Below are 57,104 nucleotides of genomic sequence, written 5' to 3'. Positions count from 1 at the left end.
AGTCCGACCGCAAGCACCTCGTGGGCGAGCGGCAGCGGATGGCAGACGACCGGGACAAGCTCCGCGCCGAACTGGCCGACGCCACGGCCCAGTTGGAGCGTGCCAAGCACTCCATCAACGGCACCTTCGTCAACCTCGCCCTGCGTACGCTCGGGCTCGTCGAGCGCCAGCTCGGCATCATTGAGTCCCTTGAGGACCGGGAGCAGGACCCCGAGCAGCTCGCCACCCTCTTCAAGCTCGACCACTTCGCGACCGTCATGCGGCGCCACAGCGAGAACCTCCTCGTCCTCGCCGGCGCCGAGCACGGGCAGCAGCACGCCGGGTCCGTGCCGCTCGTCGACGTGCTGCGTGCCGCCGTCTCCGAGATCGAGCGGTACGAGCGGGTCCGGATCGCCGCGCTGCCGCCGCACGCGCACATCGCCGGGTTCGCGGCGGACGACCTCAGTCACCTCGTCGCCGAACTCCTGGAGAACGCCACGTCGTTCTCGCCTCCGGATGCCGCCGTCGAGGTCTCCGCCTGGCTCCTGGAGAACGGGGAAGTGATGCTCTCCGTCCAGGACGAGGGCATAGGCATGGCCGAGGACAAGATGCGCGAGCTGAACGCGCGCCTCACCGCGTTCTCCGCCGACCAGGTCCATGACCCGGAGGACACGGACGGTCTGGGTCTCGGGCTGTACGTGGTCGCGCGGCTCGCGGCGCGGCACGGCATCCGGGTCCGGCTGCGCGAGCAGAAGCAGGGCGGGGTCGCGGCGGTGGTCGTCCTGCCCACCGCGCTGCTCGCCGCCGTCCCCGCGGTGGCGGCGCCCCCACCGGTCCCGGTCCCGGGCGCGGCCCCGGCGGTCCACCTCCCCGGCTCAGAGGCGGAGGCCAACTCCAACGTCCTGACCGCAATCCGCACCCCGACGACCCCGAACGAGCCCGCCACCCCGACCCCGGACGGGACCGACACCCCGGCCCCGAACGAGTCCGCCACCCCGGCCCCGGACGGGACGGCCACCCCGGCCCCGGATGCAGCCCATGCCCCGGCCCCGAACGGGGCCCACGCCCCGGCCCCGACCGAGTCCGACGCCCCGGACCCGGCCCAGGCGGCGAACGCCTCGGACCCGGGTGAGGTGCCAGCGCCGGGTGCGGGTGACAGGTCCGCGCCGCTCGCGGCCAGTACCTCCGTCCCCGGTGGGGGATCCGCGCCGGTCGCAGGCGATGCTTCCGCCCCGGGTGAGGCAGCGGCGCCGGCCGGTGCGTCCGACCCGGACCAGGTGTCCGCGTCGGGCGCGGCTCTGCACGCGGGCGGCGCCTCGCGTGCGGGCCAGGGACCCGAACAGGCCGGTGCGGCCGACCCGGCCGACACCCAGCGCCCGGACCAGGACCCCGTCCACCCCGCAACGCCCGAGGACCCGGTCATCCAAGCCGCTGAGGAGGCCGTGCGTGCGGCTGGGCTGGACGGGGCCGGGGGCAGGGGGGAGTCCGAGTCCGAGACCACCATGGAGCTCCTCGCCCCGACACCGCCGGAGGCCCCCGCGGGGACGGCGGCGCCCGGGGCCACCGAAGAACCCAGGCCCGTCGAGAACCCCGCCGAACCCCCGGCGGGCGACGTGCCGGCACCCCGTCCGCCCCGCTGGGAGCGCGTCACCGACAAGGGCCTGCCGAAGCGCACGCCGAAGGTGACAGGGCCGGTCGCCGTGGAGCGGCCGCGCGCGGGCGCCGTCGACGCGGAGGCGCTGCGCCGCAGGCTCGGCGGTTTCCACAGCGGTGCCCTGAAGGGCCGCCGCGACGTGGAGGCGGAGATCGAGGAACGTATCGGAGAAGCCAAGGGGGACACAGCCGAGGAGGCAAGCAGTTGACTGCGCCCACCCCTGCACTCAACAACCCCGCGCTCAGCAGCGAGGCCCGCAATCTGCACTGGCTGCTGACCAATCTCGTAGAGGAGGTGCCAGGGCTGCTGTCCGTCGCGGTCGTCTCGTCCGACGGGCTGCTCCTGCTCTCCTCGGACCCCGGGAGGAACACCGAGGCCCCTGTCGACCGCAGCGGCGGCCCGAAGGGTTCGAGCGCCGACCTGGCCACGATCGTGTCCGGTGTCGGCAGCCTGACCATCGGCGCCGCGAAGCTGATGGACGGCGGCGGCGTCAAGCAGACCATGGTCGCGATGGAGGAGGGCAGCCTCTTCGTCATGTCCATCAGCGACGGCTCCCTGCTCGGCGTGCACGCGACCCCGGACTGCGACATGAGCGTCGTCGCGTACCACATGGCCCTTTTCGTCGGCCGCGCCGGCCATGTCCTGACGCCCGAACTCCGCGACGAACTCCGCCAGTCGATGGAGAGCGGGCAGGACGGCCACGGCGGCCAGGGCAGCGAGAGCGGAGAGAGCCAGCGGTGACCAGCCATAAACTCCCCGTGCGCGGAGCCGACCGCAAACCGGCCCGCGTACGCCCCTACTCCCTGACCGGCGGCCGCACCCGCTTCGGCCACGTCCTCCTCGTGGAGACGTTCATCGCGAGCACCGCCGCGATCGAGGGCCCCGACGAGCGCCTCGAAATAGGGAAGGGAACGCTCGCGGGCGTCATGCCCGAGATGCGCGCCATCATCGCGCTGTGCCGCCGCATGCGCACGGTCGCCGAGATCGCCGCACTGTTGAAGATGCCCCTGGGCGTGGTCCGCGTCCTGTTGAGCGACCTCGCCGACCAGGGAAAGATCCGCGTGTACGGAACCGGCCACGGCCCGGGTCAGCCGGACCGCGCGCTCCTTGAAAGGGTGCTGAGTGGACTCCGCCGTCTCTGATCTCCTGGCCGGGCTTCCCGGTGAGGAGGAGCAGCTCCAGGCCTGGCAGACGGACACCACCCGGGCCCCCGTCGCCACGAAGATCGTGGTGGCGGGCGGCTTCGGCGTCGGCAAGACGACCCTGGTCACCGCGGTCTCCGAGATCGAGCCCCTCCAGACGGAGGCGCTGATGACGCGGGCGAGCGAGGACACCGACGACCTGACGGCGACGCCGGAGAAGACGACCACGACGGTCGCGATGGACTTCGGCCGCATCACGCTCGACGACGACCTCGTCCTGTACCTGTTCGGCACGCCGGGCCAGCAGCGGTTCTGGTTCATGTGGGACGACCTGGTGCGCGGCGCGATCGGCGCCGTCGTCCTCGCCGACACCCGCCGCCTGCCCGACTGCTTCCCGGCGCTCGACTACTTCGAGAGCTGCGGGCTGCCGTACGTCGTCGCCGTCAACCACTTCGACGGGACCGAGGAGTTCGAGGCGGAGGATGTGCGCGAGGCCTTGACGGTCCCGCCGCACGTACCCGTACTGATCATGGACGCGCGCCGCCGGATATCGGCGATCGAGACCCTCCTCGCCCTGGTCGGCCACGCCCTGGACGTCACCCCCGAGTGACCGGTACGTCCCCGTCCCCCTACTCATCTGTGACCAGTAAGAGGCAGCGTATGTCGCGGAAGATACTCGTCGTCGGAGCCGGCCAGTCCGGGCTCCAGCTCGCCCTGGGCCTGCAGTCCCACGGCTACGAGGTCACCCTGATGTCCAACCGCACCGCCGACGAGATCCGCTCCGGGCGGGTCATGTCGACGCAGTGCATGTTCCACACCGCGCTCCAGCACGAGCGCGACCTCCAGCTCAACTTCTGGGAGTCGCAGGCGCCGAAGATCGAGGGCCTCGGCGTCTCGGTCGCCGCGCCCGGCTCCTTCGACCCGGGCCCCTCGCAGCGCGCCGTCGACTGGGTCGGCAAGCTCGACGGCTACGCCCAGTCCGTGGACCAGCGCGTGAAGATGGCCGGCTGGATGGAGACGTTCGCGCAGCGCGGCGGCCAACTCGTCATCCACGGTGCCGCCGTCTCCGACCTGGACTACTTCTCGCGCACCTACGACCTGGTGCTCGTCTCGGCGGGCAAGGGCGAGCTGGTGTCGATGTTCGGCCGCGACGCCTCCCGCTCCCCGTACAGCGAGCCGCAGCGCGCGCTCGCGGTGGCGTACGTGCACGGGCTCGACGTCCGCCCGGAGCACCCGGACTTCGACGCCGTCCGCTGCAACCTCGTACCCGGCGTCGGCGAGCTGTTCATCATGCCGACGCTGACGACGTCCGGCCGCGCCGACATCCTGTTCTGGGAGGGCGTCCCCGGCGGCCCGCTCGATGTGTTCAAGGGCGTCAAGGACCCCGCCGAGCACTTGGCGCTGACGCTCGAACTGATGGAGAAGTTCGTGCCCTGGGAGTACGCGCGCGCCACGAAGGTCGAGCTGACCGACGCCAACGGCACGCTCGCCGGGCGCTACGCCCCGACCGTCCGCCACCCCATCGGCCGGCTGCCCGGCGGCGGCGCGGTCCTCGGCGTCGCCGACGTGGTCGTCGCCAACGACCCGATCACCGGGCAGGGCTCCAACTCGGCGTCCAAGTGCGCGGCCTCGTACCTCGCGTCGATCGTCGAGCGCGCCGACCAGCCGTTCGACGAGGAGTGGATGCAGGCCACGTTCGACCGGTACTGGGAGACCGCGAAGCACGTCACGAAGTGGACGAACGCGATGCTCGGCACCCCGCCGGAGCACGTCCTCAACCTGATCGGTGCGGGGAGCCGGCTCCAGCCGGTCGCCGACCGCTTCGCGAACGGGTTCAACGACCCGGCCGACTTCGAGAACTTCTTCTACGAGCCCGAGAAGACGGCCGCGTACCTGGCCTCGGTGAGCTGAACCGCTCAGCCGTCGTCGTTCCCCGTGTCGTCGCCCGCTGTCGCCCCGCGCGGCAGCGGCGGCGGCCGGTACCCGGTCATCGCCTTGGCCTCCGGGTCCGGGCGCACCGCCCCGAGCACCGGGTTGGCGGCGATCGGCGACACCTTCACCCGGGCGCCGGGCCGCGGCGCCTGCACCACCTGCCCCTTGCCCAGGTAGAGCGCGACGTGCGTGGCCTTCGGGAAGTACACGACGAGGTCGCCGGGGCGCAGCCGGTCCATCGGCACCTTCGGCAGGCTCGCCCACTGCTGCTGGGACGTGCGCGGGATCTTCCGGCCCGCGTGCGCCCACGCCTGCGAGGTCAGCCCCGAGCAGTCGAACGACTCCGGGCCCTCCGCGCCCCACACGTACGGCTTGCCGATCTGCCGCAGCGCGTACGCGACCGCCTCCCCGCCCGCCTTCGACGGCGCCCGGCCGACGGAGCTGAGCGCGCCCGACGCCATGAAGGCCCGCTGCGCGACAGCCGTCCCCGCCTCCTCCAGACGGCTCAGCTCGGCGAGCTGCCCCGGGGTCAGCGACGCGAGCAGCTCCTCCACCTCCGCGAGCCGCCCCCGTACGGCGTCCCGGTCCCGCTGCTGGGCCGCCGCCAGCCGCATCCGCTCGTCGAGCGCGGCCCGCGCCTTCGTGGCCAGCGCGTCGGCCTTCTGCTCGTCGCCGGTCAGCCGGTCGACGGCGGCCATCCGGTTCCGGGCGGCCCGCAGGACGACGTGCCCCTGGTCGAGCGCGTGCTGCGGGTCCCGGGCGAGGAGCAGCCGCAGATACGGGGAGAGGTCGCTGTGCCCCCGGTACTGCTCGCGCGCGAGACGCCCCGCCGCCATCCGGCTGCCGTACAGCGAGCCGCGCGCGGCGGCCAGCTCCCCGGCGAGCGTCTCGGCCTGCGCCCGGCGCTCCCTCAGCTCCTCCGCGGTCGCGTTGTACGCCTCGGTGGCCTCCTCGGCCCGCCGGTACAGGCCCCGCAACTCCGCGAGGAGACCGGCGACGGACGGCTCACCGTCCGGCGGCCCCGGCACCGCGCCCGCGGGGCCCGGCGCGAGGACCGCCCCGGCGACGGCCACCGCGCACACCCCACGCACCAGCGTGCCTGACACCTCATCACCTCCGGTGCGGGCCGCCCTGCGCGTCCCGCACCGTGAACATCACAGCCCCCGCCCGTTCTTACGCGCCGGGCTGCGCGGTTCGGCCCAACGACACCACTCCTGCGGGCGGCGGAGGTCACGCCCCGGACTTCGTCCACGGCCACCGCACGGCGCGCCGCACCTTCCCGTCGGGCACGAACGCGTACCGCCACTTCTGCACGAGCCGCACGGCCTTCCCGTCGGGCACGGGCTCACGGACGTACACGAGCACGGTGTCGGGTCCCCCGGCCGCGTCCGGCACGGGCACCTTGTAGACCTTGGGCGGGTTGCCGGTGGCGGTCACCAGGACGGGCAGCGACCGCCCGTCGAGGGGTCCGCCGACAAAGGGGATGTCTTCGCTCTTCACGGCGTGATTGTCGCGCACCACCCGCACCGGCTGCCGGTTCAGCCGTCCAGCCGTGCGGCCCGCTCCTTCAGCTCCTCCGCGTGCGCGTCCCAGTCCGGACCGAAGGAGAGCAGATCGGCCGCCGCCTCCCGCAGCAGCTCCGCGTCGTCGGGGCGCTGGAGGCAGGCCAGCCGGAAGGCGAGGTTGCGGGCCCAGACCGGCATGGCCATCCAGTCCTCGGCCAGCGCGCCGCGCAGCGCCGGGAGGATCTCCTCGGGGGTGGCGAACGTGATCTTCTCGATCCAGTCCCGGACGGGGTCGGGAACGCCCGGCGCGTCCGCCCGCTCAGTCGAGGCGATCAGGTCGCGTGTCGGCTGTGCCAGGTCAGGCATGCTCCGCGCTCTTCCCCTCCCGCCCGTCACAGCAGATGCGCCGCGCCGCTCACCACCGGCAGTAGGCGTCGGGCCAAGGTGCCCACCGGGCCGTCCGGGGTCTCCAGGGTGAGGGCCGCGCGGACGACCTCGGCGGTCTGGGGGTCGCGGGTCGCCGTGGCGGTCAGGGCCGCCATGAACTGGTCGACCAGGCCGTCGCGCAGCTCGGACAGCGGGGGCTGCTTGCCGTCGTCGAGCCAGATCAGGGACGCCGCCTCGACGGCCGTGATCCACATGCGGACGGTCATGCGCAGGCGCGGTCCGGGCTCCGGCACGGGCAGGTGGCTGAGGATGTGGTGGGCGGCGGCGCGCCGGACGCCGTCCACGATCGCCGTCGTACGGGAGGTCTCGACGACGCTGCCGCCCTGGAGCAGCGCCGCGAACCCCGTGTCGTGCTCGTCGACGAAGGCCAGGTAGCGGTCGAGCGCGCGGGCGAGGCGGGAGGTCAGCGGGCCCTCGGGGGGCTCGGCGAAGCACTGTTCGAGGACGTCGGCGGCGGAGCGCAGCGCGGCCTCGTACAACTGCTGCTTGCCGCCGGGGAAGTAGCGGTAGACGAGCGGGCGGGAGACGCCCGCCGCCTCGGCCACGTCGTCGAGGGAGACCTCCTCGGGCGCCCGGTGCGCGAACAGCGACAGCGCCGTCTCCAGGAGCTGCGCGCGCCGCTCTTCGACGCTGAGCCGTCTGTAGGCGGGCGTGCCCGTTGCCGACGTCATGCCCGGAAGAGTAGCCGTCACCCGGTCCGCCGCGTCAGGCGAGGAGCCCGGACGCCTTCCACATGCGGCGGCCCACGCCGCGCAGCACGCCGATGTCGTCGAGGAAGTCGGTGAGCCGCTTCGCGCCGGTCTGCATGATCTCCCGGCGGTGACCGCTCGCCTTGACCTGCGCGACGGCCTCCCGCTTGTCGAGCCCTACGTTCGTGTAGACCTCGGGGTTGATGAACGCCTCGGAGAAGACCCGCGCGAACTCGCCCGACGTGAGCCGCGTGAACTCCTGCGACCAGCGCGGGGCCGTCACCATCTGGCGCCGCAGCTCCTCACGCGCGTACCGCACATGGCGCGCCTCCTCGACCACATGAATACGGGTCACACCGCGGATGAGGGTCTGCACGCGCTCGTCCGGGAAGGTCAGCCGCTGCATCCAGTCGAGGATCTCCTCGCCGAGCAGCGTCGCCGTGAACGATCCCGGTGTCGTGGAGATCGTCTTGAAGAGGCGGCCCAGCGCGTGGTGGACGGGCGCCACCGGATAGTGCGGGGTCTCACCGCGCGCGATCAGCCGCGCGAACATCTTGGAGTGCCGGCACTCGTCCTCGATCTCGGTGAGCGCGTACCGGACGTGCATGCTCGTCGCGGGCTTGTCGTAGACGTGGCGCACGAGCAGCTGCATCAGGATCAGCTCGAACCAGATGCCGAGGGAGGCGAGCGCCGCCGCCTCGTGCCGGGACAGGTCGATGCGCTGCTGCTCGCTCATGCGCCGCCACAGCGGGGTGTCGTACAGGGAGACCAGCTCGGGCGGCCAGAACCACTTGCCGTCCTCGAAGGGCGCGTCCCAGTCCAGCTCCTTGTCGGGGTCGAAGGAGTGCTTGGCGGAGGAGTCGAGCAGCCGCTCGGCCACCTGCTCGCGGTCCTTGAGCAGACCGAGCGCGTCCCGCAGCCCGTCCACCGCGTTCGCGTCCGCACCCGTCATGGTGGTCATCGCCGTACTCCCGGTTCTCGGCCGTCCGATCTCTGTTCCCATCTTATGAGACTGCGCGTCAGCAAGCCCGTCAATCCCTCCCGCACGACTTGTTGACCCCGCGTCCAACACCGTGTGAGCCTGCCGGTATGTCGACGCATGAGCTGTACACCAAGGCCCCGGAGCAGCCGAACTGGCAGATACCGTCGGCCAGTTCGGCTCGTATGAGCTGGGAGTACGACGACGGGCGCGACCGGCTGCTCGCCCTCTACCAGAAGGGCAAGGACAAGCAGTGGGACGGCGCCAAGCGCATCGACTGGGACCTGGAGGTCGACCCCTGCGACCCCCTCGGCACCCCGGACGAGGCGATGTCCCTGTACGGCACGCCCCACTGGGCGAAGATGACCGAGAAGGAGAAGGGCGAGCTGCGCAAGCACTACGCCTCCTGGCAGTTCAGCCAGTTCCTCCACGGCGAGCAGGGCGCGATGGTGTGCGCGGCGCGGATCGTGGAGTCCGTCCCCGACCTCGACGCCAAGCTCTACTCGGCGACGCAGACGATGGACGAGGCGCGGCACGCCGAGATCTACGGCCGCTTCCTCCACGAGAAGATCGGCATGCTCTACCCGATCAACGACAACCTCCAGGCGCTGCTCGGCGACACCCTCCGCGATTCCCGCTGGGACATGCCCTACCTCGGCATGCAGGTCCTCATCGAGGGGCTGGCGCTCGCCGCGTTCGGCATGATCCGCGACACCACCGACAAGCCGCTGCCCAAGCAGATCCTCGCCTACGTGATGCAGGACGAGGCCCGCCACGTCGCCTTCGGGCGGATGGCGCTGCGCGACTACTACAAGCAGCTCACCGACGCCGAACTGCGCGAACGCGAGGAGTTCGTCATCGAGGGCTGCTACCTGATGCGCGACCGGCTGCGCGGCGTCGAGGTCCTGGAGGACTTCGGCATCCCGAAGGCGCAGGCCGAGGAGTACAGCGAGCAGTCCGAGTTCCTGGCCCTGTTCCGGCAGTTGCTGTTCTCGCGGATCGTGCCCTGCGTCAAGGACATCGGCCTGTGGGGGCCGCGCCTCCAGCAGGCCTACGTCGACATGGGCGTCTTCGAGATGGGCAACTCCAACCTCGACGCCCTCATGCACCAGGACGAGGAGATCGCCGAGAAGCTGGACGCGGAGCGGTTCGCGACCGAGGAGAGCGAGCGGGTCGCGGAGGTCGAGGAGGCGATCAGGGCGGGCGCGGAGGGCTGAGAGCTGCTTCTGCCCGTACGGGGGCGCGGAGAATTGACGGACGTGCCGCGTACAGCGGCGCCGCGCACCGTTCGCGCCACCCGGCGGCCGCGTTCGGTGCTACCCGTCGGCCGTGTTCAGTACCGCCCGCATCACCGCCCGTGCGATCGGTGCCGCGCTGCCGCCGCCGCTGATGTCCGCGCGGTCCGCCGCCGCGTCCTCGACCACCACGGCGACCGCCACCTGCGGCCGGGACGCGTCGGCGGCCTGGGCGTAGGAGATGAACCAGGCGTAGGGCACGCCCTCGTTGCGCACACCGTTCTGAGCGGTGCCCGTCTTGCCGCCCACGGTCGCCCCGGGGATGCGCGCGTTGGTGCCGGTGCCCTTGGTGACGACGTCGACCATCATCCGCTGGAGCCGGTTCGCCGTGTACGCCGACATGACCTGCTTGTAGGTCCTGCCGGAGGTGGTGCGGACCGTGGAACCGTCGCTCGACGTCACCTTCTCGACCAGGTGGGGGGACATCAGCGTCCCCCCGTTGGCGACGGCCGCGGCGACCATCGCCATCTGCAACGGCGTGGCCCGGGTGTCGTACTGGCCGATGGAGGAGAGCGCCAGCTGGGCCTTGTTCATGTCGGTGTCGAAGTGCGACGCGGCCACGCTCATCGGGATCTCGACACCGTTGTCGTCGAACCCGAACCTCCGCGCGGTCCGCACCATGCCGGAGAGTCCGACGTCGACACCGAGGTGGGCGAAGACGGTGTTGCAGGACGCCTGGAGCGCGTACGCCAGGGTCGCGTTCTCGCAGGTGGCGGAGGAGGACTCGTTGGTCAGCCGGGTGGTGGTGCCCGGCAGCGTGTACGGGGACGGGGTGTCGGTCCGCTCGGCGGGGGAGGCGACGACCCGGTTCTCGAGCGCGGCCGCGGCCGTGACCACCTTGAACGTCGACCCCGGCGGATACGTCTGCCGGATCGCCCGGTTCAGCATCGGCTGGTCCGGATCGGCGGTGAGCCGCGACCACGCGGCGGTCGCGGCCCGCCCGGTCCCGGCGATCTCCGCCGGATCGTACGAGGGTGTGGAGACCAGCGCGAGGATCTTCCCGTCCGACGGATCGACCGCCGCGACGGCGCCCTTCCTGCCGCCGAGCCCCGCGTACGCGGCCTGCTGCGCGGCGGGCAGCAGGGTCGTCTCCACGTCGCCGCCGGTCTGCCGCGCGCGCGTGATCTCGTTCCAGACGGGGATCGGCGCGAGCAGCGGGTCGGTGCCGGAGAGGATGCCGTCCTCGGCGCTCTCCACGAACGTCGTGCCGTACGTCTGCGAGGCGTACCCGGTGACGGGCGCGTAGAGCGGCCCGTTCTTGTACGTGCGCTCGTAGCGCAGCGACTGCCCGGTGTCCCTGGACCCGGTGATCGGCTTCCCGCGTACGAGGATGTCGCCGCGGGGCTGGCTGTAGCGGGCGATGACGGGGCGGCGGTTGGCGGCGTTGTCGTCGAGGGAGGACGCCTGGAAGACCTGGACGCGGGCCGCGTTCAGGAGCAGCGCGACGAGCAGGAGCAGGCAGAAGGCCGCGGCGTGCCGGATGTACTTGGTCATGGGGCGGCCTCCGCAGGCACCGGGAGCGGCGCGGAGCGGGCCCGGTCGCTGACCCGGACCAGGATCGCGACGATGATCCAGTTGGTGACGAGCGAGGAGCCGCCCTGCGCGAGGAACGGCATCGCCATGCCGGTCAGCGGGATGAGCCCCATGACACCGCCCGCGATGACGAAGACCTGCAACGCGATGATCGAGGCGAGACCGACCGCCAGGAGCCGGCCGAAGGGGTCGCGCAGGGCGAGACCGGCCCGGTAGCCGCGCTCGACGAGCAGCGCGTAGAGCAGGAACACGGCGGTCAGGCCCGCGAGGCCCAGCTCCTCGCCGAGCGTCGCCAGGATGAAGTCGGACTTGGCGGCGAACCCGATGAGGATCGAGTGCCCGAGCCCGAGACCGGTGCCGAGCATCCCGCCCGCCGCGAACGCGAACAGCGACTGCGCGAGCTGACCGGGGCCGTCCCCCGCGTCGACGGAGGCGAAGGGGCGCAGCCAGTCCTCGACCCGGCCGTGCACGTGCGGCTCGAAGGAGGCGACGACGAACGCGCCCCCGGCGGCGAGCAGCAGCCCGATGGCGATCCAGCTGACGCGGCCCGTCGCCACGTAGAGCATGACGACGAACAGCCCGAAGAAGAGCAGCGAGGTCCCGAGGTCGGTCTCCAGGACGAGCACACCGACGCTCAGCAGCCAGATCGCGAGGATCGGCGCGAAGACGCGCATGGTCGGCAGTTGCAGCAGCCACAGCTTCTTGCCGGTGTAGCGCAGGGCGGTGCGGTTGGCGGCGAGGTAGCTGGCGAAGAAGACCGCGAGCAGGATCTTGGCGAACTCGCCCGGCTGGATGGAGAAACCGCCGATCCGGATCCAGATCCGTGCCCCGTTCACGGCCGGGAAGAGGATCGGCAGGATCATCAGGGCGAGGGCCACGACGACGCTCAGGTACGCGTACCGCTGGAGCACCCGGTGGTCGCGGAGCAGGACGACGCAGACGATGAACAGCCCGACGCCGAGCGTCGACCAGATCAACTGGGTGAAGGCCGCCTCGTCGCCCGGCGTCGACAGGTCGAGCCGGTAGATGAGGACCAGCCCGAGCCCGTTCAGGAGCACCGCGATCGGCAGCAGCAGCGGATCCGCGTACGGGGCCCGGAGCCGGACGGCGACGTGCGCGAGCAGCGCGAGCACCCCGAGCCCGGCGCCGTAACCGGCGGCGCCGGGCGGCAGGGAGCCGTTCCTGGCGAGGCCCACGTCGCAGTAGCCGTACACGCTGAGCAGCACGGCCAGGACGATCAGGGCGAGTTCGGTGCCGCGGCGCCGGGGGACCCGTACGGCGGGAACCGGCGGCTGGGCCCGCGCACCCGGAGAACCGGTCATGCGGGGAACGTAGCAAGCCGGTCCCCGATATCCGCTTATGTCAGCACCAGCGGGGCGCGGCGCCGATGTTGTCGATGTACTTCGCGGCGCCCCAGGCGTAGGTGCCGTCGGTCAGCAGGTACCAGAGACGGTTGCCGCCCACGTTCTGGCCGCCCGTCTTGCACTTGATGTGCACGACCGCGTGGTACGGCTCCGAGCGGACGACCTTGCTGCCGCGCGTCGGGGAGTCGCGCAGCAGCAGACCCGTCTTGGCGTTGACGCGGCCCTTGTAGACGGGGGCGCTCTCCTGCTGCGGGCTCTGCTGCTTCTGCCCCGGCTCCGGCTTCTGGGCGGGCTTCTGCGCGGGCTTCTGCGCCGGCTTCTGCCCGGGCTTCTGAGCCGACGTCTGCTGCGGTGCCTGCGCGGGCTTCTGAGCCTGCGTCTGCTTCTGCTCGTGCTTCCCGCCCGGGGTGCCGTCGGCGAGTGCGGGGGAGGCGCCGGCGGCGGTGAGCGACAGCGCGGCGAGGACGAGGGCGACTCTCCGGACGTGCGCCGTCTGAACGTGCGTCTTCTGTACGTGCATGGGGACCTCCTGGGGCATGCGGACAGGGCCGGCCCGGCGGCTGGGCCCCGCCTATACCTAAGGGTCGGCGGACGGAATGCGCACGGCGACGGCCGCCGGAGGGGTGAGGACACGGCCGCTGGGGTGAGGGGTGCCGGGCCGGATCAGTCGACGGGCTCCTCGTGGGGCAGGGTCAGCGTCGCCACCGCGCCGCCGCCCGGAGCGTTCGCGAAGTCCAGTCGCGCGCCCAGGATCTCGGCCTGCCCCAGCGCGATGGTGAGACCGAGCCCGTGCCCCTTCGTGCCGCCCTCGGTGCGGAAGCGCTGCGGCCCGTGCTCCACCAGGTAGTCCGGGTAGCCGTCGCCGTGGTCGCGCACAGTGATCACCGGCCCGTCCACGGTCAGCACGACGGGCGGCGCGCCGTGCCGGTGCGCGTTCGCGACGAGATTGCCGAGGACACGCTCCAGGCGCCGCCGGTCGGTGACCACGCACACGTCACGCACGACGACGACCGAGGTCGCGCAGGTGTCGGTGGGCGGGGTGGTGTGGTCGGTGGGCGAGGCGGTGGCGTCTGTGGACGAGGTGGTGCCATCGGTGGACGAGGTGGTGCCATCGGTGGACGGGGCGGTGGCGTCGGCGGACGGGGCGGAGGCGTCGGTGGACGGGGCGGAGGTGTCGGCGGACGAGGTGGTGGCGTCGGTGGACCGGGCGGAGGTATCGGCGGACGGGGCGGTGGTGATGGTGGACGGGCCGGTGGTGATGGTGGCGGTGGTGGCGCGTACGACCCGTTCGGCGACCGGACCCAGCCACGTCGCGTCGAGATCGACCCGCTCGCTGCGCGCGTCGAGCCGGGAGATCTCCAGGAGGTCCTCGGTGAGCGTGCGCAGCGCGGCCACCCGGTCCCGCACCAGCTCGGTGGGGCGGCCCGGTGGCAGCAGTTCGGCGGCGGCGTGCAGTCCGGTCAGCGGCGTACGCAGCTCATGGGCGACGTCCGCCGTGAACCGCTGCTCGGTGAGGATCCGGGCCTGCAACGACGACGCCATGCGGTCCAGCGCCCCCGCCACCGCCGCGACCTCGTCCTGGTGGCGGTGCGGGTCACGGGTGCGCGGATCGTTGACCCGCGCGTCCAGGGCGCCCGCGCTGATCTTCCGGGCCACCCGCGCCGTGGTGTGCAGGCGCCGCGTCACACGGGTCACGGCGAACGCGCCGACCAGCAGCGTCGCCCCGATGGCCAGCGCCGACGAGCCGAGGATCGCCCGGTCGAGCCCGTCGATGGTGCGGGCCCCCTGCGAATAGTCGATCTGCACGGCGAGCGCCTTGCCGCCCGCCGCCGGACCCGCCGCCCACATCGTGGGACGCGACTCGTACCGGGCCACCATCGTGCCGCGCTGCCCGCTCACCGCCAGCTTCCGCAGCGACGCGGGCAGACCCGGCGGATCGAGCGCCGCGCCCGGCACCTGCCGCCCGCCCGCCCGGAACGCGGCCGTCGCCTCGTCAAGACGCGACAACGCCCGCTCCCGCGCCTCCCGCACCGTCTGATTCGTGACGGAGACGTGCACGAGGACGCCGAGCAGCGCCGCGAGCGCACAGCAGATCACCGCGAGGAACGCCACGGCCTTCCAGGTCAGCGACGCCGTCCACGCGGGCAGCGCGGCCAGCCGCCGGGCCCGCCGCCTCATGAGGGACTCGCCGAGGGTGTCCCCGGACGGGTGGCGTCCCCGGAGGGCGTCTCCGGCACCGGCGACGTCGGCGGCCCCGTACGCACGATCTCGTCACGGGTCGGCAGCATCGCCCGCTGATGGCTGTCGTACGACCACGAGGTCCGGTACTCATAGCCCGACAGGTCGGCGACCGCGCGCACGACGACACTGCGGTCGGCGAGCTGGACGCTGATCACCGCGTCCTCGTCGTCCATGATCTGGATCAGCTTGCCGTCCGCATACATGTAGACCCGCACGAGGAGCTGCCCCTTGGGCGCGCGCACACCGACGACCATGTCCTCGCGGCCGTTGCCGGTGAGATCGGAGTAGTAGGCGCGCAGCACGGGACACCCCCTCTCCCCGGTGCGGCCGCGTCCCGAGGTGCCGTCGCGTCCCGAGGTGCCGCAGCGGGCGAGCCCGTCCGCGAGATCCTTGTACGTCTCCGGGTCGGCGTCCGCCTGCGCGCGGACCACGGCGACCGGGTCGACCTTCCGCAGATCACCGCCCGGCACGTCGACGCCCTTGACCACCTCGGTCTCACCGGCCCCGTAGTCGTCGGCGGGCGCGGACGCGGGCGTGAGCGTCGGCCACAGGTCACGGGGCCCCACCGCCGTGGGCGTCGCGCCCGCGCCTTCGAGCCCGCCGGCGTCCCCGCACCCCGCGAGTAGCGGCAGGGCGACGGCGGACACGGCGAGAGCGGTGAGGGCGGTGGGACCGGGGCGCCTGCGCGTCACTGCACTCCTGCCGTAGCGGATGAGAAGGGTGTCGTCCAGTACACCTTATTGGCCACAATGGCGGGGAAGTCCTTTTCCGCTGCCCCGCGGCCCGCCCACGCGCTCCGGCACACCCCGCCTTCTTGCCCTGCGGCGGGCTTGCTGCTCCCATGGTCGGGGGGTGATGGGCCATGAACGGACTGCGCGTCATACCGACCTGGCGGCACGGCCAGGAACGGCTCTACGTGTACGGGGAGGATGGCAGGAACGTCGCCTGGTACGACCGGGAGGCGGGCCGGGTCAACCTCCTCACCGAGTCGCAGAGGGAAGCGGTGCTCGCGGCGCTGCGCCCCTTCATCGCCGGGCACGTGGCCGTCGGGCCCCCGCCGGTGCCGACCCCCGTCGAACTGGCCCGGCTCAGCCTCCACCCGGACGACGACCTCGCCCCGAACCGCCCCGGCGAGGCCCTCCTCATCGCCCTCGACCGCGACCCGGCCCCCCAGCGCAGACTCCGTACGGATCCCCGGCGCCGGGCGCTGGCCGCGCAGCAGACGGTCGGCGAGGCGCTGGACGCGCTGGAGGGCGCGGGCTGGCGCGTACTGCACTCGGTACCGCTGCCGGGCGGCGGCCTCATCCACCACCTGGTGATCGGCCCCGGCGGCCTGTTCGCGCTGCACGTCCTCCCGGCGTACCGGCAGCGGGTGCGGGTGAACGACCCGCAGGTGACGGCGGGTCGGGGAGAGCCCCGCCCATTGCTCCGCGACGTACGGGCGGACGCGTCCCGGGCGTCGTTCGCCCTGACGGCGGAGGTACGGGCGGGCCTGGTCCTGGTGGAACCGTCCTTCGTCGAGGTACAGGTGGCCCCGAGGGGCGTACGCCTGCTGACGGACCCGGAGGTCACGGGCCTGGCAAGGACGGGCGGCCAACTCAAACCGGCGGACGTGGAGGCGCTGCACGCGATGGCACGGGATCGGGGGACGTGGGGGCGGGTGTAGGGGGTTGGTGTTGGTTGCGGGGGCGGTGTTTCCGGGGCGGGCGTGGTGGTGGCCTGGGCTGGTTGCGGGTGGTGTTTCCGGGGTGGGTGTGAGGGTGGCCTGAGCCGGTTACGAGGTGGTGTTCCCGGGGCGACCGTGACGGCGGCCCGGGCTGGTTGCGGGGCGGTGTTTTCGGGGCGACCGTGACGGCGGCCCGGGCCGGTTGCGGGGCGGTGTTTTCGGGGCGACCGTGACGGCGGCCCGGGCCGGTTGCGGGCGGTGTTCCCGAGGCGGGCGTGACGGCGGCCCGGGGTCGGCACCGGGGCGGTGGGCCCGGGGGCCAACGGCCCGCGCCCCTCGCAGGAGAACGGCAGCCGCTCTCAGGCCGACGGCAGCCGTCCGGCCCGCTCGGCGTCGTTGAGCGGCCCGAGCAGATCCCCGTACCGCTGGAGCCGAGGCGCGATGTCCTCGGCCAGGAAGACCAGGTCACGCGCGTCCCCGCTGTCCCGGCACGCCTCGACCTCCTCCCACGTCACGGGCGCGGAGACGGTCGGCTCGGGCCGCGCCCGCAACGTATAGGGCGCGGCGGTCGTCTTCGCGGCGGAGTTCTGACTGTGGTCGACGAACACCTTCCCCGGCCGAAGGCTCCGCGTCATCCGGTGCACGACGAGCCCCGCCAGCTCCGCCTCCGCCTCCTGCGCGAGCCTCTTCGCATAGGCGCTGGCCCGCTCGGACGGCACCAGGACCAGCGGCACGAGCAGATGCAGCCCCTTGGACCCGGAGGTCTTGGCGTACGCGTCCAGCCCGTCCTCCGCGAGCCGCTCCCGCAGCCACAGCGCCACCTCGCAGCACTGCACGATGTCGGCGGGCGCCCCGGGGTCGAGGTCGAGGACGAGCCGGTCGGCCTGCGCGGGCGCGTCCACCTGCCACTGCGGGGTGTGCAGCTCGGTGACGAGGTTCGCCGCCCACATGAGGGAGGCGAGGTCCTGCACGAGGACCTGCCGGGAGACGCCGTCGGAGCGCGGAACCTCGGCGGTCTTCACCCAGTCGGGTGCCCCGGGCGGCACGTTCTTGGCGAAGAAGTGCTGGCCGTCGGGCCCGTCGGGGAAGCGCAGGAAGGAGAGGGGCCGGTTGTGGAGATGCGGCAGCAAGGCTTCCGCGGTGGTCGCGTAGTAGTGCAGCAGCTCGCCCTTGGTGAACCCGGTGGCCAGATAGAGCACCTTGTCCAGATTGCTGAGCGGCAGCCGCCGCCCCTCCACTTCTGTGATCGGCGTCATACCGTAATACTCTGACATTCCCCGCCAAAGGGGCGCGTCGGACGGACCGATCGGCGGCCCGGTGAGTTGTCGAACGGGACGGACGGGACTGGACGGTACTGGGCGGGACCGGACTGAACGGGAAGGGAGAGACCGCTCATGCGCTCCATATGGAACGGCGCCATCTCCTTCGGCCTGGTCAGCATCCCCATCAAGCTGATGACCGCCACCGAGAACCACTCCGTCTCCTTCCGCCAGGTCCACCTGGAGGACGGCGGCCGCATCCGCTACCGCAAGGTGTGCGAGCTGGAGGACAAGGAGGTCGAGACGGCGGAGATAGGCAAGGGCTACGAGGACGCCGACGGCACCGTCATCCCGATCACCGACGAGGACCTGGCCGCGCTGCCCACCCACACGGCGAAGACGATCGAGATCCTGGCCTTCGTCCCGGCGGACCGCATCGACCCCCTCCAGATGGACACGGCGTACTACCTCTCCGCGAACGGCGTCCACGCCACAAAGCCATACACGCTGCTCCGCGAGGCCCTGAAGCAGAGCGGGAAGGTGGCGATCGCGAAGTTCGCCCTGCGCGGCAAGGAGCGCCTGGGCATGCTGCGCGTGGTGGACGACGTCATCGCGATGCACGCCCTGCTCTGGCCGGACGAGATCCGCTCACCCGACGAGGTGGCCCCCGACACCCACGTCACGGTCCGCGACGCCGAACTCGACCTGGCCGACGCTCTGATGGACACGTTGGGCGAGGTCGACATGGATTCCCTCCACGACGACTACCGGGCGGCGGTGGAGGAACTGATCGCGGCGAAGGCGTCCGGCGAACTCCCGGCGGAGCCCACGAAGCCGTCCCCGGGCGGCGACGGCAAGGTCATCGACCTGGTGGCCGTACTGGAGCGGAGCGTACGGGCGGCGAAGGAGGCGCGGGGCGACTCCCCGGGCGAGGAAATGGCGGAGGTGACGTCGATGGAGGGCCGCACGCGCAAGAAGGCGCCCGCGAAGAAGAAGGCGGCACCGGCGACGCCGAAAAAGAAGACGACGACGTCCGGTGCCGCGAAGAAGGCGACGGGCACGAAGAATGCGGCGTCGGGTTCGACCGGGACGAAGAAGAAGTCGACGCCCCGGAAGAAAACCTCGGCCTGAACGGGGGAGCGGGGGAGCGAGGGCTACCGCCCGCGGGCCACCTGGGCGGCATCCCGTCTGAACGCCCACTCCATCTTGGGCTCCATGACGAACCGGAACACACGCTGCACAGGCGGCGTGCACAAAAGGGTGACAACGCCACCGGCGATGACCGTCACAGCGACTTGCCCCAGCGGCGTATGCACCCACCGCACGTCGTACCACTCCCAGAACCGGGACACCTTGGCGAGGAACCCGTGCAGCAGATACCCGTACAACGTGCCGGCGCCGAGCGCGGTAACCCACAGCCTCCGCCCGGGAACCCACGCGAGGAAGCAGGCGACGAGCAGCATCGAGCACCCGAACATGGCGAGCGTCATGACGACCCCGGCCCACCCGGGAGCGGCCAACTCCTGCGCGCTGTCGCGCCGATAGAACCAGGCGGCGTTCATACGGGGAGCGGCCCAGTAGGCGAAGAGCACGGCCGAGGCGAAGACAGGCACGGCCACAATCCGCACGGTACGCCGCCGCACGAGCCAAAAGTGTTCGGGCTTGAGCCGAAGCCCGAGCACGAAGAACGGCAGAAACTGAAGGACCCGCTGCAAGTCGAGGTCATCCCCGATATCGGGGGAAACGGAGGCGAGCGCGGCAATACCAAGGGCGACGGGCAGCGGCCAGCGAACAACTCCCCAGATAGGCGTGGACATCCGCCACACGAACAAGGCGATCAGAAACCACGTCAGATACCAGGGATCGAGCAGACTGAACGGATAGTCGGGATCGTCCCCGGCGGTCCGCTTGAAGACCGTGTAAGCGGCCTCGAACACGACATACGGCACGGCGACACCGGTGATGAGCCGCTTGATCCGCCCCGGACCGGCGTCGAAACTCCGCGAGAAATACCCGGAGATGACGATGAACGCGGGCATATGGAAGGCATAGACGGTCATGTACAACGCGGACGCGGCCCGACTGCCGTCCCGCAGGGGCTCCCACGCGTGCCCCATGGCGACGAGCACGATGGCCAGGTACTTGGCATTGTCGAAGTAGGAATCACGCGAGGCGCGCGGCTTGTGCTGACCGGCGGCGGGGGCCGATCCACGCGAGGGAGCCGAAGGACCGTCTGCCGACTGCTGCTGCGGCTGCTGTGGCGGCAGGGGCGCTCGCGTGGCGCTCAGTCGAACCTGTTCGCTCACGTTCCCTCCCGCGTGGAACCCCGGCTCCAGATTTCGCGTCTTCTAGGGTTTACGGGGTTCATGTGGCTGCGAGACATTCAACGCACCGTAGTCACCTACCGAGGCACCCGTAAACCTGAGCCGGTCACGCGTGGCGCCCGTCACACGCGTCCCACCGACGAACCCGGACATCGCACACGAAGCCGAACGGCCCCCGTTTCACGCGCCGAGGCGACCTACGATGACGGTGACGAGGAGGGTGAGGCGCGCCGTGACGAACCAGGACGAAACCGGACGCAGGCGTGGCCAGGGCCAACTGGAGAGTCAGGTACTGGCCGCCCTGTGCGAGGCCCCGCACCCGGTGACGGCCGGCTGGGTCCGCGAACGCCTGGGCGGCACCCTCGCCTACACCACCGTCATCACGATCCTCACCCGCCTCCAGGCGAAGGGCGCGGTCACCCGCGAACGCCAGGGCCGCTCCTTCACCTGGACGGCGGCCTCGGACGAGGCGGGCCTGGCGGCGCACCGCATGCGCAGAGTCCTGGACGCGGAGTCGAACAGAGCGGCGGTACTGGCAAGCTTCGTATCAAGCCTGTCGAAGGGCGACGAACAACTCCTGCGCAACCTGCTGGCACCGCAGGACAACACGAGCAACACGCACAACACGGGAGACGCCTGACCCGATGGGCGTCGCAGTCTTCCTCCCCCTGATCCTCCCGCTGACGGCATGGCCGGTCTCCCGCCTGGCGGAACGCCACCTGCACCCACGAGCGGCGACGCTGCTCCTGACGGCGGCAGCGGCCGTCCTGGCCATCTGCAGCACACTCTCCCTGGCGCTGCTGGCAATAGTCGGCACGGCCCAACTCCCGGGTAACCCCCTGCCGGACGGCTGGGCGGACCCGAAGGTACGCGCGGCGGTCCCGCACGACGAGGTGGTGGGCAAGGCGGCAATAGCCGGCCTGGCAGCGGCAGTGATCGCATGCGCAACACTCCTAGGCCACCGCCACGCAACAACCCGCAAGGCGTTGCAGGCCCTCTCCCCCCTCCCACCCCACCAGAACATAGCGGTCCTAAGGGACACGGTCCCCTACGCCCACACCCTCCCCACCGGCAAAATCATCGTCTCAACGGGCATGTTGGCGGGGCTGAACTCACCGGAACGCCGAGCCCTGTTCGCCCACGAACGAGCCCACCAGTCATCCCACCACCACCGCCACCTCCTCCTCACGGCCCTGGCAGCCCGAGCGAACCCGTTCCTCCGCCCCTTGCACACGAGCGTGACGTACACGGTGGAACGCTGGGCGGACGAGGAGGCGGCACGAGCGGTAGGCAACCGCAGGCTCACAGCACAAGCGGTAGGCAAGGCGGCCCTCCTGACCACCCCCACCCCCTCGGGCACCCCCTTCGCATCACCCCCGGGCCCAATCCCCCGCAGAGTGGCAGCCTTGCTGAACCCGCCCCCGGCCCCACGCACTTGGCCACCCCTCTTCACGGCCATCGGGGCGGCGGCATGGGGCGCCCTGGCCGGAACACTCATGTCAGCAACAGCATCAGCAAGCTCAGCAGTAACCCTGTTCGCAACCTTGCAGGCGGCGACGCCGCTGTAGAAAGGCTCGCTGAGTGCTTGAACCCGTAGAAAGGGCTGGAACTCAGTGGGTATCAGGTGCTGGTTGACCTGTTCGGTCCCCTGGTTGCCGTAATCCTGCGCGCTTGTTCCGCTGCGCGGCGAAGTGCCTGGGCCACCTGGTCGGCAGCGGCATGGAGTGAGTACGCATGGCCTACACGATCGACCATCCCCCTGTGAGGACTCGCCGCGGCTCGGATCGATGACCTTGCATCCGGAGCCACAGTCCGTGCCCCGTGCGCGGCGTTGGTTCCGGAAATTCATTGCTCCGTATGACCCGGCCTGCTCGATCGACGACTGCACACTGATGATCTCGGAGCTGGTGACCAACGCCATCTGCTACGGGAAGTCCGACGACCCATGGTCGGTGCGCGTTGAGTGGTACCGCGAGGGGGCCTCGCTTCGCGTTGACGTGCACAACCCGGGCTTCTCGGGAACATTCGGCTGCGGCATCCAGGGGCGGACGACGTCCACGGGCGAGGGCTGCTCCTGGTCGACTCCATCGCGTTTTCCTGGTGCTCCGGACCCAGCTACCTCGGTGGAACAGTCGTCTCCTTCGTAGTCGCTGACGCCTGGCCGGCGTGATGGGGCGCCCGTCTCGCCTGCTGCTGATGCAAGCGTGTCGCCGGGCTGGTGTGCGACGTTCGGGGCTCCCGTCCACGTCTCGTCCATGGACCTCGACTTGTGGCCGCTTCAGAGGGCGTACGCCTGCACATACGCGAAGACCCCGGCCTCAGCGTTTCCGCTGGTGACGGGGTCATGGGCACCTTATCTACGGTGCCCCCGGCAGGGTTCGAACCTGCGCACACGGCTCCGGAAGGCATGCGTGAAAGCTGGCAGAAACATCCGCTGACCTGCTGGTTCTCGTCCGGGTAGGCTGATTTGCGACGATCTCTATCGCGTATCGTGCGCACTCCTCGCGACCGTGGCGGACACGAGGCGACGGATCGCTGGTCGACGGCCGCCCGCTTACCGAGCCGGAGACGTCTCGATCAGCGTGAAGCGGCAAGGCGAGGGCGACTGGCGAAGCTTCTCCTGCCACCGGTAACTTTTGGTCTTTCGGTCGGGCTGTGAAGCCACCTGAGAGGTTGGGGGCCTTGATGGATCCACAAATAGCTGCCCTTGCGGGGACTGCTGGTACAACCATCGTTACGCTCATGGCCACGGACGCCTGGCAGCGCACACGTGACGGGGTCGTAGCCATCTGGCGGAGGGTGTCCCCGGAGCGGGCTGACACCGTGGCTGGTGAGCTTGATCAGACTCGCGAAGATCTACTGGCGGCACACAGTGGTGAGGACCCACAGACGGAGGCTGAGCTCCGGGCGGAGTGGCAAGGCAGAGTCCGACGGCTGCTTCTTACTGAGCCCAGCGTTGCAGAAGAGCTGCGAGCGCTGCTGGACGAACTGTCCCCGCGGAATACGACGGGCAGTAATGTCGTGCAGATGCACGCTCACGCGACTGGAAATGGGCGCGTATACCAGGCGGGGCGCGACCAGCACATTCAAGAGTCATGAGCGATTCCGACAGGCGCGTGACGCTTGACGCGCAGGCGTCCGGGCAGGCATGCGTATATCAGGCGGGGCGCGACCTCTACGTCAATGACAGCAGCAATCCCGCTGTTCCACCCACGGTTATTCCACTGAGTCAATCTGGGCTCATGCGAGGTGATTTTGTAGGGCGTGGCGGAGAGATCGAACGCATCCTCGCTCACCTTCAGTCGACAGTGGATGGCGTCGCTGATTCCGGTACTGTCTTAGTGCTATCGGGGCTCGGCGGCATTGGTAAGACCGAGCTCGCCACCCGTGCCGCTCGCCTAGCTATGGACCGGAAACTTTTTCCAGGTGGTGCTGTATCCGTCGATCTTCGCGGATATGATGCGCTATCTGATCTCTCCGTATATCCACACCAGATTTATTCGCCAGTACTTGCAGCCCTGGGGGTTGATGCAATTGACCCCCTCCCGGAAAATGTTGGTCCGCAGTTCCATGCCGAGTTGGAGAAGCGGGCGAGCGCAAAACTACCCGTTTTGATCCTGCTGGATAACGCTCGCGATCCAGAGCAAGTCCTTTCGCTCATCCCTAGTTCTCACATTCATAGAGTCATCATTACATCTCGTAATGCAATCGCGCCACTGCTTCCCGGCGCAGTTAACGTGCGACTCGATGTGCTATCACCCGAAGACGCAGTAGACCTGGTCAAGGTGAAAGCGAGAAGGGAACTGCCCTCGGGAGGCAGTTTTGACTTGGCGAGGCTCTGCGGTCACTTGCCTTTGGCGCTAAGTATTGTTGGTGCCATTCTGGCCTCTGACCCAGAATTGAGCGTAACGGAACTGGCGAGTGAGCTCGCGCAAGAAGAACAGCGGCTTGAGGGTCTGGAACACGAAGATGTTGCCGTCCGTGCGGCTTTCGAGCGATCCTATGTGCGGCTGAATGAATTCCATGCGGCTGCGTTCAGGTTGCTCGCGCTTAGCCCAGGTGCCGACCTATCGGTAGAAGCGGCAGCTCTCCTGCTCGACACCCAGCATCTGAAGGCGAAGCGGGCTCTGCGGCACCTCCTTAACTGCCACCTAGTCGAGACGGGTCATGGCCACGGCAGGTGGAGGATGCATGACTTGGTCCGGCTCTATGCAGCTGAACAGGTGCAGAGCGTCGATAGCAAGGAGTCGCGTGATGCTGCTCAAGTGAGGGTCGTCTCCTATCTTTCGGATAGGGCTGAACTTGCGGCTGAGTGGATTAATGGCCACCCCCAAAAGCAGTCGTCTGACGGGTTTGCGGACCGTGCTGCAGCTATGGAGTGGCTTGCTGTCGAGGCGTCGAACTTGGTTGCTGGCGCAAAGATTGCTGCAGAGTTGGAAAAATCTAACACGAGCGCAGACTTGTCAGCATCGGTTGTGCCGTACCTGATTAATGTGGCAGACTTTTCTTCCTCTCTGTCCGTCCTTTCTGTCGGGATAGAAGCTGTAAAGAGAAGCGGAGACCGGTCGCGTCTAGCTAGCGGCTATAATAATCTCGGCATCGTATACACCTCTATGAGGAAATATCGAGACGCGGTGCGCTGGTTCAACAAGTCAGTAGCTCTCGCGCGCTCTCTTGGGGATTGTGATGCCGAGGCGCGAGCACTTATCAATCTAAGTGGCGCACTGAGGGATTTGGTCGGCGTTGAGGCCAGCATGGAACCCTTGGAAAGGGCCATGAGGCTTAGAGGAGAGCATGGAGAAGGTGATGGTTTCGCCCTCACTAATGCAGGGATCTCTCTTCGCGAGTCGGGCAGGTTTCAAGAGGCCGAGAAGGTGCTACGGCAGGCCCTCGAAATCCATGCTCGAAACGGGGCCAGGAAGGCAGAAGCGTCGACACTGGCCCAACTCGGAACCACGCTAATGCAACGGGCCACACGGGATCTTTCCACTGCCCTTCTTAAAGAAGGGGCAAATTATCTCGGTGCGGCGATCGCGGCCTATCGAGACGTAAGGGATCGTCAGGGTGAAGCAATGTGTTTCCTCAATCTGGGGAACGCGATCATTTTGACTTCCGACCTCAGGGCAGCACTTGAGGCTTATCAATCTGCTCAGCAGTTGTTTCGCGACGCGGGAGATAGTCACGGAGAGGGGACGGTCATGGCTGCCATCGGACTGGCCTTGGTGACGCACGGCGACAAGGAGCGCGGCCGCTCTGCGCTAAAGGAGGCTCAGCGGCTTCTTGAGCCGTTCCATGAACCGGATCGCAAGCGCTTGATTGCCGAGCATCTCCAAAGCCTAGAATGAGCCATCGGGCAAGACGCCTTCACATGGCAGACTGGCAACACGCTGTCTGAGGGATCGACGGGAGGAGGGCACGTGCCGCAGGCGAGTTCGCGGGGTACGTATTTGCAGGTCTCTGAGTCCCTGCGTGAGCAGATTGCATCCGGCGATACGCTGCCGTCGGAGGCTACCCTGATGCGCCTCCACAGTGTTTCTCGCAACATCGTCCGTCGTGTCCTCAAGGTCCTTGAAGCCGACGGAGTCGTTGAGCCGGCTCCGGGTATCGGATGGCAGGTTGTCCGCAGTGGTGACCGACCCTCTGTTGTAGATCGGATGATCGCCTTGATCGCAGAGAGGTCGCTCTCGGTGGGCGATGCATACCTGTCTGAAGCAAAACTGTGTGAGCGGTTCGGAGCCTCCCGGACTGCCGTACGCCGTGTCCTTGCCCAGATGGAGGGAAACGGCCTGCGAACGACCTTGTGCATGGTTAGCGAGCGGGCGTCGTGAAGCGGCAAGGCTGTGCTTCTCACGCTGCTGCGGCCGGCCGGGGTGGTTGTCGGTGGGTTGACGCGAGTCCGGATGGCCGGGACGAGTTCGTCGAGGAGTTAACACCGGCCGAGGTGGCGGGTCAATGCCCGCCAGTTCTTGAGGTGGGCGATGCCGTGCTCGACCCGGATGCGTCGCGATGAGTGGGCCTTGCGCTGCTGTATGAACCTCTCCTCCCGCCACGTCGGGGCGTTCTTCTTGAACTTGCGGTGCGGTGGCGTGATCACTTGGTCGCCGGTCTGGGCGCCCAGGCCCTGATAGCCCGCATCAGCCAGGATGCGCAGGTCACGGTGTTGGCCGAGCAGTTCCACAAGTCCCGCGTCGCGGACCTGAGTGATATCGGGACAGCTCCCGGACTTCAGAGCGCCGCTGAACAGCAGCTGCCCCTGGTCATCGGTGACCACCAGGGCCTTCACCGCCTTCTGCTTGCTCTCGCCAGAGACGAAGCGGTCGCGGCCTTCCGTGCCCTGGGCGGGGCGGCGGACGCGGACCTCGGTGGCGTCGGTGATGGCGCTCTGCCCGCTGGCCCCGAGATGGTCGATCACGTCAGCGAGCGTGCGCAGGCGGACGCCCGGTCCCACTGTGCAACCGCGCTCGCTAGCAGCGGGCGGATCTCGCCAATCGCGCGGGTGATGTTGGACCGGTCCACGCCGAACCAGCAGGCCAGCACGTCGTGGGTGACTCCATGGCGGAGGTGAACGAGCGTGGCGAGCAGCCGGTCCACGAAGACCAGTTTGTGGCGGGCCCCCGCTCCGACGGCTCGTCGCCGTGGCCGGCCCGCAAGCCGCCGGTACTGCTCGTCAGCCCACAACGGGCCGATCTCGGTGACGAATTCCGCGATCACATCTCTGGTCAGCCCTGTGATCCGCGACCGGTTGGCGATCATCGAACGGGCAACGCCTGCCATGAATCGACCATGCCGCCACGACGCCAGACTGCCAACCATGCACGAGGTCGTTAGGCGGGTTGGCAACTCACCTGAGGTCATCCACCGCGTCTAAGAGGGGTGCATCTACGGCCAGGAGGAGGCCATGAGCAAGAAGATCGAAAAGGAAATCGACTGGCAAGAGGGTCGAGGCGGTGACGCCCGCTGGTGCCGATGCAGTGAATGCCGGGCTGTGTGCCGTTGTCCGGCATTCGCTGCTGAGCGGGCGGAGCATGCTGTTCCTTACGAACTGCATTGATCCAGGCAGAGTGAAAACATATTCGTCTACCAACCGGCAACGAACCTTCGAACTGTGATCCCGAGCGTCGCAGCGCCAAGGAAGGCAGCGCCACCGGCAGCCAGAGCTCCGGGCACCTGCATGCCCGTGCTCCAAAAGATTCCTGTAGTGGCAATGGCGATGGTCAGGGAGACGGTCATGATGATCGCTGCCCAAAGTCCACGGAGTGCCGTGACGATGTTGGCCATGGTGCGTGGGTCCTCTCGATCGGATTCAGGGGCTTGTAGCGACTAGATGTCTGGCAGTCGCTGCCCGCACAAAGAGGCTCTCAGGAGGTAAAGTCGCAGGTCAAATGGGGTGTGTTGCGCTTGCGAAGGAGGGGGATTGCGCTAAGGCGGGAGGGTTATACCCTCTTCGCTGTACCTATTTTGTTGCTGTACTGCTGCGTTTTGGGAGCTGTGCTGGAATTCTTATAGGAGGAACGCCCAAGACCCCCGGACCCCGATACCCCCGCACCCCTGTTCCTCCTGCAGGAAGGCAAAAAATCTTGGAGAATCCCGATTTGCGCGCCGATGCGATAGAACTCTTGAGGAGAGTAGCGATGAGGTCTAAGCGCACTGTGGTGCCGTTTCCGCCGGAGTTCGTCACCGCCAAAGCGGAGCAAGGGCGTGCCGCGCCGCTGGCTCGCATGATTCAGGGCGGCCGCGGGGGCTCTGTCAGGCTTCGGCTCTACCTGTGCATCACGATGATGGCTACGAGGCAGCCCTTCGATCTCAAGGCGCCGCCCACGCCGAAGTCGTGGGCGAAGTTGCTGGCGCTGGATCCGGCGAAGGGCGATCGAAACGTGGTGCGCGGCCTGAAGTGGCTTGCGGAGAACGAACTCATCAAGCTGACCCCGCGTTGGGGTGGTCCGCCTGCGATCACTCTGCGCAGCGCCGATGGGAACGGGCGCGAGTATGTCCGTCCCATTGAGGAAGGCCGCTACATGCGGGTGCCTGTGGAGTTCTGGACAGAAGGCTGGATGCTGGAACTGTCACCGACGGCGATCGCATTGATGCTTGTTCTCATAGATGCACTGGGTGGCCACAGTGAACCCCACTACGTCTCGGCAGAGAGGCGTCGGCTCTATGGCCTCTCCCACGACACCTGGACCAAGGCAACCAAGGAGCTGGAGAAGCACGACCTGCTGACGGTGCAACGAGACTCTCGGGGAAGTGTCTACGACTACGAGCGGATGAGGAACCTCTTCTGGCTTGACGTTGATCGACTCAAGGAGCCGCCTGGGCTGACTCCGAGCTGAGGCCGGGAGGGTCCCGCTATCGCAGGTCTATCGCGATCAGTGCGCAGCAACAACAAAGAGCCGGACCCAGTGGGACTGGGTCCGGCTCTTTGTATATGACACTTCGGCTGGTCAGCGGCTTGATCGCGCTGTTCCGGCTTCTGTGCCCCCGGCAGGATTCGAACCTGCGCACACGGCTCCGGAGGCCGTTGCTCTATCCCCTGAGCTACGGGGGCGTTGCCGCCGCTGTGGGCGGCGACGGGTAGAACACTACCAGCTCATCCGGGGTCCTCAGGAACAGGTATTGGGGTGGGTGGCGGGGTGTGGGACGGGCTCAGTTCCCCTGTACGGGGTGGAAGTGGGGAAAACCCGGACGCGGTGGTGGGTGTCGACCTACTCTCAAGTTGTGCCAGGCGCCTCGGGCCGGGTCCTCGTTGTCGACGACAACAAGGTCATCCGGCAATTGATCAGGGTCAACCTCGAGCTGGAGGGCTTCGAGGTCGTGACCGCCGCTGACGGTGCCGAATGCCTCGACGTCGTCCATCAGGTGCAGCCCGATGTCGTCACCCTTGATGTCGTCATGCCGCGGCTCGATGGGCTTCGGACCGCTGCAAGGCTGCGCGGCGATGCTCGGACTCGTGAGCTGCCCATCGTCGTCGTCAGCGCGTGCAATCCCGGTGAGGTCGACGCCGGGCTTGAAGTCGGCGTCGACGCCTTTCTGGCCAAACCGTTCGAGCCCAATGAGCTGGTGCGCGTTGTGGGGGAGTTGCGGCGGCGCGGGCACAGGAGCCCTGTGGCTCCGGCAGCTCCGGTAGCACCCGCAGCACCGATGGTTCCCGTGACCCCGGCAGCCCCGGCGGCCCCGGTGGTCCCAGTCGCCCCCGCTGGCGCCGCGTCCGTCCCCGATGTCGCCCCCGCCCCCGATGCCGTGCCGGCCATCGATGAGCCGGGTGACCACGACAGCCGTTCCGGCTCCCAGCAGGCACCGAGCCACGTCCACTCCGTCGGTGACCCCCGGCGAACCAGTGAGAACCCCCCGGGCGACGAACCCCCTCAGCGGTCTGGCGATCACTCGAACCCCCTTGATCCACCAGAGCACGCCCACCCCGCCCCCGGCGCCTGACCCGTTTCCCTCCCGTCGAGCCGCCCGCGTCCGCACCGCACCCCACCCCCGGGCCCACCTGACCCACCCCCGGCGGAGCCACCCGCGTCCGCATCCCGGACCATCCGCCAAATGAACTCGCCTACCCACCCCCCTCCTCCCCTACGCTTGACCCCGTGACCCCCGCCGAGATCTCCCACACCGTGCTGCACGCCGTGCGCCGCGCGGTGGACGACGGTGAGCTGAGTGCCGGGGCCCTGGAACTGTTGGAGCGGGCACTGGAGCCCACTCCCGAGCTGGGACAAGACCCAGGGGCGCGGACCGGGCGGCCCCGTATCGTCATCGAGCGGCCCCGGCCCGGCGGCCACGGCGACTACGCCACCAACGTCGCCCTGCAACTCGCCGGCCCAGCCGGCCGGCCCCCCCGGCAGGTCGCCGACATTCTCCAGCCGCGTCTCGCCGACAGCCCCGGGATCGACACCGTCGACGTCTCCGGGCCGGGGTTCCTCAATCTCACCCTCAGCCCCGGCGCCCCCGCCGACGCCACCCGCGACCTCCTTCTCCGGATTAAGCGCCACGGGCTCGCCTACGGGCACGGGCAAGCCCTCCGCGGGCACCTCATCGACCTGCGCATTCCCCGCGAACCCCGCGCCGAGATCCTCGCCGACGCCATCAGCCGCATAGGGCGCAGCCAAGGCGCCGACGTGCGCGTCGCCCACGCCGCTGACCCGCGCGACGTCACCTTCCGGCCCGTGCCCGCCGACCCCGGCCCCCTCGGGCGTGACGCCGGACGGTGGGCCCTTCTCCACCCCGCCCCGCACGATCACCCGGACCTCAGCGAGAACGGTGCCGCGCACCTGGCCCAGCGCGAGTCCAACCCCCTCTTCCGCGTCCGGTACGCCCACGCCCGTACCCACGCCCTCACCCGCAACGCCGCCGATCTCGGTTTCGCGAGCGCCCTCGCCGACTCGTCCGGCGGTCAGGGCATCCTCGCCACCGCCCTCGCCGACTCGTCCGGCCGTCAGGACATCCTCGCCGCCGCCCTCACCCGCAACCCCGCCGACCTGCACTCCAGCGCCGAACCCAGCAGCGCCCCCACGAACCACCCCTACCTCCTCACCCTCCTCACCCCCCTCACCGACCACCCCCGCATCCTGCTCAGCGCCGCGCGCCACCGCGCCCCCGACCGGCTCGCCCGGCACCTCGTCGTTCTCGCCGACGCCTTTCTCTCCGACCCGGACGTATACGCCCGCGCCCTCCCCCTGGGCGAGGAGAAACCCTCGGCCGCCCACCGCGCCCGGCTCGCGCTCGCCGAAGCCGTCGGGACGGTGCTGGCCGGCGGCCTGTCCCTGCTCGGCATCGACGCCCCCGCACATCTATAGCTCCGGCACACAGCTCCGGCACACGAGAGACGAAGAGAGCGCCCCGCAGTCATGAGCCGTTCCGCACACCCCGCAGGACCCCGCCACGCCGACGTTCTGCCCGAGGGGCACTACACCGCCCCGCCCGCCGACCTCAACGCCCTCGACCCGAAGGTCTGGGCGCAGACCGTGGCCCGTACGCCGGAGGGCGGCGTCCGCGTCGGCGGCATCGAAGTCGCCCGGCTGGCCGAGGAGTTCGGGACTCCGGCCTACTTCCTCGACGAGGATGACTTCCGCGCCCGGTGCGCCGCGTGGCGTGACGCCTTCGGGCCCGATGCCGATGTCTTCTACGCCGGGAAGGCGTTTCTGTCCCGTGCCGTCGTGCGGTGGCTGCATGAGGAAGGGCTCAATCTCGATGTCTGTTCCGGGGGGGAGCTGGCCACCGCCCTTTCCGCCGGGATGCCGCCCGAGCGCATCGCCTTCCACGGCAACAACAAGACCGAGGGCGAGATCCGGCGGGCCGTCGAGGCCGGTGTCGGGCGCATCGTTCTCGACTCCTTCCAGGAGATCGTCCGCGTCGCGCACATCGCCGACAGCCTCGGCAAGCGGCAGCGCGTGCAGATCCGCGTGACCGTCGGCGTCGAGGCGCACACCCATGAGTTCATCGCCACGGCCCATGAAGATCAGAAGTTCGGGATCGCGCTCGCCGGGGGGCAGGCCGCCGAGGCCGTGCGGCGTGCCCTCAAGCTCGACGGGCTCGAGCTCATCGGCATCCACTCGCACATCGGGTCGCAGATCTTCGACATGGCCGGGTTCGAGGTCGCCGCCCGGCGCGTCGTCGGGCTGCTCGCCGAAGTGCGGGACGAGCATGGGATCGAGCTTCCCGAGATCGACCTCGGGGGTGGGCTCGGTATCGCCTACACCAGCGATGACGATCCCCGCGAGCCGCAGGAGATCGCCAAGGCGCTCAGCGAGATCGTCACCCGTGAGTGCGAGGCCGCCTCGCTCCGGACTCCTCGTATCTCCGTCGAGCCCGGGCGCGCCATCGTCGGGCCCACCGCCTTCACGCTCTACACCGTCGGCACCGTCAAGCCGCTCGAAGGGCTGCGGACGTACGTGTCCGTGGACGGCGGCATGTCCGACAACATCAGGACCGCCCTGTACGACGCCGAGTACACCGTCGCGCTCGTCTCCCGGCGCTCCGACGCCGAGCCGATGCTGGTCCGCGTCGTCGGCAAGCACTGCGAGAGCGGGGACATCGTCGTGAAGGACGCGTTCCTGCCCGCCGACATCGCGCCCGGTGATCTCATCGCCGTGCCGGCCACCGGCGCGTACTGCCGCTCCATGGCCAGCAACTACAACCACGCTCTTCGCCCGCCCGTCGTCGCCGTGCGCGACGGTGAGGCCCGGGTGATCGTCCGCCGCGAGACGGAGGAAGATCTCCTGCGCCTCGACGTCGGATGATGAAATAGGTGTCTCGCCATCCGGACCGGGGACAGAAACCCCGGTCCGGTGGGTGAGACTGGGTGCACCGCACAAAGACGTCGTACGAAAATGATGTCGTACGAGAATGCCGTGTGAAAACGGCGTACATGAACGCCGTACAAAAAATGCCGTAGGGAAACGAGGTCGGATGATGCGTACGCGTCCGCTGAAGGTGGCGCTGCTGGGCTGTGGGGTAGTCGGCTCAGAGGTGGCGCGCATCATGACGACGCACGCCGCCGACCTCGCCGCCCGCATCGGTGCCCCGGTCGAGCTCGCGGGGGTCGCCGTGCGGCGGCCCTCCAGGGTGCGGGAGGGGATCGACCCCGCCCTGGTCACCACCGACGCCACCGCGCTCGTCAAACGGGGCGACATCGACGTCGTCGTCGAAGTCATCGGAGGGATCGAGCCCGCGCGCACCCTCATCACCACCGCCTTCGAGCACGGCGCCTCCGTCGTCTCGGCGAACAAGGCGCTGCTCGCCCAGGACGGCGAGGCCCTGCACGCGGCCGCCGTCGAGCACGGGCGCGATCTGTATTACGAAGCGGCGGTCGCCGGAGCCATTCCGTTGATCCGACCGCTGCGCGAGTCACTCGCGGGTGACAAGGTCAACCGCGTGCTCGGCATCGTGAACGGCACGACCAACTTCATCCTCGACGCCATGGACACCACCGGCGCCGGGTACCAGGAGGCCCTCGACGAGGCCACCGCCCTGGGGTACGCCGAAGCCGACCCGACCGCCGATGTCGAGGGGTTCGACGCCGCCGCCAAGGCCGCGATCCTCGCCGGTATCGCTTTCCATACGCGGGTGCGTCTCGACGACGTCTACCGCGAGGGCATGACCGAGGTCACCGCCGCCGACTTCGCTTCCGCGAAGGAGATGGGGTGCACCATCAAGCTGCTCGCCATCTGTGAGCGGGCTGCCGACGGGGGTTCCGTTACCGCTCGCGTGCATCCCGCCATGATTCCGCTCGACCACCCTCTCGCCTCCGTGCGCGGCGCCTACAACGCCGTGTTCGTCGAGGCCGAGGCCGCCGGGCAGCTCATGTTCTACGGACCCGGCGCGGGCGGCTCGCCCACCGCGTCGGCCGTACTCGGCGACCTCGTCGCCGTCTGCCGCAACCGCCTCAACGGCGCGACGGGACCCGGCGACTCCGCGTACACGCAACTGCCCGTCTCACCGATGGGCGACTCCGTGACGCGGTACCACATCAGCCTCGACGTGGCCGACAAGCCCGGTGTCCTCGCGCAGGTGGCGACGGTCTTCGCCGAGCACGGAGTCTCCATCGACACCGTGCGGCAGTCGGGGAAGGACGGCGAGGCGTCCCTCGTCGTCGTCACCCACCGCGCGGCGGACGCGGCCCTCACCGGGACCGTGGACGCGCTGCGTCAGCTCGACACCGTGCGCGGTGTCGCCAGCATCATGCGTGTTGAAGGGGAGTAGCAGCGATGACCGGAATGACCCACCAGTGGCGCGGCATCATCGAGGAGTACCGGGACCGGCTCCCGGTGACCGGGACCACGCCGGTCGTGTCGCTGCGCGAGGGCGGCACGCCGCTCGTGCCGGCGCAGGTGCTCTCCGAGCGCACGGGCTGTGAGGTCCACCTGAAGGTGGAGGGCGCCAACCCGACCGGTTCCTTCAAGGACCGCGGCATGACCATGGCCATCACCAAGGCCAAGGAGGAGGGCGCGCAGGCCGTCATCTGCGCCTCCACCGGCAACACCTCCGCCTCCGCCGCGGCCTACGCGGTGCGCGCCGGCATGGTCTGCGCCGTACTCGTGCCGCGCGGCAAGATCGCGCTCGGCAAGATGGGCCAGGCGCTGGTCTACGGTTCGAAGATCCTCCAGGTGGACGGCAACTTCGACGACTGTCTGAACCTGGCCAGGAGCCTGTCGGAGAACTACCCCGTCGCGCTGGTCAACTCCGTCAACCCGTTCCGGATCGAGGGGCAGAAGACCGCCTCGTTCGAGATCGTGGACGCGCTCGGCGACGCGCCCGACATCCACGTCCTGCCGGTCGGCAACGCGGGCAACATCACCGCCTACTGGAAGGGCTATAAGGAGTACGCCGCCGATTCGGTGGCCTCCCGTACGCCGCGCATGTGGGGGTTCCAGGCTTCCGGTTCCGCGCCGATCGTGCGCGGCGAGGTCGTGAAGGACCCGTCGACCATCGCTACTGCGATTCGCATCGGGAATCCCGCCTCCTGGAACTACGCCCTCGCCGCGCGCGACGAGTCCGGTGGCTTCATCGATGAGGTGACGGACCGTGAGATCCTGCGCGCCTACAAGCTGTTGGCGTCCCAGGAGGGTGTCTTCGTGGAGCCCGCGTCCGCCGCGTCCGTCGCCGGTCTGCTGAAGGCCGCCGAGCAGGGCAAGGTCGACCGGGGGCAGCGCATCGTCTGCACCGTCACCGGCAACGGCCTGAAGGACCCCGACTGGGCCGTCTCCGGCGCGCCGCAGCCGGTCACCGTGCCGGTCGACGCGGCCGCGGCGGCGTCGCGGCTCGGGCTCGCCTGAGCTCCGTCGCCCCGGAGTGACGCGCGGCGCCGACACGCCGCGCTCCGGCCGTGATACGCCGTCAACTGTACGTTTCCGTACAGGATTCGTACGGGTACGTATCCGATCAGCGGAGGGGGTGCACGGGGGGCTCACGACACGCATCGTGCGCCTCCTGTGCGCCCTATGTCGCCACAGAACCTTCCTTCGATAGGCTGTACCGAACCCGCCCGCCGCATATGCCGCGGTGCCGCCGCCGTTCCGTCGTTCCCCGACGAAGTTCCGCCGCGGCGCCGTCGTCAGCGGCGCGGGTGGAGCCGTACGCAGCACAAGACATCGGAAGTCTCGGAAGTTCTCGAAACATCCCGCAGCTCAAGGAGAGTCATCGAGCGATGGCCGGTCCCGCGTTCCGCGCCGCCGCCGTCAGGGTGCGCGTCCCCGCAACCAGCGCCAACCTCGGCCCGGGCTTCGACAGCCTCGGCCTGTCGCTGGGGCTGTACGACGACGTCGTCGTCAGGGTCGCCGACTCCGGGCTGAACATCGACATCGCGGGCGAGGGCTCCGACACCCTGCCGCGCGACGAGTCGCACCTTCTCGTACGGTCCCTGCGCACCGCCTTCGACCTGCTCGGCGGGCAGCCGCGCGGCCTGGAGATCGTCTGCGCCAACCGCATCCCGCACGGCCGCGGCCTCGGCTCCTCCTCCGCCGCCATCGTCGCCGCGGTCGTCGCCGCGCGCGCCGTGACGATAGGCGGCGACGCCCGGCTCGACGACGCGGCGCTCCTCGAACTCGCCACCGAGATCGAGGGCCACCCCGACAATGTGGCCCCCTGCCTGCTCGGCGGCTTCACCATCGCCTGGACGGAATCGGGCGCGGGCCGCGCGATCCGCCTCGACGCCGCGCCGACGGTCGTCCCGGTCGTCTTCGTGCCCGGCCGGCCCGTCCTCACCGAGATGGCGCGCGGCCTGCTCCCGCGCACCGTCCCCCATGTGGACGCGGCGGCCAACGCGGGCCGGGCCGCCCTCCTCGTCGAGGCGCTCACCCGCCGCCCCGAGCTGCTGCTTCCCGCCACCGAGGACCGGCTGCACCAGGAGTACCGGGCCCCGGCCATGCCGGAGAGCGCGGCGCTCGTCGAGCGGCTGCGGGCCGACGGGGTGCCCGCGATGATCTCCGGGGCGGGGCCGACGGTCATCGCCCTGGTGGAGGACGGTGCGGCCGACAAGGTCGCCCGGCTCGCCGGAGAGGGATGGGCGGCCAATCGCCTGGCCCTCGACGCGGGCGGGGCGAGCGTATTGCCGCTCGGATCCTCGCCGGATTGATCAATACGTACGGTTGCCGGATTTCGAGAGGGGGAATGTTTGTTGGATCCGGTAGTGTTAACCTCAAGTCTGCACCCGACCTCGCCATGGCGCGGTGCTGTGTGTCCCCGTCCGGGACAGCCATTCTTCCGGGAGCCTCCCCAGCAATTCCGCACAGCGTCCTTCTATGCCAGGACGCGGTGCTGAACGACGGCGAGCATGCTCCGGAACCGGTGTGACCGAACCGCGTGACACAGAGATCGAGTGCACCCGCGGACATCGCGAATCGCCGTCACCAATGAATTCTTCCGCCTCATCGGCGGACAACCGCCCCGGCACGGTCCGTCATTGCAGGACCACCGCCGGACAGCACGACCGGTCGCCGAGCCAGAAGGCCGACGTCCGCTCCAGGGAAGGACCCTTCGTGAGCGACACCACCGATCTGATGGGCGTGACTGCCGACAGCTCCGCTGCCGCGCCCGCCGCGTCCGCAGGGGATGCGTCCGCTGCGCCTGCCACCGGTGCTTCGGGCTCCCGGCGGCGCCGCGGTACCGGCCTCGACGGCATGGTGCTGGCCGAATTGCAGCAGGTCGCATCGGGCCTCGGCATCAGGGGCACCGCGCGGATGCGCAAGAGCCAGCTGATCGAGGTCATCAAGGAGGCGCAGGCGGGCGGCGGCGCCCCCGCCAAGAGCGGCGACTCCGCCGAGACCAAGCCGAAGCGCCGGGCCACCTCCAAGGCCCGTACCGGCGAGGAGCCCGCGGCCGACGCCGCGCAGGCCAAGGCGGACGCCAAGGCGGAGAAGGCCGAGGCCCCCGACAGCGGCGCGGCCAAGGCGAAGAAGGCCGCGGGCCAGCAGCAGATCGACATTCCCGGCCAGGGCGCCGGGGACGAGCAGCCTGCCGGTGAGCGCCGCCGTCGCCGCGCGACCGCCGAGGCGGGCAGCCCGGAGACGGTCGCCGCCGAGGCCCAGACCGCGACGAAGACCGAGCCGCGCCCCGACAAGAACGACAAGCAGGACGGCGGCGACGGCAACCGGAACGACGGCGGCCAGGACGGCGGCAACGAGAACCGCCGTGACCGGCGCGACCGCCGTGACCGCGGTGACCGGGGCGACCGTGGTGAGCGGGGCGACCGTGGTGGCCGCGACCGCGACCGCCGCGGCAAGGGCGACGACCAGGGCGGCCAGGGCAACAAGGACCGTCAGCAGCAGGGCGGCGGCCGCCAGGATCGCGACCGTAACAACGGCCCGCAGGACGACGGCTACGACGACGACGGCGGCGGCCGTCGCGGCCGCCGTGGCCGCTACCGCGACCGCCGTGGCCGCCGAGGCCGCGACGAGGGTTTCGGCAACGAGCCGCAGGTCTCCGAGGACGACGTCCTGATCCCCGTCGCGGGCATCCTCGACATCCTCGACAACTACGCCTTCATCCGTACGTCGGGCTACCTCCCCGGCCCCAACGACGTCTACGTCTCCCTCGCCCAGGTCCGCAAGAACGGCCTGCGCAAGGGTGACCACGTCACCGGTGCCGTGCGCCAGCCCAAGGACGGCGAGCGCCGCGAGAAGTTCAACGCGCTGGTGCGCCTGGACTCGGCGAACGGCATGGCGGCCGAGTCCGGCCGCGGCCGTCCCGAGTTCAACAAGCTCACCCCGCTCTACCCGCAGGACCGGCTCCGCCTGGAGACCGACCCGGGTGTGCTCACGACCCGCATCATCGACCTTGTCGCGCCCATCGGTAAGGGACAGCGCGGTCTGATCGTGGCCCCGCCGAAGACCGGCAAGACCATGATCATGCAGGCGATCGCCAACGCGATCACGCACAACAACCCCGAGTGCCACCTGATGGTCGTCCTCGTCGACGAGCGTCCGGAAGAGGTCACCGACATGCAGCGGTCGGTGAAGGGCGAGGTCATCTCCTCGACCTTCGACCGCCCCGCCGAGGACCACACCACGGTCGCCGAGCTCGCCATCGAGCGTGCGAAGCGCCTGGTGGAGCTGGGCCACGACGTCGTCGTGCTGCTCGACTCGATCACCCGTCTGGGCCGTGCGTACAACCTCGCCGCCCCGGCCTCCGGCCGCATCCTGTCCGGTGGTGTCGACTCGACCGCCCTGTACCCGCCGAAGCGCTTCTTCGGTGCCGCGCGCAACATCGAGGACGGCGGCTCGCTGACCATCCTCGCCACCGCGCTCGTGGACACCGGCTCCCGCATGGACGAGGTCATCTTCGAGGAGTTCAAGGGCACGGGCAACGCGGAGCTGAAGCTCGACCGCAAGCTCGCCGACAAGCGCATCTTCCCGGCGGTGGACGTCGACGCGTCCGGTACCCGCAAGGAAGAGATCCTGCTCGGCAGCGACGAGCTGGCGATCACCTGGAAGCTGCGCCGTGTGCTGCACGCGCTCGACCAGCAGCAGGCGATCGAGCTGCTCCTCGACAAGATGAAGCAGACGAAGTCCAACGCGGAGTTCCTGCTCCAGATCCAGAAGACGACGCCGGCGCCGGGCAACGGCAACGACTGACGTTCTTCACCGCACCGCCAAGGGCTGGGCCCCGTCGCCGAACGCGACGGGGCCCAGCCCTTTCCCGTACTCCCACCGGAGACCTTCACCACAGGCGTCAGCAGGTGGGGCCCCTGTGACCCATGCGCCGCAGGAGGAAGAACGCGCAGGTGGGAGCGGGGATACGGGGTTCGCCCGGCACGCTCCGTGACGGCCGTGTCCGCGCTGTGGACACAGCACGCTGTGCAACCCTTCAGGGCGGTCCGCCGTCACACGGAGTGAGACACGGACCGGGCGAGAAGCAGACGAAGCGAACGAGGAACCCATGCCGGACAGTGACAGCAAGCCCGGGCGCCGACGCGCCAAGGGCCGCCGCCGCAAACCGCGCTCCGGCCGCTCCAAGGCGCTGCGCGTCGTCGCGTGGAGCGCGGCGGGCGCCGCCGTCCTCGGCGGCACCGGCTTCGGCTACCTGTACCTCCACCTCAACGGCAACATCAGAAGCGTCGACATCAACCAGGCGCTCGGCACCGACCGGCCCGACAATGTCGACAACGGCTCCGAGGACATCCTGGTCCTCGGCTCCGACAGCCGCGCGGGGGCCAACAAGAAGGCCGGGGGCGGCACCGACGACGGCAGCGCCCGCTCGGACACCGCGATGGTCGTCCACGTCTACCAGGGCCACAAGAAGGCGAGCATCGTCTCCATACCCCGCGACACCCTCGTCGAGCGGCCCGCCTGCACCGACAAGGACGGCGTCGAGCACCCCGCGCAGAGCGACGCCATGTTCAACTCCGCCTACTCGACCGGCGGCGCCGCCTGCGCCGTCAAGACCGTCGAGTCGATGAGCGGCATCCGCATGGACCACTACGTCGAGGTCGACTTCAACGGCTTCGAGCAGCTCGTCGACGATCTCGGCGGCGTGCAGGTCACCACCAGCAAGGCCATCGACGACCCCGACAGCCACCTGACCCTCGGCGCGGGCACCCATCAGCTCACCGGCAAGCAGGCGCTCGGCCTCGTCCGCACCCGGCACGGCGTCGGCGACGGCAGCGACCTGGGCCGCATCCAGCTCCAGCAGGCGTTCATGAAGGCGCTGATGGACCAGATCAAGCACATCGGCGTCTTCGGCAACCCCAAGAAGCTCTACGACCTCGCGAACACCGCCACCAAGTCCGTGACGACCGACTCGGACCTCGCTTCCGTGCGGGACCTCACCTCGTTCGCGGGCAGCCTCAAGGGCATCGGCTCCGGCGACATGAACATGGTGACGCTGCCGGTCCAGTACGACACCGCCGACGCCAACCGCGTCCTCGTCGACCAGGCCAAGGCCGACCTGGTGTGGAAGGCGCTCAAGGCCGACCGGGCGGTCCCGAGGGCGGCCGTCGAGGGCACCGCGAAGGGCGCCGCGGACGGCGTCGTCGGATGATCCCCGGGCCGCCGGAATAGATCCGGGCCCACCCCCGTTTTGGGAGATACGGCCAGTCCTGGCAGACTGGTACGTCGGCTCCGGTTCACGCTCCCGCAATCCGCGTCAGCGACCCGGCGCCCTCCCGAACCTAGGAGACACCTTGAAGCGCGACATCCACCCCGAGTACGTCGAGACCCAGGTGAGCTGCACCTGTGGCGCCTCGTTCACCACGCGGAGCACCATCGACTCCGGCACCATCCGTGCCGAGGTCTGCTCCGAGTGCCACCCGTTCTACACGGGCAAGCAGAAGATCCTCGACACCGGTGGCCGTGTGGCCCGCTTCGAGGCCCGCTTCGGCAAGGCTGCCGTCGGCAACAAGTAGCGAGGCTTCAGCGCCGGTCTCCGGTGCCCCGATCGCGGGGCGCCGGGACCGGCGCTTTGCGGTGCAGCCCCCTTCTCGTGTCGCAACGACACAGTCACCCCGTATGAACGCAGGAGCCGGAGATGTTCGAGGCAGTCGAGGACCTCATCGGTGAACACGCCGATCTGGAGAAGAAGCTCGCGGACCCCTCGGTCCACGCCGACCAGGCCAACGCGCGCAAGCTGAACAAGCGCTACGCGGAGCTCACCCCGATCGTCGCGACGTACCGCTCCTGGAAGCAGACCGGCGACGACATCGAGACCGCCAAGGAGCTGGCGGCCGACGACCCGGACTTCGCCGCCGAGGTCAAGGAGCTGGAGAAGCAGCGCGAGGAGCTCACCGAGAAGCTGCGCCTCCTCCTGGTGCCCCGCGACCCGTCCGACGACAAGGACGTCATCCTCGAGGTCAAGGCCGGCGCGGGCGGCGACGAGTCCGCCCTGTTCGCCGGCGACCTCCTGCGCATGTACCTGCGCTACGCCGAGCGCGTCGGCTGGAAGACCGAGATCATCGACGCCACCGAGTCCGAGCTGGGCGGCTACAAGGACGTCCAGGTCGCCGTGAAGACCAAGGGCGGCAACGGCGCGACCGAGCCCGGCCAGGGCGTCTGGGCCCGCCTGAAGTACGAGGGCGGCGTCCACCGCGTGCAGCGCGTCCCGGCGACCGAGTCCCAGGGCCGCATCCACACCTCCGCCGCCGGTGTCCTCGTGACGCCCGAGGCCGAGGAGGTCGACGTCGAGATCAACGCGAACGACCTGCGCATCGACGTCTACCGCTCCTCCGGGCCCGGCGGCCAGTCCGTCAACACGACCGACTCCGCCGTGCGCATCACGCACCTCCCCACCGGCGTCGTCGCCTCCTGCCAGAACGAGAAGAGCCAGCTCCAGAACAAGGAGCAGGCCATGCGTATCCTGCGCTCCAGGCTGCTCGCGGCCGCGCAGGAGGAAGCGGAGAAGGAGGCCGCGGACGCCCGCCGCAGCCAGGTCCGCACCGTCGACCGCTCCGAGAAGATCCGCACGTACAACTTCCCGGAGAACCGCATCTCGGACCACCGCGTCGGCTTCAAGGCGTACAACTTGGACCAGGTGCTCGACGGTGACCTCGACGCCGTCATCCAGGCGTGCGTCGACGCGGACTCGGCAGCCAAGCTCGCCGCCGCGTAACCCCACCCGTACAGCTCCCCGTACAGCTCGGAGGACCAGCGTGAACCTGCTGCTCGCGGAAGTGGCCCAGGCCACCCGGCGGCTGGCCGACGCCGGCGTGCCCTCGCCGCGCAACGACGCGGAGGAGCTCGCCGCCTTCGTGCACGGCGTGAAGCGGGGCGAGCTGCACACCGTCAAGGACGCCGACTTCGACGCCCGCTACTGGGAGGCGACCGCGCGCCGCGAGGCGCGCGAACCGCTCCAGCACATCACCGGACGCGCCTACTTCCGCTACCTGGAGCTCCAGGTCGGACCCGGTGTCTTCGTGCCGCGCCCGGAGACCGAGTCGGTCGTCGGGTGGGCCATAGACGCCGTCCGCGCGATGGACGTCGTCGAACCGCTCATCGTCGACCTGTGCACCGGCTCCGGCGCCATCGCGCTCGCCCTCGCCCAGGAGGTCCCGCGCTCGCGCGTGCACGCCGTGGAGCTGTCCGAGGACGCCCTCCAGTGGACGCGGAAGAACGTCGAGGGGTCCAGGGTCGACCTGCGCCAGGGAGACGCCCTGACGGCCTTCCCGGACCTCGACGGCCAGGTCGACCTCGTCGTCTCCAACCCCCCGTACATCCCGCTCACCGAGTGGGAGTACGTCGCCCCCGAGGCCCGCGACTACGACCCGGAGATGGCGCTGTTCTCCGGCGAGGACGGCCTCGACCTGATCCGGGGCATCGAGCGCACCGCCCACCGGCTCCTGCGCCCCGGCGGCGTCGTCGTCATCGAGCACGCCGACACGCAGGGCGGCCTCGTGCCGTGGATCTTCACCGAGGAGCGGGGCTGGGCGGACGCCGCCGACCACCCCGACCTGAACAACCGGCCGAGGTTCGCGACCGCCCGCAAGGCGATGCCGTGACCCCCGACCACCCTTCCGTACCGGCAGCAACACCCGCAGTACAGGCATTCGAGCAGGAGGCCCGCTAAATGGCACGGCGTTACGACACCAATGACGCGACCGACCGCGCGACCGGTCTGCGCGAAGCCGCGTCCGCCGTCCGCCGCGGCGAACTCGTCGTGCTGCCCACCGACACGGTGTACGGGATCGGCGCCGACGCCTTCACCGCCGAGGCGGTCGGCGACCTCCTGGAGGCCAAGGGCCGCGGCCGCAACATGCCGAGCCCCGTCCTCATCGGCTCCCCGAACACCCTGCACGGCCTCGTCACGGACTTCTCCGAGATGGCCTGGGAGCTGGTCGACGCGTTCTGGCCTGGCGCCCTCACGATCGTCGCCAAGCACCAGCCGTCCCTCCAGTGGGACCTGGGCGAGACCCGCGGCACCGTCGCCGTCCGCATGCCGCTGCACCCGGTCGCCATCGAGCTGCTCACCGAGGTCGGCCCCATGGCCGTCTCCTCCGCCAACCTGACCGGCCACCGCGCCCCCGAGGACTGCGACGCCGCCCAGGAGATGCTCGGCGACTCCGTCTCCGTCTACCTCGACGGCGGCCCCACCCCCGGCATCGTCCCCTCCTCGATCGTCGACGTCACCGGCAAGGTCCCGGTCCTGCTGCGGGCCGGCGCGCTCTCCGCCGACGAGCTGCGCAAGGTCGTACCCGACCTCGAGGTGGCGAATTGACAGCCCCTGAGACGGGGCGTGGCATAGGCACCGGCCACGGAGCGCCGCCCGCGCTTCCCGGCGACTCCTTCCGCATCCTCCACGTCAGCACCGGCAACGTGTGCCGCTCCCCGATCACCGAGCGGCTGACCCGGCACGCCCTCGCGGACCGGCTCGGCGACCCGCTGGCCGGCGGCCTCATCGTGGAGAGCGCGGGCACCTGGGGCCACGAGGGCGCCCCGATGGAGGCCAACGCCGAACAGGTCCTCGCCGAGCTCGGCGCGGACGCCTCCGGCTTCGTCGGCCGCGAACTCCTCGACGACCACGTCATAAGGGCCGACCTCGTCCTCACCGCGACCCGCGACCACCGCGCCCAGGTCATCTCCATGGGCCACAGCGCGGGCCTGCGCACCTTCACGCTGAAGGAGTTCACGCGGCTCGTGCAGGCCATAGACCCGGCCACCCTGCCCGACCCGCTCGACACCAAGGCGGGCGGCGTCGTCGAACGCGCCCGCTCCCTGGTCCGCGCCGCGGCGGCGCTGCGCGGCTGGCTCCTCGCCCCGAGCGTCGAGGCCGACGAGGTGTACGACCCGTACGGAGCACCCCTGCCGTTCTTCCGCTCGGTCGGCAGCGAGATCAGCGAGGCGCTCGACCCGGTGGTGGCGGCGCTGACCGGCGTCAAGTAGGCCGACTGCCCGAGCCCAGGCGCCCCGGGCGCTCCGGACCTACATTGGGAAGCACCCCTCCCATACGCAGGCCCGGAGCCGACCATGCCGGTCACCACTGATCCCGCACCCCTGGCGGAGCTGACCCGCCAGGACCCCGAACTAGCCGAGGTCATCGCCGGCGAGGCAACCCGCCAGGCCGACTCCCTCCAGCTGATCGCCGCCGAGAACTTCGTCTCGCCCGCGGTCCTCGAAGCGCTCGGCTCCCCGCTGGCCAACAAGTACGCGGAGGGCTATCCAGGCTTCCGCCACCACGGCGGCTGCGAACTCGTCGACGTCGCCGAACGCCTCGCCGTCGAACGCGCGAAAACCCTGTTCCACGCCGAGCACGCCAACGTCCAGGCCCACTCCGGCTCCAGCGCCGTCCTCGCCGCGTACGCCGTCCTGCTGCGCCCCGGCGACACCGTCCTCGCCATGGGCCTGCCCTCCGGCGGCCACCTCACCCACGGCTCCCCGGCCAACTTCTCCGGCCGCTGGTTCGACTTCGTGCCGTACGGGGTCGACCCCGAGAGCGGCCTCATCGACTACGACCAGGTGCACCACACGGCCCGCGCCCACCGCCCCAAGGTCATCGTCTGCGGCTCGATCTCCTACCCCCGCCACATCGACTACGCGGCGTTCCGCGCCATCGCCGACGACGTCGGCGCGAGCCTCGTCGCGGACGCCGCCCACCCCATCGGGCTCGTCGCCGGGGGAGCGGCCCCGAACCCCGTCCCGTACGCCGACATCGTCTGCGCGACCACGCACAAGGTGCTGCGCGGCCCGCGCGGCGGCATGCTGCTGTGCCGCGCCGGGCTCGCGGACCGGGTGGACCGGGCCGTCTTCCCGTTCACGCAGGGCGGCGCGCAGATGCACACCATCGCCGCGAAGGCCGTCGCGTTCGGCGAGGCGGCGGCACCCGCCTTCACCACGTACGCGCATCAGGTCGTCGCCAACGCGAAGGCGCTGGCCGGGGCGCTCGTGGCCCAGGGCTTCGCCGTGACCACCGGGGGCACCGACACCCACCTCGTGACGCTGGACCCGGCACCACTGGGCGTACTGGGCCAAGTGGCCCGCGGCCGGCTGGCCTCCGCCGGAATGGTCCTCGACACCTGCGCCCTGCCGCACGGCGACGGCCGCGGGCTGCGCCTCGGCACCGCCGCGGTGACGACGCAGGGCATGGGGGAGGAGGAGATGGCCCGGATCGCGGAACTCCTCGCGGGCGTCGTACGCGGCGATCTCGACCCCGGGGCGGTACGGGGCCAGGTCCGCGAACTGACGGCGGGCTTCCCCCCGTACACCCGCCGATGAGGCCGGAAGTGCCCCTGTCCGACCTTGGTGGCGTCACCGTACGGTCACTCGTGCAACCATCTTCGCTACCCGGAAGTCCACACCATCAACCACGCGAGACTAGGGTGTGGGGCTGAGATGGCCAGCGATACCTGTGGGGAAGCCCGTGCGTGAATACCTGCTGACGCTCTGCATCACGGCCGCGGTGACCTATCTGCTCACAGGCCCGGTGCGGAAGTTCGCGATCGTGGCCGGCGCGATGCCGGAGATCCGGGCGCGTGACGTGCACCGGGAACCCACACCGCGGCTCGGCGGTATCGCCATGTTCTTCGGCCTGTGCGCGGGCCTCCTGGTCGCCGACCACCTGACCAACCTGGACAAGGTCTTCGACTCGTCCAACGAGCCGCGGGCGCTGCTCTCCGGGGCCGCGCTGATCTGGCTGATCGGTGTCCTGGACGACAAGTTCGAGATCGACGCGCTGATCAAGCTCGGCGGGCAGATGATCGCCGCGGGCGTCATGGTCATGCAGGGTCTGACGATCCTGTGGCTGCCGATCCCGGGCGTCGGCACGGTCGGCCTGACGCAATGGCAGGGCACGCTCCTGACAGTGGCCCTCGTGGTCATCACCATCAACGCGGTGAACTTCGTCGACGGGCTCGACGGGCTCGCGGCGGGCATGGTCTGCATCGCGGCGGCGGCGTTCTTCCTGTACGCCTACCGCATTTGGTACGGCTACGGCATCGAGGCCGCCGCCCCCGCCACGCTCTTCGCGGCGATCCTGATCGGCATGTGCCTGGGCTTCCTGCCGCACAACATGCACCCCGCGCGCATCTTCATGGGCGACTCGGGCTCGATGCTCATCGGCCTCGTCCTCGCCGCCGGCGCGATCTCCATGACGGGCCAGATCGACCCGGACGCCCTCAAGCTCAACCTCGGCGGCTCGACCCGCGACACCACGCACGCGATGCTCCCGGTCTTCATCCCGCTGGTGATGCCGCTGACGATCATCGCGATCCCGTTCGCGGACCTCGTCCTCGCGATCGTGCGCCGCACCTGGAACGGGCAGTCGCCCTTCGCCGCCGACCGCGGCCACCTCCACCACCGCCTCCTTGAGATCGGCCACTCCCACAGCCGCGCGGTCCTGATCATGTACTTCTGGTCGGCGCTCATCGCCTTCGGCGCGGTCGCCTACTCGGTCCACTCCGCATCCGGAATGTGGGTCGTCCTGACGATCGTCGCCCTGAGCTTCGTCGGCCTGATCCTGCTCCTCCTGCCCCGCTTCACCCCCCGCGTCCCCGTGTGGGCCCAACGCGTCGTCCCCCCGCGTTACCGCCGCCGCCCCCGCCCCGAACCGTCCCCGGAGACCCCGGACACCACCGAGCCGGACGAGCCCCGCACCCCGGTCCCGGCGGGCGTCAACGGAGCGACAGCGATCGGCGCCCGTTCGCGCATCACGGATCGGCGTAAAGCCGGGACGTCTCGCTGACGCGCACCCGTAAAGCGTCCCAATACCAGACAAGTTGACCGTCGTGGCGCGCAGACGCGCAGGTTCCCTCTCACGTGTGACGGTTGGCACACGTCCTAGGTAAAGACCGCATCAAATAGTTTGTGATACCGTTCACGAAGCCCGGGGATAGAGCCGAAAGACCGTAGTGCGACGGTCCCTCGGCCCGAATCTCTCTCTCGGCCCCGGACTACGCTCGTCCATGACGACACCCTGCCCCCATCAAAAAGCGGAGCTGCCGCCATGCCGTCCCACGACGCACGGACCCTTCTCAAAACCGCCGTACCGACGGCTGCCGTCGGCGCGATCACCATCGTGGTCAGCGCCGCGGTCGCGGGCGGCAAGGGGGCCCTCGGCGCGCTCGTCGGCACGGTGGTGGCGATCTTCTTCATGGGGCTCGGCCTCGTGGTCCTCGAGCGCACCGCCAAGTCTCTTCCGCACCTGTTCCAGATGATGGGCCTGATGCTCTACGCGGCCCAGTTGCTGCTGATGGTCATCTTCATGGCCCTCTTCAAGGACACGACGATGTTCAACCCGAGGGCCTTCGCGATCGCCCTCGTCGTCTCGACCCTCGCGTGGATCGGCGCGCAGACGCGCGCCCACATGAAGGCCAAGATCCTTTACGTCGAGCCCGACTCCCAGAAGGGCGAGAAGCCCGAGAAGACGGGGCCGAAGTCGTGAAGCGTAGGGGCGGGATAAGTGGGGGTTCACGACCCTGCTATCGTCCGGTGCCAACTGCGGCATCGCGGGCGCGGGCAACTGAGCTGACGCCTGCTGTAGCGCGAGGCTCGATGCCCGACCGCCGCCCCCACATCCGAACCACCAGTCCCGTGCCGAACCGCGGCTGCTCGCCGCGCCGACACAACGAGGTTGCCGTACCTATGCGCCACGCTGAAGGAGCCCGCGGTGAGTGCTGACCCGACGCAGGTGCTCGCCTTCGAGACCGACTGCCACATTTTTGATGGGTGTGGATTCCCGGCTCCCGGCCTGCACTCGTTCCTGTTCGAGCCCCTGTGGGGCGACGCGGACAGCAACATGTACTTCAACAAGCCGATGCTGCTGGCCTTGCTCGGCTCGATCGTCGTGGTCGGCTTCTTCTGGGCGGCTTTTCGCAAGCCCAAGATGGTCCCCGGCAAGCTGCAGATGGTCGCGGAGGCGGGCTACGACTTCGTCCGGCGTGGCGTCGTCTACGAGACGATCGGCAAGAAGGAGGGCGAGAAGTACGTACCGCTCATCGTCTCGCTGTTCTTCTTCGTCTGGATGATGAACCTCTGGTCGATCATCCCGGTCGCCCAGTTCCCGGTCACGTCGATCATCGCCTACCCGGCCGTACTCGCCGCGATTGTCTACATCCTCTGGGTGTCATTGACCTTTAAGCGCCACGGGTTCGTCGGTTTCTTCAAGAACGTCACCGGCTACGACAAGTCGCTCGGCCCGGTCCTGCCGCTGGCCATGCTCATCGAGTTCTTCTCGAACCTGGTGGTGCGGCCCTTCACGCACGCCGTGCGACTCTTCGCGAACATGTTCGCCGGACACACGCTGCTGCTGCTCTTCACGATCGCCAGCTGGTACCTGCTGAACGGCATCGGCATCGCCTACGCCGGCGTCAGCTTCGTCATGACCATCGTGATGACCGCGTTCGAGCTCTTCATCCAGGCACTTCAGGCGTACGTCTTCGTCCTTCTGACGTGCACCTACATCCAGGGCGCGCTCGCCGAACACCACTGAGCGACCCCACCAAGACCCCCTCAGACGTCCGGTGGCCAACCCCCACCGGTTCGCACAGAAAAGGAAGAACTGGCATGTCCCAGACCCTTGCCGCTGTTACCGGTTCGCTCGGCTCCATCGGTTACGGCCTTGCCGCCATCGGCCCCGGCGTCGGCGTCGGCATCATCTTCGGTAACGGCACGCAGGCCCTGGCCCGTCAGCCCGAGGCGGCCGGCCTGATCCGCGCCAACCAGATCCTCGGCTTCGCCTTCTGTGAGGCGCTCGCCCTCATCGGCCTGGTCATGCCGTTCGTCTACGGCCCGTGATCAACGGATTCACGAACCGCCGACTAGACGAAAGGCATTGAAATGAGCCAGCTGCTCACGATCGCGGCCGAGGAGATGGAGAATCCCCTCGTCCCGCCGATCCCCGAGCTTGTCATCGGCCTGATCGCCTTCGTCATCGTCTTCGGCTTCCTCGCCAAGAAGCTCCTCCCGAACATCAACAAGGTTCTGGAAGAGCGTCGCGAGGCCATCGAAGGCGGTATCGAGAAGGCCGAGGCCGCTCAGACCGAAGCCCAGAGCGTCCTCGAGCAGTACAAGGCTCAGCTCGCCGAGGCCCGGCACGAGGCCGCGCGGCTGCGCCAGGAGGCGCAGGAGCAGGGCGCCACGCTCATCGCCGAGATGCGCGCGGAAGGCCAGCGGCAGCGTGAGGAGATCATCGCCGCCGGTCACGCGCAGATCGAGGCGGACCGCAAGGCCGCCGCGCAGGCGCTGCGCCAGGACGTCGGCCAGTTGGCCACGGAACTGGCCGGCAAGCTGGTCGGTGAGTCCCTGGAGGACCACGCCCGGCAGTCGCGCACGATCGACCGCTTCCTCGACGGGCTCGACGACGCCGCGACGAAGGCAGAGGCTGCTCGATGACCGTGCACGGAGCGAGCCGCGAGGCCCTCGTCGCCGCGCGTGAGCGCCTGGACGCGCTGACCGACGCCACGTCGGTCGACGCCGCGGCGCTCGCCGGCGACCTGGCCGCGGTCACCGCGCTGCTCGACCGCGAGGTCTCGCTGCGCCGGGTCCTCACCGACCCGTCGCAGTCCGGGGACGCCAAGGCCGAGCTCGCGGGCCGGCTGCTCGGCGGCCAGGTCAGCGGCGAGGCCGTCGACCTGGTGGCCGGTCTCGTCCGCGCCCGGTGGTCGGCCTCGCGCGACCTGGTCGACGCCCTGGAGGAGCTGGCGAACACCGCGGACCTGACCGCGGCGCAGAAGAACGGTGACCTCGACGACGTCGAGGACGAGCTGTTCCGGTTCGACCGGATCGTCGGCTCGAACACCGCGCTCCGCTCCGCGCTCACCGACCGCACCGCGTCGGCCGCCGCCCGCGGCAGCCTCGTCAAGGAGCTTCTCGGCGGCCGGGCACGGCCGACCACGGAGCGCCTCGTCGAGCGTCTTGTGACCGCGCCGCAGGGACGTAGCCTGGAAGCGGGACTCGAGTCCCTCTCCAAGCTCGCCGCCGAGCGCCGGGAGCGCATGGTGGCCGTCGTCACCACGGCGGTCCCGCTGAGCGACCTGCAGAAGCAGCGCCTGGGCCAGTCCCTGGCGAAGCTCTACGGCCGCCAGATGCACCTCAACCTGGACGTGGACCCCGAGGTCCTCGGCGGGGTCAAGGTGCAGGTGGGCGACGAGGTCATCAACGGCTCCATCGCGGACCGCATCGAGGAGGCCAGCCGCCGTATGGCCGGCTGACCTTCCTCACCACGTACTACCGACGGCCCTAGTTGGGCCGTGCAGAGGATTCCTGGGGGCTGACCCCAGACCCCCCAAGAACACTTCGGGCCCAACAAGGAGAGCAGGGAACCCAGATGGCGGAGCTCACGATCCGGCCGGAGGAGATCCGGGACGCGCTGGAGAACTTTGTCCAGGCGTACAAGCCGGACGCGGCCTCGCGCGAGGAGGTCGGTACGGTCACCGTGGCCGGCGACGGCATTGCCAAGGTGGAGGGTCTCCCCTCGGCCATGGCCAACGAGCTGCTGAAGTTCGAGGACGGCACCCTCGGTCTCGCCCTCAACCTTGAGGAGCGCGAGATCGGCGCCGTCATCCTCGGCGAGTTCAGCGGCATCGAGGAGGGCCAGCCGGTGCACCGCACCGGTGAGGTGCTCTCCGTCGCCGTCGGCGAGGGCTACCTGGGTCGCGTCGTCGACCCGCTCGGCAACCCGATCGACGGCCTCGGCGACATCGAGACGTCCGGCCGCCGCGCCCTCGAACTGCAGGCCCCCACGGTCATGCAGCGCAAGTCGGTGCACGAGCCGATGGAGACGGGCTACAAGGCCGTCGACGCGATGACCCCGATCGGCCGTGGCCAGCGCCAGCTCATCATCGGCGACCGCCAGACGGGCAAGACCGCCCTGGCCGTCGACACGATCATCAACCAGCGTGACAACTGGCGCACCGGCGACCCGAAGAAGCAGGTCCGCTGCATCTACGTCGCCATCGGTCAGAAGGGCTCCACCATCGCCTCCGTGCGCGGTGCCCTCGAAGAGGCCGGCGCTCTGGAGTACACGACCATCGTCGCCGCCCCGGCGTCCGACCCGGCCGGCTTCAAGTACCTGGCGCCGTACACCGGTTCGGCCATCGGCCAGCAGTGGATGTACGAGGGCAAGCACGTCCTCATCATCTTCGACGACCTCTCGAAGCAGGCCGACGCCTACCGCGCCGTCTCCCTGCTCCTGCGCCGCCCGCCGGGGCGCGAGGCCTACCCGGGTGACGTCTTCTACCTGCACTCCCGTCTGCTGGAGCGCTGCGCGAAGCTCTCGGACGACATGGGCGCGGGCTCGATGACCGGTCTGCCGATCGTCGAGACGAAGGCCAACGACGTCTCGGCGTTCATCCCGACCAACGTCATCTCCATCACCGACGGCCAGTGCTTCCTGGAGTCCGACCTGTTCAACGCCGGCCAGCGCCCGGCCCTGAACGTCGGTATCTCCGTGTCGCGTGTCGGTGGTTCGGCCCAGCACAAGGCCATGCGCCAGGTGTCCGGCCGCCTCCGCGTCGACCTGGCCCAGTTCCGTGAGCTGGAGGCGTTCGCCGCCTTCGGTTCCGACCTGGACGCCGCGTCGAAGGCGCAGCTGGAGCGCGGTCAGCGGATGGTCGAGCTGCTCAAGCAGGCTCAGTACCAGCCGATGGCCACCGAGGACCAGGTCGTCTCCATCTGGGCCGGCACCAACGGCCGTATGGACGACGTGCCGGTCGCGGACATCCGTCGCTTCGAGCGCGAGCTCATCGAGTACCTGCACCGCAAGGAGCAGGGCCTGATGACCTCCATCAAGGAGGGCGCGAAGATGCCGAAGGAGACCATCCAGGCCATCGACGACGCCGTCGCCGAGTTCAAGAAGCAGTTCGAGACCTCGGACGGCAAGCTTCTCGGCGAGGACGCGCCGGCCGTCAACGTCTCCAAGTGACGTAAGGAAGGGACCTGACTCATGGGAGCCCAGCTCCGGGTCTACAAGCGTCGCATCCGATCCGTCACCGCGACCAAGAAGATCACCAAGGCGATGGAGATGATCGCCGCCTCGCGCGTCGTCAAGGCGCAGCGCAAGGTGGCGGCCTCCACGCCGTACGCGACCGAGCTCACCCGCGCGGTCACGGCGGTCGGCACTGGTTCCAACACCAAGCACCCGCTGACCACCGAGGCGGAGTCGGCGACCCGTGCCGCGGTGCTGCTCCTCACGAGCGACCGCGGCCTGGCCGGCGCCTTCAACTCCAACGCCATCAAGGCCGCGGAGCAGCTCACCGAGCGCCTTGAGGGCGAGGGCAAGCAGGTCGACACGTACATCGTCGGCCGTCGCGGTGTGGCCCACTACAACTTCCGTGAGCGCAAGATCACGGAGCAGTGGACGGGCTTCACGGACGAGCCGACGTACGCGGACGCCAAGACGGTCGCGGGCCCGCTGATCGAGGCCATCGAGAAGGACACGGCCGAGGGCGGCGTGGACGAACTCCACATCGTCTACACCGAGTTCGTCTCGATGATGACGCAGACGGCCGTCGACAGCCGGCTGCTGCCGCTCCGCCTCGAGGAGGTGGCGGAGGAGACCGCGTCCAAGGGCGACGAGATCCTGCCGCTGTACGACTTCGAGCCGTCGGCGGAGGACGTCCTCGACGCCCTGCTGCCGCGCTACGTCGAGAGCCGCATCTACAACGCGATGCTTCAGTCGGCTGCCTCCAAGCACGCCGCCACGCGCCGCGCGATGAAGTCGGCGACCGACAACGCGGGCGACCTCATCAACACGCTTTCCCGGCTGGCCTCCGCGGCCCGCCAGGCGGAGATCACCAACGAAATCAGCGAGATCGTCGGCGGCGCTGCCGCTCTGGCCGACGCGACCGCGGGGAGTGACAGGTAATGACGACGACAGTTGAGACGGCCGCTGCCACGGGCCGCGTCGCCCGGGTCATCGGCCCGGTCGTCGACGTGGAGTTCCCCGTCGACGCGATGCCGGACATCTACAACGCCCTTCACGTCGAGGTGGCCGACCCGGCCAACGAGGGCGCGAAGAAGACGCTGACGCTCGAGGTCGCCCAGCACCTCGGCGACGGCCTGGTCCGCGCGATCTCGATGCAGCCGACCGACGGTCTGGTCCGCCAGGCCGCGGTGACCGACACGGGCACGGGCATCTCGGTGCCCGTCGGTGACTTCACCAAGGGCAAGGTGTTCAACACCCTCGGCGAGGTCCTGAACGTCGACGAGCAGTACACGGGCGAGCGCTGGAACATCCACCGCAAGGCCCCGAACTTCGACGAGCTCGAGTCGAAGACCGAGATGTTCGAGACCGGCGTCAAGGTCATCGACCTTCTCACCCCGTACGTCAAGGGTGGAAAGATCGGCCTGTTCGGTGGTGCCGGTGTCGGCAAGACGGTGCTCATCCAGGAGATGATCTACCGCGTCGCCAACAACCACGACGGTGTGTCGGTGTTCGCCGGTGTCGGTGAGCGCACCCGTGAGGGCAACGACCTCATCGACGAGATGAGCGAGTCGGGCGTCATCGACAAGACCGCGCTGGTCTTCGGCCAGATGGACGAGCCGCCGGGGACGCGTCTGCGCGTCGCCCTGGCCGGTCTGACCATGGCGGAGTACTTCCGCGATGTGCAGAAGCAGGACGTGCTGTTCTTCATCGACAACATCTTCCGCTTCACGCAGGCCGGTTCCGAGGTCTCGACGCTGCTCGGCCGTATGCCCTCCGCGGTGGGCTACCAGCCGAACCTGGCCGACGAGATGGGTCTCCTCCAGGAGCGCATCACCTCGACCCGTGGTCACTCGATCACCTCGATGCAGGCGATCTACGTCCCCGCGGACGACCTGACCGACCCGGCCCCGGCCACCACGTTCGCCCACCTCGACGCGACGACGGTGCTCTCCCGTCCGATCTCGGAGAAGGGCATCTACCCGGCCGTGGACCCGCTGGACTCCACGTCCCGCATCCTGGACCCGCGCTACATCGCGCAGGACCACTACGACGCCGCGATGCGCGTCAAGACGGTCCTGCAGAAGTACAAGGACCTCCAGGACATCATCGCGATCCTCGGTATCGACGAGCTCGGCGAGGAGGACAAGCTCACTGTCCACCGCGCCCGTCGCGTGGAGCGCTTCCTGTCCCAGAACACCCACGTCGCCAAGCAGTTCACCGGCGTCGACGGGTCGGACGTCCCGCTGGACGAGTCGATCGCGGCCTTCAACGCGATCATCGACGGCGAGTACGACCACTTCCCGGAGCAGGCGTTCTTCATGTGCGGTGGCATCGAGGACCTCAAGGCCAACGCCAAGGAGCTCGGCGTCTCCTGACCCCGAGACGAGCAGGAGGGCCGGGTCCGTTCCCGGCCCTCCCGCAACGCCCACTAGACTTTGACCCAACACCCGGCAGCGAGCGTTGCCGGGTGGTGACCCGAGGAGCCCACCTTGGCTGCTGAGCTGCACGTCGAGCTCGTCGCCGCGGACCGCAGTGTCTGGTCCGGCGAGGCCACCCTGGTCGTCGCGCGTACCACGTCCGGCGACATCGGCGTCATGCCCGGTCACCAGCCGCTGCTCGGTGTGCTGGAGTCGGGCCCGGTGACCATCCGTACGAGCGACGGGGGGACGGTCGTGGCTGCTGTCCACGGCGGTTTCCTGTCGTTCGCGGACAACAAGCTGTCGCTGCTGGCCGAGATCGCCGAGCTGTCGGACGAGATCGACGTCCAGCGGGCGGAGCGGGCGCTGGAGCGCGCGAAGTCGGACGCGGACGCGTCCGCCGAGCGTCGTGCCGATGTCCGACTGCGTGCGGTGGCGGCCCGCTGACCCCAGCGAGCCAGTAGACGCGACTCAGCCGCGGCCCGACCGGAGATACGCTCTCCGGAACGGGTCGCGGCTGAGGCCATCTACACCTGTTTTTGCTGTTCCGTTATCTGGCGTGTGGATCTGTCGAGAAGCGAGGAGGTCGGTGCAGATGGTCCTCGTTCTCGTGCTGTGCGTAGTCGCGGTCGTCGTACTCGTACTGCTGGGGCTCTTTGTCTTCGGACTGCGGCGCCGGCTGATCCAGCGCTCGGGCGGCACCTTCGACTGCTCCCTGCGGTGGGACGCGCCGGGCCCCGACGCCGAGGACACCTCCGGCAAGGGCTGGGGCTACGGCATCGCCCGCTACAACGGTGACCGCATCGAGTGGTTCCGCGTCTTCTCCTACGCGCCCCGGCCCAAGCGCATCCTGGAGCGCGCGGCCATCGAGGTCACCGGCCGCCGCGCCCCGGAGGGCGAGGAGGAACTGGCGCTGTTGTCGGACGCCGTCGTCCTCGCGTGCACGCACCGGGGCACGCGCCTCGAACTGGCGATGAGCGAGGACGCGTTGACCGGTTTCCTGGCGTGGCTGGAGGCGGCCCCGCCCGGGCAGCGGGTGAACGTGGCCTAGCGGCCATTTCTGCTTGAGCATGGAAGAAGCCGGGCTGGTGGGGGGCGTTCCCACCAGCCCGGCTTCGGTCTTTTAAGAACCCCGGGTGACTACTTCAGGCCGGAGTCGATCGCGCTGACCAGTTCCCCGTTGGTGGTGTCACCGGAGAACTCCCAGAAGAACGCGCCGCCCAGACCCTGCGACTTCGCCCAGCTCATCTTCGAGGCGATGGTCGCGGGGGTGTCGTAGGACCACCAGTCGGTGCCGCAGTGCGCGTACGCCGTACCGGCGATGGTGCCGTTCGAGGGGCACTTGGTCTTGAGGACCTTGTAGTCCTCGATGCCCTGCTCGTACGTGCCGGCCGCCGGGCCGGTCGCCGTGCCGCCCGGCTCCTTCTGCGTGACGCCGGTCCAGCCGCGGCCGTAGAAGCCGATGCCGAGCAGCAGCTTGGACGCGGGAACGCCCTGGGCCTTGAGCTTGGCGATGGCGTCCGCGGAGGTGAAGCCCTGCTGCGGGATGCCGTTGTACGAGGTGAGCGGGGAGTGCGGGGCCGTCGGGCCCTTGGCGTCCCAGGCGCCGAAGAAGTCGTACGTCATGACGTTGTACCAGTCGAGGGACTGGGCGGCGCCCGCGTAGTCGGTCTTCTCGATCTTGCCGCCGGCCGAGCCGTCGGCGGTGATCGCGGCGGTGACCAGGTTCTTCGTGCCGAACTTGGCGCGCAGGGCCGAGGTGAGCCCCTTCAGCGCGGCGGGCCCGGAGGTGTCGCAGGTCAGGCCGCAGGCGTTGGGGTACTCCCAGTCGATGTCGATGCCGTCGAAGACATCGGCCCAGCGCGGGTCCTCGACCAGGTTGTAGCAGGACTCGGCGAACGCGGCCGGGTTCTTGGCGGCCTCACCGAAGCCGCCGGACCAGGTCCAGCCGCCGAAGGACCACAGGATCTTCAGGTTCGGGTGCTTGGCCTTGAGCTGGCGGAGCTGGTTGAAGGCGCCGCGCAGCGGCTGGTCCCAGGTGTCGGCCTGGCCGGAGACGGAGTTGGCGGCGGTGTACGCCATGTCCGTGTCGGCGTAGGCGTCGCCCATGGTGCACTTGCCGCCCTGGACGTTGCCGAAGGCGTAGTTGATGTGCGTGACCTTGGCGGCCGAGCCGGAGGTCTCCAGGTTCTTCGGGTAGTACTGGCGGCCGTAGACGCCCCAGTCGGTGAAGTACCCGAGGTTGACCTTGCCGCCGGTGCCCGGGTTGCCCGGGTCGGTGCCGCCGCCAGTGGTGTGGACCTTGACGGAGCCGGAGACCGGGCCCGTCTGGTCGGCGGTGTCGCGGGCCTGGACCGTGTACGAGTAGTCGGTGCCCGCGGTGAGGCCGGTGTCGGTGTAGGTGGTGCCGGTCACCGTGGCGACCTTGGCGCCGTCGCGCAGGACGTCGTAGTTCTTGACGCCCTTGTCGTCGGTGGCGGCCGACCAGGAGAGCTTGACCGAGGTGTCGGTGATGGCGGAGGCGGTCGGGGTGCCGGGCGCGGAGGGTGCCGCGTCGCCGGGCACGTCGCCGCCGTCGCAGGAGCCGCCGTTGAGCTTGCAGCCCGTGGGGGCGCCGGTGCCGGAGCCGTTGAAGCCGAAGGATATGGAGGCGCCCGGGGCGAGGGTGCCGTTCCAGGAGAGGTTCTTGGCGGTCCAGTGGTTGGCGGAGTTGGTGACGGTGGCGTCCCACGCCGAGGTCACCTTCGTGCCGGAGGGGAAGTCCCACTCGACGGTCCACGAACTGATGCTCGTGGCGCCGGAGTTCTTGATGGTCCACTTGCCCTCGAAGCCGCTGCCCCAGTCCTGGGTCTTGGCGTAGGTGGCCGTGACCGCGCTGGCCTCGGCGGCGGCCTGGGAGGGG

General features: G+C 69.5%; 54 protein-coding genes, 1 tRNA gene and 2 pseudogenes (2 of these 57 cut by a window edge). 40 read left to right on the top strand and 17 right to left on the bottom strand.

The features are described from left to right. The 5 genes in view from ABZ877_RS04505 to ABZ877_RS04485 are tightly spaced (at most 50 nt apart) and all read left to right on the top strand, a layout consistent with a single transcriptional unit that may run on beyond the window. On the top strand, window positions 1-1,841 hold the 3' portion of the coding sequence (locus tag ABZ877_RS04505) for a nitrate- and nitrite sensing domain-containing protein (RefSeq protein ID WP_361064189.1). 1,219 nt of this gene lie to the left of the window's left edge; the window shows 1,841 of its 3,060 coding nt (coding positions 1,220-3,060); its start codon lies off the left edge, out of view; its stop codon occupies window positions 1,839-1,841. Then, window positions 1,838-2,374 (top strand): roadblock/LC7 domain-containing protein, encoded by a 537-nt coding sequence (locus ABZ877_RS04500; protein WP_361064186.1) that lies wholly within the window; start codon window positions 1,838-1,840, stop codon window positions 2,372-2,374. The genes ABZ877_RS04505 and ABZ877_RS04500 overlap by 4 nt, the downstream gene beginning before the upstream one ends. 17 nt (window positions 2,375-2,391) lie before the next feature. Next, the gene (locus ABZ877_RS04495) at window positions 2,392-2,775 is read left to right on the top strand and encodes a DUF742 domain-containing protein (RefSeq protein WP_361064183.1); all 384 of its coding nucleotides are present in this window, start codon (window positions 2,392-2,394) and stop codon (window positions 2,773-2,775) included. After that, entirely contained in the window at window positions 2,756-3,385 is a 630-nt protein-coding gene (locus ABZ877_RS04490) for an ATP/GTP-binding protein (protein ID WP_361064180.1), read from the top strand. Before ABZ877_RS04495 ends, ABZ877_RS04490 begins: the two co-directional genes overlap by 20 nt. A 50-nt stretch (window positions 3,386-3,435) precedes the next feature. Beyond that, the gene (locus tag ABZ877_RS04485) at window positions 3,436-4,686 is read left to right on the top strand and encodes a styrene monooxygenase/indole monooxygenase family protein (protein ID WP_361064176.1); all 1,251 of its coding nucleotides are present in this window, start codon (window positions 3,436-3,438) and stop codon (window positions 4,684-4,686) included. 5 nt (window positions 4,687-4,691) lie between these two features. On the opposite strand, the gene ABZ877_RS04480 is transcribed toward ABZ877_RS04485, so the two are convergent. The 5 genes from ABZ877_RS04480 to ABZ877_RS04460 form a co-directional block, all read right to left on the bottom strand. Next, a complete protein-coding gene (locus tag ABZ877_RS04480; RefSeq protein WP_361064173.1) occupies window positions 4,692-5,813 on the bottom strand; it encodes an NlpC/P60 family protein in 1,122 nt (373 codons plus the stop codon). Between the two features lie 124 nt (window positions 5,814-5,937). Further along, window positions 5,938-6,207, bottom strand: coding sequence for a hypothetical protein (locus tag ABZ877_RS04475; RefSeq protein ID WP_361064170.1), 270 nt, complete (start codon window positions 6,205-6,207; stop codon window positions 5,938-5,940). Between the two features lie 38 nt (window positions 6,208-6,245). Next, on the bottom strand, window positions 6,246-6,578 hold the full coding sequence (locus ABZ877_RS04470; protein ID WP_361064167.1) for a hypothetical protein: 333 nt from the start codon (window positions 6,576-6,578) through the stop codon (window positions 6,246-6,248). A gap of 26 nt (window positions 6,579-6,604) precedes the next feature. Continuing rightward, entirely contained in the window at window positions 6,605-7,330 is a 726-nt protein-coding gene (locus ABZ877_RS04465; RefSeq protein WP_361064164.1) for a TetR/AcrR family transcriptional regulator, read from the bottom strand. Window positions 7,331-7,364: 34 nt separating this feature from the next. Beyond that, window positions 7,365-8,309 carry a diiron oxygenase gene (locus ABZ877_RS04460; RefSeq protein WP_361064161.1) on the bottom strand — a complete coding sequence of 315 codons (945 nt, stop codon included), beginning with the start codon at window positions 8,307-8,309 and terminating at the stop codon, window positions 7,365-7,367. A gap of 128 nt (window positions 8,310-8,437) precedes the next feature. Here ABZ877_RS04460 and ABZ877_RS04455 point away from each other — a divergent pair, with 128 nt between their 5' ends. Further along, window positions 8,438-9,544, top strand: coding sequence for a ferritin-like domain-containing protein (locus ABZ877_RS04455; RefSeq protein ID WP_361064158.1), 1,107 nt, complete (start codon window positions 8,438-8,440; stop codon window positions 9,542-9,544). 99 nt (window positions 9,545-9,643) lie between these two features. On the opposite strand, the gene ABZ877_RS04450 is transcribed toward ABZ877_RS04455, so the two are convergent. From ABZ877_RS04450 to ABZ877_RS04430, 5 genes are all read right to left on the bottom strand, one after another. Next, on the bottom strand, window positions 9,644-11,116 hold the full coding sequence (locus tag ABZ877_RS04450; RefSeq protein WP_361064155.1) for a penicillin-binding transpeptidase domain-containing protein: 1,473 nt from the start codon (window positions 11,114-11,116) through the stop codon (window positions 9,644-9,646). Continuing rightward, window positions 11,113-12,477, bottom strand: coding sequence for an FtsW/RodA/SpoVE family cell cycle protein (locus ABZ877_RS04445; protein WP_361064152.1), 1,365 nt, complete (start codon window positions 12,475-12,477; stop codon window positions 11,113-11,115). The genes ABZ877_RS04450 and ABZ877_RS04445 overlap by 4 nt, the downstream gene beginning before the upstream one ends. 40 nt (window positions 12,478-12,517) lie before the next feature. Further along, window positions 12,518-13,039, bottom strand: coding sequence for an SH3 domain-containing protein (locus ABZ877_RS04440; RefSeq protein WP_361064149.1), 522 nt, complete (start codon window positions 13,037-13,039; stop codon window positions 12,518-12,520). Window positions 13,040-13,182: 143 nt separating this feature from the next. After that, window positions 13,183-14,697 carry an ATP-binding protein gene (locus ABZ877_RS04435; protein WP_361064147.1) on the bottom strand — a complete coding sequence of 505 codons (1,515 nt, stop codon included), beginning with the start codon at window positions 14,695-14,697 and terminating at the stop codon, window positions 13,183-13,185. Then, entirely contained in the window at window positions 14,694-15,452 is a 759-nt protein-coding gene (locus ABZ877_RS04430; RefSeq protein WP_361064144.1) for a hypothetical protein, read from the bottom strand. The genes ABZ877_RS04435 and ABZ877_RS04430 overlap by 4 nt, the downstream gene beginning before the upstream one ends. Window positions 15,453-15,622: 170 nt before the next feature. Here ABZ877_RS04430 and ABZ877_RS04425 point away from each other — a divergent pair, with 170 nt between their 5' ends. Beyond that, window positions 15,623-16,426, top strand: coding sequence for a nuclease-related domain-containing protein (locus ABZ877_RS04425; protein ID WP_361064140.1), 804 nt, complete (start codon window positions 15,623-15,625; stop codon window positions 16,424-16,426). Between the two features lie 359 nt (window positions 16,427-16,785). Here the strand turns inward: ABZ877_RS04425 and ligD are convergent, their stop codons facing one another. Continuing rightward, window positions 16,786-17,682, bottom strand: a complete 897-nt coding sequence (gene ligD / locus ABZ877_RS04420) for a non-homologous end-joining DNA ligase (RefSeq protein WP_361064137.1) — start codon at window positions 17,680-17,682, stop codon at window positions 16,786-16,788. Between the two features lie 138 nt (window positions 17,683-17,820). Here ligD and ABZ877_RS04415 point away from each other — a divergent pair, with 138 nt between their 5' ends. Beyond that, window positions 17,821-18,816 carry a Ku protein gene (locus tag ABZ877_RS04415; protein ID WP_361064134.1) on the top strand — a complete coding sequence of 332 codons (996 nt, stop codon included), beginning with the start codon at window positions 17,821-17,823 and terminating at the stop codon, window positions 18,814-18,816. A gap of 23 nt (window positions 18,817-18,839) precedes the next feature. Here the strand turns inward: ABZ877_RS04415 and ABZ877_RS04410 are convergent, their stop codons facing one another. Continuing rightward, entirely contained in the window at window positions 18,840-19,991 is a 1,152-nt protein-coding gene (locus ABZ877_RS04410) for an acyltransferase family protein (RefSeq protein ID WP_361064131.1), read from the bottom strand. Between the two features lie 220 nt (window positions 19,992-20,211). Here ABZ877_RS04410 and ABZ877_RS04405 point away from each other — a divergent pair, with 220 nt between their 5' ends. The 5 genes and pseudogenes from ABZ877_RS04405 to ABZ877_RS04385 all read left to right on the top strand — a co-directional run bounded on the left by ABZ877_RS04405 (window position 20,212) and on the right by ABZ877_RS04385 (window position 25,837). Then, the gene (locus tag ABZ877_RS04405) at window positions 20,212-20,649 is read left to right on the top strand and encodes a BlaI/MecI/CopY family transcriptional regulator (protein ID WP_361064128.1); all 438 of its coding nucleotides are present in this window, start codon (window positions 20,212-20,214) and stop codon (window positions 20,647-20,649) included. Window positions 20,650-20,653: 4 nt separating this feature from the next. Then, window positions 20,654-21,577, top strand: a complete 924-nt coding sequence (locus ABZ877_RS04400; RefSeq protein ID WP_361064125.1) for a M56 family metallopeptidase — start codon at window positions 20,654-20,656, stop codon at window positions 21,575-21,577. A 166-nt stretch (window positions 21,578-21,743) separates the two neighbouring features. Further along, window positions 21,744-22,179 (top strand): annotated as a pseudogene (locus ABZ877_RS04395) (ATP-binding protein). Between the two features lie 925 nt (window positions 22,180-23,104). Further along, window positions 23,105-25,354 (top strand): tetratricopeptide repeat protein, encoded by a 2,250-nt coding sequence (locus tag ABZ877_RS04390; protein WP_361064122.1) that lies wholly within the window; start codon window positions 23,105-23,107, stop codon window positions 25,352-25,354. Window positions 25,355-25,426: 72 nt separating this feature from the next. Further along, a complete protein-coding gene (locus ABZ877_RS04385; protein WP_361064119.1) occupies window positions 25,427-25,837 on the top strand; it encodes a GntR family transcriptional regulator in 411 nt (136 codons plus the stop codon). A gap of 98 nt (window positions 25,838-25,935) precedes the next feature. Here ABZ877_RS04385 and ABZ877_RS04380 read toward each other — a convergent pair whose 3' ends face one another. Both ABZ877_RS04380 and ABZ877_RS04375 read right to left on the bottom strand, forming a co-directional pair. Continuing rightward, a complete protein-coding gene (locus ABZ877_RS04380) occupies window positions 25,936-26,421 on the bottom strand; it encodes a transposase family protein (RefSeq protein WP_361064115.1) in 486 nt (161 codons plus the stop codon). Beyond that, entirely contained in the window at window positions 26,418-26,783 is a 366-nt protein-coding gene (locus tag ABZ877_RS04375; protein ID WP_361064113.1) for a transposase family protein, read from the bottom strand. Before ABZ877_RS04375 ends, ABZ877_RS04380 begins: the two co-directional genes overlap by 4 nt. A 124-nt stretch (window positions 26,784-26,907) precedes the next feature. Between ABZ877_RS04375 and ABZ877_RS04370 the strand changes: the two genes are divergently transcribed. Further along, window positions 26,908-27,060, top strand: a complete 153-nt coding sequence (locus ABZ877_RS04370) for a hypothetical protein (RefSeq protein ID WP_361064110.1) — start codon at window positions 26,908-26,910, stop codon at window positions 27,058-27,060. A 26-nt stretch (window positions 27,061-27,086) separates the two neighbouring features. On the opposite strand, the gene ABZ877_RS04365 is transcribed toward ABZ877_RS04370, so the two are convergent. Further along, entirely contained in the window at window positions 27,087-27,287 is a 201-nt protein-coding gene (locus ABZ877_RS04365) for a hypothetical protein (protein ID WP_361064108.1), read from the bottom strand. A gap of 299 nt (window positions 27,288-27,586) precedes the next feature. On the opposite strand from ABZ877_RS04365, the gene ABZ877_RS04360 reads away from it, so the two are divergent. Continuing rightward, window positions 27,587-28,339 (top strand): hypothetical protein, encoded by a 753-nt coding sequence (locus ABZ877_RS04360; protein WP_361064105.1) that lies wholly within the window; start codon window positions 27,587-27,589, stop codon window positions 28,337-28,339. A gap of 143 nt (window positions 28,340-28,482) precedes the next feature. Here ABZ877_RS04360 and ABZ877_RS04355 read toward each other — a convergent pair. Next, window positions 28,483-28,554, bottom strand: a tRNA-Arg gene (locus tag ABZ877_RS04355). Window positions 28,555-28,724: 170 nt separating this feature from the next. Between ABZ877_RS04355 and ABZ877_RS04350 the strand changes: the two are divergent. From ABZ877_RS04350 to ABZ877_RS04230, 25 genes and pseudogenes are all read left to right on the top strand, one after another. After that, window positions 28,725-29,087: pseudogene (locus tag ABZ877_RS04350) on the top strand (response regulator); the annotation flags it as partial. Between the two features lie 509 nt (window positions 29,088-29,596). Continuing rightward, window positions 29,597-30,802 (top strand): ArgS-related anticodon-binding protein NrtL, encoded by a 1,206-nt coding sequence (nrtL, locus tag ABZ877_RS04345; RefSeq protein ID WP_361064102.1) that lies wholly within the window; start codon window positions 29,597-29,599, stop codon window positions 30,800-30,802. Window positions 30,803-30,853: 51 nt separating this feature from the next. Further along, entirely contained in the window at window positions 30,854-32,245 is a 1,392-nt protein-coding gene (lysA, locus tag ABZ877_RS04340) for a diaminopimelate decarboxylase (RefSeq protein WP_361064099.1), read from the top strand. Window positions 32,246-32,414: 169 nt separating this feature from the next. Beyond that, a complete protein-coding gene (locus tag ABZ877_RS04335; RefSeq protein WP_361064096.1) occupies window positions 32,415-33,707 on the top strand; it encodes a homoserine dehydrogenase in 1,293 nt (430 codons plus the stop codon). Window positions 33,708-33,721: 14 nt separating this feature from the next. Beyond that, the gene (thrC, locus tag ABZ877_RS04330; RefSeq protein WP_361064748.1) at window positions 33,722-34,780 is read left to right on the top strand and encodes a threonine synthase; all 1,059 of its coding nucleotides are present in this window, start codon (window positions 33,722-33,724) and stop codon (window positions 34,778-34,780) included. A 371-nt stretch (window positions 34,781-35,151) separates the two neighbouring features. Next, window positions 35,152-36,078 carry a homoserine kinase gene (gene thrB, locus ABZ877_RS04325; RefSeq protein ID WP_361064094.1) on the top strand — a complete coding sequence of 309 codons (927 nt, stop codon included), beginning with the start codon at window positions 35,152-35,154 and terminating at the stop codon, window positions 36,076-36,078. Window positions 36,079-36,481: 403 nt separating this feature from the next. After that, window positions 36,482-38,575, top strand: a complete 2,094-nt coding sequence (gene rho, locus ABZ877_RS04320) for a transcription termination factor Rho (RefSeq protein ID WP_361064091.1) — start codon at window positions 36,482-36,484, stop codon at window positions 38,573-38,575. Window positions 38,576-38,879: 304 nt separating this feature from the next. After that, window positions 38,880-39,980, top strand: a complete 1,101-nt coding sequence (locus tag ABZ877_RS04315) for an LCP family protein (protein ID WP_361064088.1) — start codon at window positions 38,880-38,882, stop codon at window positions 39,978-39,980. 142 nt (window positions 39,981-40,122) lie between these two features. After that, window positions 40,123-40,344 (top strand): 50S ribosomal protein L31, encoded by a 222-nt coding sequence (gene rpmE, locus ABZ877_RS04310; RefSeq protein WP_361064085.1) that lies wholly within the window; start codon window positions 40,123-40,125, stop codon window positions 40,342-40,344. 122 nt (window positions 40,345-40,466) lie between these two features. After that, the gene (prfA, locus tag ABZ877_RS04305) at window positions 40,467-41,543 is read left to right on the top strand and encodes a peptide chain release factor 1 (RefSeq protein WP_361064082.1); all 1,077 of its coding nucleotides are present in this window, start codon (window positions 40,467-40,469) and stop codon (window positions 41,541-41,543) included. Between the two features lie 40 nt (window positions 41,544-41,583). Further along, window positions 41,584-42,429: a peptide chain release factor N(5)-glutamine methyltransferase gene (gene prmC / locus ABZ877_RS04300; RefSeq protein ID WP_361064079.1), complete on the top strand. Its 846-nt coding sequence runs from the start codon at window positions 41,584-41,586 to the stop codon at window positions 42,427-42,429. Window positions 42,430-42,497: 68 nt separating this feature from the next. Then, complete coding sequence (locus ABZ877_RS04295; protein ID WP_361064076.1) at window positions 42,498-43,145, top strand: L-threonylcarbamoyladenylate synthase; 648 nt, start codon at window positions 42,498-42,500, stop codon at window positions 43,143-43,145. A 23-nt stretch (window positions 43,146-43,168) separates the two neighbouring features. Next, entirely contained in the window at window positions 43,169-43,810 is a 642-nt protein-coding gene (locus ABZ877_RS04290) for a protein-tyrosine-phosphatase (RefSeq protein ID WP_361064745.1), read from the top strand. Window positions 43,811-43,894: 84 nt separating this feature from the next. Continuing rightward, a complete protein-coding gene (glyA, locus tag ABZ877_RS04285; protein ID WP_361064073.1) occupies window positions 43,895-45,139 on the top strand; it encodes a serine hydroxymethyltransferase in 1,245 nt (414 codons plus the stop codon). A gap of 145 nt (window positions 45,140-45,284) precedes the next feature. Further along, a complete protein-coding gene (locus ABZ877_RS04280) occupies window positions 45,285-46,604 on the top strand; it encodes an MraY family glycosyltransferase (RefSeq protein WP_361064070.1) in 1,320 nt (439 codons plus the stop codon). A 261-nt stretch (window positions 46,605-46,865) separates the two neighbouring features. Then, on the top strand, window positions 46,866-47,303 hold the full coding sequence (locus ABZ877_RS04275) for a hypothetical protein (protein WP_361064067.1): 438 nt from the start codon (window positions 46,866-46,868) through the stop codon (window positions 47,301-47,303). A 225-nt stretch (window positions 47,304-47,528) separates the two neighbouring features. Then, entirely contained in the window at window positions 47,529-48,350 is an 822-nt protein-coding gene (gene atpB / locus ABZ877_RS04270; protein ID WP_361064064.1) for a F0F1 ATP synthase subunit A, read from the top strand. Between the two features lie 74 nt (window positions 48,351-48,424). Continuing rightward, window positions 48,425-48,655: an ATP synthase F0 subunit C gene (atpE, locus tag ABZ877_RS04265; RefSeq protein WP_030768902.1), complete on the top strand. Its 231-nt coding sequence runs from the start codon at window positions 48,425-48,427 to the stop codon at window positions 48,653-48,655. Window positions 48,656-48,697: 42 nt separating this feature from the next. Continuing rightward, window positions 48,698-49,252, top strand: a complete 555-nt coding sequence (locus tag ABZ877_RS04260; RefSeq protein ID WP_361064059.1) for a F0F1 ATP synthase subunit B — start codon at window positions 48,698-48,700, stop codon at window positions 49,250-49,252. A gap of 2 nt (window positions 49,253-49,254) precedes the next feature. Further along, entirely contained in the window at window positions 49,255-50,070 is an 816-nt protein-coding gene (locus ABZ877_RS04255; protein ID WP_361064742.1) for a F0F1 ATP synthase subunit delta, read from the top strand. Window positions 50,071-50,186: 116 nt separating this feature from the next. Next, window positions 50,187-51,782, top strand: a complete 1,596-nt coding sequence (gene atpA / locus ABZ877_RS04250; protein ID WP_361064057.1) for a F0F1 ATP synthase subunit alpha — start codon at window positions 50,187-50,189, stop codon at window positions 51,780-51,782. A 21-nt stretch (window positions 51,783-51,803) separates the two neighbouring features. Next, window positions 51,804-52,724, top strand: a complete 921-nt coding sequence (locus ABZ877_RS04245) for a F0F1 ATP synthase subunit gamma (RefSeq protein WP_361064054.1) — start codon at window positions 51,804-51,806, stop codon at window positions 52,722-52,724. Further along, a complete protein-coding gene (atpD, locus tag ABZ877_RS04240; protein WP_361064051.1) occupies window positions 52,724-54,160 on the top strand; it encodes a F0F1 ATP synthase subunit beta in 1,437 nt (478 codons plus the stop codon). The genes ABZ877_RS04245 and atpD overlap by 1 nt, the downstream gene beginning before the upstream one ends. Window positions 54,161-54,274: 114 nt before the next feature. Then, window positions 54,275-54,649, top strand: a complete 375-nt coding sequence (locus tag ABZ877_RS04235; protein WP_361064048.1) for a F0F1 ATP synthase subunit epsilon — start codon at window positions 54,275-54,277, stop codon at window positions 54,647-54,649. Window positions 54,650-54,797: 148 nt separating this feature from the next. After that, window positions 54,798-55,253: a DUF2550 domain-containing protein gene (locus ABZ877_RS04230; RefSeq protein WP_361064045.1), complete on the top strand. Its 456-nt coding sequence runs from the start codon at window positions 54,798-54,800 to the stop codon at window positions 55,251-55,253. A gap of 89 nt (window positions 55,254-55,342) precedes the next feature. On the opposite strand, the gene ABZ877_RS04225 is transcribed toward ABZ877_RS04230, so the two are convergent. Continuing rightward, window positions 55,343-57,104, bottom strand: partial view of a glycoside hydrolase family 18 chitinase gene (locus tag ABZ877_RS04225; protein WP_361064042.1) — the 3' portion only. 101 nt of this gene lie beyond the right edge of the window; the window shows 1,762 of its 1,863 coding nt (coding positions 102-1,863); the start codon falls outside the window, past its right edge — the gene reads right to left on this strand; its stop codon occupies window positions 55,343-55,345.

The sequence above is a fragment of the Streptomyces sp. NPDC046939 genome, assembly GCF_040644575.1.
Classification (GTDB): Bacteria; Actinomycetota; Actinomycetes; order Streptomycetales; family Streptomycetaceae; genus Streptomyces.
Note: the sequence above shows the minus strand (reverse complement) of the source record. Positions and strands in the feature narration are given on the sequence as shown.

Coding starts and splice junctions, on each gene's coding strand:
- ABZ877_RS04485 (WP_361064176.1), top strand. CDS start 3,436: ATGTCGCGGAAGATACTCGTCGTCGGAGCCGGCCAGTCCGGGCTCCAG.
- ABZ877_RS04470 (WP_361064167.1), bottom strand. CDS start 6,578: ATGCCTGACCTGGCACAGCCGACACGCGACCTGATCGCCTCGACTGAG.
- ABZ877_RS04465 (WP_361064164.1), bottom strand. CDS start 7,330: ATGACGTCGGCAACGGGCACGCCCGCCTACAGACGGCTCAGCGTCGAA.
- ABZ877_RS04460 (WP_361064161.1), bottom strand. CDS start 8,309: ATGACCACCATGACGGGTGCGGACGCGAACGCGGTGGACGGGCTGCGG.
- ABZ877_RS04455 (WP_361064158.1), top strand. CDS start 8,438: ATGTCGACGCATGAGCTGTACACCAAGGCCCCGGAGCAGCCGAACTGG.
- ABZ877_RS04450 (WP_361064155.1), bottom strand. CDS start 11,116: ATGACCAAGTACATCCGGCACGCCGCGGCCTTCTGCCTGCTCCTGCTC.
- ABZ877_RS04445 (WP_361064152.1), bottom strand. CDS start 12,477: ATGACCGGTTCTCCGGGTGCGCGGGCCCAGCCGCCGGTTCCCGCCGTA.
- ABZ877_RS04440 (WP_361064149.1), bottom strand. CDS start 13,039: ATGCACGTACAGAAGACGCACGTTCAGACGGCGCACGTCCGGAGAGTC.
- ABZ877_RS04435 (WP_361064147.1), bottom strand. CDS start 14,697: ATGAGGCGGCGGGCCCGGCGGCTGGCCGCGCTGCCCGCGTGGACGGCG.
- ABZ877_RS04425 (WP_361064140.1), top strand. CDS start 15,623: ATGAACGGACTGCGCGTCATACCGACCTGGCGGCACGGCCAGGAACGG.
- ligD (WP_361064137.1), bottom strand. CDS start 17,682: ATGACGCCGATCACAGAAGTGGAGGGGCGGCGGCTGCCGCTCAGCAAT.
- ABZ877_RS04415 (WP_361064134.1), top strand. CDS start 17,821: ATGCGCTCCATATGGAACGGCGCCATCTCCTTCGGCCTGGTCAGCATC.
- ABZ877_RS04405 (WP_361064128.1), top strand. CDS start 20,212: ATGACGGTGACGAGGAGGGTGAGGCGCGCCGTGACGAACCAGGACGAA.
- ABZ877_RS04400 (WP_361064125.1), top strand. CDS start 20,654: ATGGGCGTCGCAGTCTTCCTCCCCCTGATCCTCCCGCTGACGGCATGG.
- ABZ877_RS04390 (WP_361064122.1), top strand. CDS start 23,105: ATGAGCGATTCCGACAGGCGCGTGACGCTTGACGCGCAGGCGTCCGGG.
- ABZ877_RS04375 (WP_361064113.1), bottom strand. CDS start 26,783: ATGGCAGGCGTTGCCCGTTCGATGATCGCCAACCGGTCGCGGATCACA.
- ABZ877_RS04370 (WP_361064110.1), top strand. CDS start 26,908: ATGAGCAAGAAGATCGAAAAGGAAATCGACTGGCAAGAGGGTCGAGGC.
- ABZ877_RS04365 (WP_361064108.1), bottom strand. CDS start 27,287: ATGGCCAACATCGTCACGGCACTCCGTGGACTTTGGGCAGCGATCATC.
- lysA (WP_361064099.1), top strand. CDS start 30,854: ATGAGCCGTTCCGCACACCCCGCAGGACCCCGCCACGCCGACGTTCTG.
- ABZ877_RS04335 (WP_361064096.1), top strand. CDS start 32,415: ATGATGCGTACGCGTCCGCTGAAGGTGGCGCTGCTGGGCTGTGGGGTA.
- thrC (WP_361064748.1), top strand. CDS start 33,722: ATGACCCACCAGTGGCGCGGCATCATCGAGGAGTACCGGGACCGGCTC.
- thrB (WP_361064094.1), top strand. CDS start 35,152: ATGGCCGGTCCCGCGTTCCGCGCCGCCGCCGTCAGGGTGCGCGTCCCC.
- ABZ877_RS04315 (WP_361064088.1), top strand. CDS start 38,880: ATGCCGGACAGTGACAGCAAGCCCGGGCGCCGACGCGCCAAGGGCCGC.
- prfA (WP_361064082.1), top strand. CDS start 40,467: ATGTTCGAGGCAGTCGAGGACCTCATCGGTGAACACGCCGATCTGGAG.
- ABZ877_RS04295 (WP_361064076.1), top strand. CDS start 42,498: ATGGCACGGCGTTACGACACCAATGACGCGACCGACCGCGCGACCGGT.
- glyA (WP_361064073.1), top strand. CDS start 43,895: ATGCCGGTCACCACTGATCCCGCACCCCTGGCGGAGCTGACCCGCCAG.
- ABZ877_RS04275 (WP_361064067.1), top strand. CDS start 46,866: ATGCCGTCCCACGACGCACGGACCCTTCTCAAAACCGCCGTACCGACG.
- atpE (WP_030768902.1), top strand. CDS start 48,425: ATGTCCCAGACCCTTGCCGCTGTTACCGGTTCGCTCGGCTCCATCGGT.
- ABZ877_RS04260 (WP_361064059.1), top strand. CDS start 48,698: ATGAGCCAGCTGCTCACGATCGCGGCCGAGGAGATGGAGAATCCCCTC.
- atpA (WP_361064057.1), top strand. CDS start 50,187: ATGGCGGAGCTCACGATCCGGCCGGAGGAGATCCGGGACGCGCTGGAG.
- ABZ877_RS04245 (WP_361064054.1), top strand. CDS start 51,804: ATGGGAGCCCAGCTCCGGGTCTACAAGCGTCGCATCCGATCCGTCACC.
- atpD (WP_361064051.1), top strand. CDS start 52,724: ATGACGACGACAGTTGAGACGGCCGCTGCCACGGGCCGCGTCGCCCGG.
- ABZ877_RS04230 (WP_361064045.1), top strand. CDS start 54,798: ATGGTCCTCGTTCTCGTGCTGTGCGTAGTCGCGGTCGTCGTACTCGTA.